Below are 56,585 nucleotides of genomic sequence, written 5' to 3'. Positions count from 1 at the left end.
CGGGCGGTGCCTCGTGCCGGGTGCGTGCCCGGGTTGAAGCAGCCGGGGCAGCCCAGCGAGCAGCCCTGGACCCACACGACGAGGCGCTCCCCCGGCCCGTTGGCCCGGCTGCGCCGCAGCACGCCGTGCAGGGTCAGGTCCACTGCCGGCGCACCTCGTCGGTCTCGACGGCCACGTAGGCGTCGGCGGTCAGCTCCTGGGACTCGACGTCGCCGCCGAGGAGGGTGACGAGCTGCTCGGTGTCGTCGACGCAGGCCATCCCGTCGACGCCCTGGACGTGCATCGAGACCTTCCCGTCCGGCCCGATGACGACATCGACGATCTCATCTGCCACGAAGCCCATCGTGCCACACGGCGTCGACACCCCCGCCCGCCTCGCGCCGCCACCCACTGGCGTCGATCTTGCAGTTGTGGTGCCTGACAAACCCGGACATTCACGGAGTGTCCCGGCACCACAGGTGCAAGATCGACGCGAATGGGGGGACGGACCGTTAGCGGCGGTGCGGGGTGGATGGGGTCGGTGCGGTCAGGTGGGCCGTGAACCAGTCGCCCGCGAGCCCGGCCACCACGTCCAGCGTGCCCGCCTCCTCGAAGAGGTGGCCGGCGCCGGCGACCGTGCGCAGCTCGACGGGGCAGTGCAGGGCCGCGCGGGCCCGCTCGTTGAGGTCGAGGACCTGCAGGTCGAGCGCGCCGACGAGCAGCAGGGTCGGCGCGGTGACGTCCGGCAGCGCGGCCGCGGCCAGGTCGGGGCGGCCGCCGCGGGAGACGACCGCCCGCACGGCGCCGGGGCGGGCCGCGGCGGTGAACAGGGCGGCCGCCGCGCCGGTGCTGGCGCCGAACAGGCCGAGCGGCAGCCCGGCCGTCTCCGGCCGCGAACCGGCCAGGTCGGCGATCGCGGTGAGCCGGTCGGCGAGGCGGGCGATGTCGAACGTCACGCCGCCCTGCCGCTCCTCCTCCGGGGTGAGCAGGTCGGCGAGGAGCGTGCCCAGGCCGCGGCGGCGCAGGGCCGCGGCGACCGAGCGGTTGCGCGGGCTGTGCCGGGAGCTGCCGCTGCCGTGCGCGAACAGCACCAGCCCGCCGGCCCCGGCGGGCACGCTGAGGTCCCCGGCGAGGTCGACTCCCGCGGCCGGCAGCTGCCAGGTCGTCGTGACGGGTGAGGTCGACTCCATACCGCCTGCGTACCCCAATTCCGCGGATTCCACGCCACGTCGCCAGGGTGACCTTGGTGGGATGCGCCGGTGGTGCCCGCGGGCACCACCGGCGCGGGGGGTCACATGACGAGCTTGCCGTTCACGGCGCGCGGCCAGGTCTGGTAGCCGTGCGAGAACAGCCGCTCGCCGACCCAGGCGGCGTCGTTGCGGACCTCGATGCGCGGGGTGAACGGGACGAAGTTGGCGGCGTCGTCGATGCTGCCGGAGCCGTCGTAGCGGGCCACCGTCGGGTACGGGAACACCGGGCGGGTGCGGGTCGCGCCGGCCGCGACGATCCGGCCGGGCGCGGTGGCCCGCTCCACCCACGACATCAGCGGCGTGAGGACGTCGAAGGTGTTCGGGCCCTCGCCGCCGCCGCAGTGCGCCATGCCGGGGAACAGGTAGAGCCGGGCGAACCGGTCGACGCTGCGTTCCCCCATGGTGCGCCGCACGCTGTCCCAGTAGACCAGCGTGTTCTGGGTCGAGATGTGCTGGTCGTTCCAGCCGTGCCAGAGGATGAGCTTGCCGCCGCCGCGCTGGAACGCGCCGAGGTCGGGGTCCAGCGCGGCCAGGTAGGTCGACGACGGCAGCACCGTCCGCCAGAACGACTCGACGGTGAACTGCAGTTCGCTGAGCCGGTAGGCCGGGTTCGGGTGGTTCGGGTCGGCCAGGTACCGAAGATACGACAGCGCGAAGTTCTCGCTCGCGACGGTCTGGCCCTGGGCGGCCGGCACGAACAGCGTCCATTCGAGCTCGGAGCCCCACGGGTGGGCGACGGCGGGCTCGAGCCGGTTGCCGCGGGCGTCGGTGGCGCCGTCGTGCAGCTTGCGCACCACGGTGGCCTCGGCCGGGGTCAGGCAGGTCGCCGGGTCCTGGGCCGCCGCGCAGTGCAGGCTCGCCGGGTCGAAGCGGCACAGCCGCGGGTCGTCGATCAGCCCGTCGGCGAGCCCGTCGATCCGGTCGCAGGCCCGGAGCACGGCGGCGTGCACGAGCGGCAGCTTGCCGGACAGCAGGATGAAGTCGCCGTTCGCGTCCTTGTTCGCCAGGACGTTCCAGGCGTGGTGGAAGGTGTTCTGCACCGCCATGTTGTTCGCGGGCGCCCCCGCGGCGATGCCGTCGAAGTCGTCCGGGTAGCGCTGGGCCTCCATGAGCGCCTCGCGGCCGCCGTCGGAGCAGCCGGTGAAGTACGAGTAGGCCGGCGCCCGGTGGTAGAAGGCCTTGATGAGCGCCTTGGCGGCCACGGCGGTCTCGTGGACGCCGCGGTAGGCGAAGTCGATCTGGGCCTGCGGGTTGCCCGCCGCCCACGAGCCGTCGTTCTGACCCTGGTGGCCCATGTCGGTGGTGGCGCTGGCGACGGTGCCGTCGGCGATCACCGGGCAGCCGGAGGACTGGCCGTAGTTGATGCTGGCGTTGCCGCACAGGCCGCCGCAGCCGGTCTGCACGTAGCGCTGGGTCCAGCCGGTGACGGGCAGCCGGACGACGATGGTGTTCGCGGGGGCGATGGTGCCGCGAACCTCGCAGTAGGGGGCCGCACCGGTGGTCACGACGGTTGCGGACGTGATCGTGACGCCCTTGAGCTTGACGCCGATGACCTCGGCGCACGGCATGACGGGCTGGACGGCGGCCAGGTCGGCGAGGCCGCCCGGGCCGCCGGGTGCGCGAGCCGGCTGGGCGGTGGCGGGGGTGGCGGCGGCGGTCGCGGTCAGGAGCAGTGCGGCGGCGACCAGGAGGGTGCGGACGGGTCTGTGCACGGTGCGTCTCCTCGGGGGTTGAGTGACGTGGTGCGGGGTCAGGCTGCGGCGGTCTGCCGGCGCAGCAGGGCGGCGTCGAGGCGGGGGTACACGCGGCGGGCGTTGGCCTCGTAGACCTTGTGGCGGTCGGCTTCGCTCAGGCCGAGCGCGTCGACGTAGCGGCGGGTGTCGTCGAAGTGGTGGCCGGTCTGCGGGTCGACGCCGCGCACGGCGCCGACCATCTCCGAGCCGAACAGGATGTTGTCGACGTCGATGACGCCGAAGAGCAGGTCGATGCCCGGCTGGTGGTAGACGCACGTGTCGAAGAAGACGTTCGGCATGACCGCCTCGGCGAGCGGGGGCCGGCCGAGCATGTCGGTGAGCCCGCGGAAGCGGCCCCAGTGGTACGGCACGGCGCCGCCGCCGTGCGGGATGACGAGCCGCAGGCCCGGGAAGTCCCGGAACAGGTCGGCCTGCAGCAGCTGCATGAACGCGGTGGTGTCGGCGTTGAGGTAGTGCGAGCCGGTGGCGTGGAAGCTGGGATTGGTGACGGCGGAGACGTGCACCATGGCCGGCACGTCGAGCTCCACCATGGCCTCGTACAGCGGATACCAGCTGCGGTCGGTGAGCGGCGGCGACGTCCAGTGCCCGCCGCTCGGGTCGGGGTTGAGGTTGCAGCCGACGAACCCGAGCTCCGCCACGCAGCGGCGCAGCTCCGCGACGGAGTGCGCGATCGGCGCGCCCGCCGACTGGGGCAGCTGGCACACGCCGGCGAAGTGCTCGGGGTACAGCTCGACCACCCGGGCGACGAGGTCGTTGCAGGCGCGGGTCCAGGCGGCGCTGACCGCCTCGTCGCCGAGGTGGTGGCCCATGGCCGAGGCGCGCGGCGAGAAGACGGTGAGGTCGACGCCGCGCTCCCGCATGAGCCGCAGCTGGCTGTCCTCGACCGAGGCACGCAGCTCGTCGTCGGAGATCGCCGGGTACTCCGGGGCGGCCCGCCCGGCCCGGTACGCGGCCTCCTGCGCCGTCCGCCAGGCGGTGTGCGCCGCGGGGGCGGTCGTGTAGTGACCGTGGCAGTCGATGATCACTCGGGATCTCCCGCCGCGTCGTCGAGGACCGGCGTGCCGTGGGTGTGGAAGGACTCGATGGTCTTGAGCCCCCACGCCTGGCCCTTGGCGCGCTCCTGCCTGGTCCAGCTGATCGTCTTCCAGTCGGGCGCGAGGATGAGCCGCGCGCCGGCGTTGCAGAGCTCGATGCGGTTGCCGCCCGGCTCCCACACGTAGAGGAAGAACGTCTGCTGGATCGCGTGCTTGTGCGGGCCGGTCTCGATGTGCACGCCGGCGTCGAGGCAGACGTCGGCGGCCCGCAGGATCTCCTCGCGGGTGTCGGTGGCGAACGCGACGTGGTGCAGCCGGCCGCGGGTGCCGGTCCAGTCCTCGGTGTAGACGAGGTCATAGGACTTGTTGCCGACGGAGTACCAGATCGCCTGCGGGCTGCCGTCGTCCTTGACGATCTGCTCGGTGCAGCGGGCGCCGAGCACGTCGCGCAGGAACGCCGAGGTGGCGGGGACGTCGGCGGTGAGGTAGTTGACGTGGTCGAGGCGGCGCAGGTTGGCGCCCCGGCCCGGGTAGGCGGCGGCCTGGTTCTTCAGCGCCGGGCGGTCGGTGTCGTCGGCCCGGTACCACTCGACGTCCCAGTACAGGCCGAGCTCGTGGCCGTCGGGGTCGGCGAACAGGTGCACCTCGCCGAGGTTGTGCACGTCGGTGGCCACGCCGCGGCTCGCACCGGCCGCGCCGACCGCAGCGGTGAGCCGGGCGAGCGCCGCCGGGCTCGCGGCCCGCAGGTACGTGCGCCCGATGCCGGCCCGGTCGCGCCGGATCAGCCGGACGGTCCACGACTGGTAGTCGTCCCAGGTGTGCAGGTACACGGAGTCGTCGTCGCGGTGGACCTCGCGCAGGCCCATGACGCGGACGAAGAAGTCCGCCGACGCCTCCAGGACGGGGGTGAACAGCTCGATCGGCCCGACGTGGGCGATGTCGCGGCGCCCGTCGGGGTCGTGGGTGAGCTGCGGAGCCGGGTTCAGCGGTGGGTTCATCCGGTTGCCTTTCCAACGCTTCCAGACCGGGGCCAGACCAGGCCGTCGGACAGCTTGCGGGCGGTGCGCACGACCGTGCTGCGGCGCACCCGTGTCGCCGCGCCGTCGGGGTCGAGGGCGACGGCCACGTCGAACGTGCCGGTCGGGTGCTCCACGCGGACCAACTCGTCGCCGGTGCCGTCGGCGGGGTTCGCGACGGTGCCGGGCGTGCGCAGGGCCACCGCGACCGAGACGGCGCCGAGCACGCCGATCGCGGCGTGGACCCGGTGCGGGATGAAGGTCCGCGTGGTCACGGTGCCGCCGTGGCGCGGCGCGGAGACGACGGTCATCTTCGGTACCGTCGAATCCCGGACGTCACCGAGGCCCATGGCGGCGCCGGCGGCGAGGCGCACCGACTCCACCAGCGCGCGCAGCTCCGCGTCGTCCTCCAGCACCGCCGGGGCCTCGTCGCCGGCCACCCCGAGGTCGGCGGCGCGCAGCAGCACCACCGGCATGCCCGCGTCGACGCAGGTGACGTCGAGCCCGGCGATGGAGTCCACGATCCGGCCGGTGGGGAACACCGGGGCGGCGCCGCCGGGGAACGCCAGGTGGATGGGGGCGGCCGGGAACGGGGTGCCGGCCATGGCCATGTCGCCGTCGTAGCGAACCCGGCCACCCGGCGTCTGCACCGTCGCCTCGACGAGGCTGGCGGTGGGGTTGACGATCCGGATGCGCACGGTGGTGGTGTCGCCGGCGACGGGGACCAGGCCGCGCTCGATGGCGAACGGCCCCACCCCCGCGAGCAGGTTGCCGCAGGTCTGCGCGTCGGTGACGACCGGCCGGTCGGGCACGACCTGGAGGAAGAGGTAGTCGACGTCGGCGGCGGGGTCCTCCGACCGGGAGACGACGGCGACCTTGCTGGTGAGCGGGTGGCCGCCGCCGAGGCCGTCGACCTGCCGCTCGTCGGGCGAGCCCATGACGCGCAGCAGCAGGTCGTCCCGCTCGGCGGGGTCGGACGGCAGGTCGTCGCGCAGGAAGTAGGCGCCCTTGGAGCTGCCGCCGCGCAGCTGCATGCACGGAATGCCGTCGATCATGCCGGGTCCTCGGGAAGCCGGTCGACGTACCGCACGCCCAGCTCGTCGAGCAGGGGCCGGAGGTTGTAGAGGTCGACGCCGAGGGTGCCGGCGGCGAGCCGCTCGCGCTTGCCGGCCTCGTTCGCCAGCCGCTCGGCGGCGGCGCCGGCCACGGCCCGGCCGCGGGCGGCGGGCAGGGCGAGCACGCCGTCCTCGTCGGCGACGACGATGTCGCCGGGCCGGACGAGCTGCCCGGCCGCGACGACCGGCACGTTCACCGAGCCGGGGCTGGCCTTGACGGTGCCCTGGGCGTGCACGGCCCGGGACCACACCGGGAAGCCCATCTCGCGCAGCGTGGCGATGTCGCGCACGCCGGCGTCGATGACCAGGCCGAGCACGCCGCGGGCCCGCAGCGAGGTGGCGAGCAGGTCGCCGAACATGCCGTCGGTGGACGGCGAGGTCGTGGTCACGACCAGCACGTCGCCGGGCCGGCAGACCTCGACGGCGGCGTGGATCATGAGGTTGTCGCCGGGGTGGCAGGAGACCGTGATGGCCGAGCCGGCGATCGCGTGGCCGGTCTGGCGGGCCTGGATCGCCGGGCCGAGCAGGCCGACGCGGCCGGCCGCCTCGTGGGCGGTGGCGACGCCCGCCTCGCGCAGCGCGGCGATGACGTCCGGTTCGGCCCGGTCGACGGACCGGACCACGTAGTGCGTTGCCATGTTCAGACCCTCGAACAGCGCGCCCAGATTGTCAACAACTTCGCAATCACGAGGTTCACACTGGCTTGAACAGCAGGCAAGATTGACTTCACAATTGTTGACGATATGTGTAACGTCCGCCTCGTCGACTCCGCGCGCGCCCCGCCGGGCGCTCGCCGTCCACCAGGAGGACCCATGCCCCGACCCCACGCCCCCACCGGAGCGGTCCAGTTGCGTCGTCGTTCCGTCCTTGCCCTCGGCGCCTTCGCCACCCTCGTCACCGCCGCCGGGTGCGGCGACGGCGGCACGGGCACCGCCCCGACCTCGTCGGGCGGCGTCACCAAGGTCAAGATCGGCGTCATCCCGATCGTCGACGTCGCGCCGATCTACCTCGGCGTCAAGCAGGGCTTCTTCACCGCGGAGGGGCTCGACGTGACGCTGGAGACCGCCCAGGGCGGCGCGGCGATCGTGCCGGCCGTCGTCAGCGGGCAGTACCAGTTCGGGTTCAGCAACACCACCTCGCTGCTGCTCGCGAACTCGCAGGGCCTGCCGCTCAAGGTCGCCGCCGCCGGGGTCGCCTCCACCGGCAAGGAGGGCGAGGACTTCGGCGCCGTCGTCGTCAAGGCCGACAGCCCGATCAAGACGGCCAAGGACCTAGCCGGCAAGCGCATCGCCGTGAACACCCTGAAGAACATCAACACCACGACGATCAACAACGTGGTGAAGAAGGCCGGCGGCGACCCGTCGACGATCAGCTTCGTCGAGCTGGCCTTCCCGGACATCGCCGCGGCCGTGGCGAAGGGCGACGTCGACGCCGGCCAGGTCGTCGAGCCGTTCCTGACCATCGCCACCGGCCAGGGCTTCCGGCAGGTGGTCTCCAACTACGCCGGCACCGACGCCGACCTGACCGTCGGCATGTACTTCACGTCGCAGCAGTTCGCCCAGCAGAACCCCAAGCTGGTCACCGCGTTCACCGCGGCGATGCAGAAGTCGATGGAGTACGCCGCCGCGCACCCCGACGAGGTCCGCGCGGTCCTGAGCACGTACACGAAGATCGACCCGGCCGTGCAGGCCAAGCTCGTGCTGCCCAAGTGGCCGAGCGCGGTCGACCGCGACTCGGTCCAACTGCTCGGCGACCTGGCCAAGGCGGACGGCCTGATCACCAAGCCGCTGACCCTCGACACGCTGCTGCCGTGACGCCTGCCGCACCGACCACCGAGGGGCCGGTTTCCGGCCGGCCCCTGCGGCAACCGCTGTTCGAGCGGTGGCGCCAGCCGGCGCTCGGCCTCGCCGGCCTGGCCTTCGTCGTCGCCCTGGTCGAGGTCCTGCCCCGCGTCGGCGCCGTCGACCGCCGGTTCCTGCCGCCGTTCAGCACCATCGCCCGCAGCCTCGGCGGCGCGCTGGCCGACGGCGGGTTCTGGACCGCGCTCGGCCAGACCCTGCGCGGCTGGGCGCTCGGCCTCGCGATCGCGATGCTCGCCGGCATCGTCCTCGGCGTGGTGATCGGCAGCGTGCCGCTGCTGCGCGCGCTCACCGCCTCCACGATCGAGTTCCTCCGGCCGATCCCCTCGGTCGCGCTGATCCCGCTCGTCGTGCTCATCTACGGCAGCCAGCTGCAGTCGGCGCTCGTCCTGGTGGTGTACGCGGCCTTCTGGCAGGTGCTCGTCCAGGTGCTCTACGGCGTGGCCGACGTCGACCCGGTCGTTCGCGACACCGCCCGCTCCTACCGGTTCTCCCGCTGGGCGGTCGTGCGCACCGTCGTGTGGCCCACCGCCCTGCCGTACGTCGTCACCGGGTTCCGCCTCGCCGCGGCCGTGGCCCTGATCCTGGAGATCACGGCCGAGCTGATCATCGGCGTGCCCGGCCTGGGCCGCTCGATCGGCGTCGCGCAGAGCTCCGGCGCCGTGGCCGAGACCTACGCGCTCGTCATCGTCGTCGGCGTCGTCGGCGTGCTCGTCAACGCGTCCGCGCGGGCCGTCGAGCGGCGGGTGCTGCGCTGGCACACCTCGGTACGGGGGGATCTGTGAAGGCGCGAGAACTCCTGCGGCGCGCCGCGCTCGCCGCCGGCCTGCCCGTCGTGCTGGTGGCGGTCTGGTGGTTGGCCTCCGCCGGCAGCACCAGCTTCTTCTGGCCGCCGCTGGCCACCATCGTCCGGGCCTTCCCGGAGACGTGGACGCTCGACCCGATCCTGCACGACGTGCTGCCCAGCCTGGCCCGGCTGGCCGTCGGCTACCTCATCGCCGTCGTCGCCGGGGTGGCCGCCGGCACCGCGATCGGGTCGTCGCGCACGCTGCGCGCGCTGTGCGAGCCGACGCTGGAGTTCTTCCGGGCCATCCCGCCGCCGGTGCTCATCCCGGTCATCGCGCTGTTCGCCGGCTACACCGGCTGGACGGCGAAGCTGGTCACGATCGCGCTGGGCTGCCTGTGGCCGATCCTGCTCAACACCGTGGAGGGGGTCCGGTCCGTCGACGAGGTCCTGCGCGACACCGCCCGCTCCTACCGGCTGGGCCGGCGCACCACGCTGCAGCACGTGATCCTGCGTGCGGCCAGTCCGCGCATCGTCACCGGCGCCCGCCAGGCGCTGTCCATCGGCGTCATCCTCATGGTCATCAGCGAGCTGTTCGGCGCCAACCGCGGTCTCGGCGCGGCGATCGTGCAGTTCCAGCGCGGCTTCGCCATCCCGCAGATGTGGACCGGCATCATCCTGCTGGGCCTCATCGGCGTCGCCCTCTCCGCGCTGTTCCGCCTCGTCGAACACCGAACCCTGGCCTGGTACCGCGGGCTGCGCCAGGCCGAACGGGAAGGCTGACCATGGAAACCGGAGCTGCCGTCGCGCTCGACGTCGACGGCCTGGCCAAGACCTACACCGGCCACGGCCGCAGCGTGGAGGCCGTGCGCGACCTGACCTTCCGGATCGGCAAGGGCGAGCTGGTCTGCATCGTCGGCCCGTCCGGCGCCGGCAAGACCACGCTGCTGCGCTGCATCGCCGGCCTGCTCGACGGGTCCGGCGGCCGGATCACCCTCGACGGTACCGCCGTCACCGGCCCGCCGCCCGGCATGGCCGTGGTGTTCCAGGAGTACGGCCGCAGCCTCTTCCCCTGGCTGACCGTGCGCAGGAACGTCGAGCTGCCGCTCAGGGAGAAGGGCCTGGGCCGCGCCGAGCGGACGGCGAAGGTCGACGCCGCCCTCGCCGCCGTGGGCCTGCTGGAGAACGCCGACGCCCACCCGTGGCAGCTCTCCGGCGGCATGCAGCAGCGCGTCGCGATCGCCCGCGCGGTGGCCTACGAGCCGAGCGTGCTGCTCATGGACGAGCCGTTCGCCGCCGTGGACGCCCAGACCCGGGCCGACCTCGAGGACCTGGTCCGCAAGCTGTGGCAGCAGCTCGGCGTCACCGTCCTGTTCGTCACGCACGACATCGACGAGTCGGTGTACCTCGGCCAGCGGGTCCTGGTGCTGTCGAACCGGCCGACGGTCATCCTCGAGGACGTCCGGATCGACCTGCCCGACGAGCGCGACCAGCTGCAGACCCGCTCGTCGCAGCAGTTCGCCGACCTGCGGACCCGGGTCTACGAGCTGGTCCAGCTGGCCAAGAAGGGCCACCGCCCGTCATGAGCGACGTCCTCGGCCGGCTGCGCGCGGCGATCCTGCGGGGTGAGTACGCGCCGCGCCAGCGCGAGGCCTGCGTCAGATGATCACCCTACCCGCCGCGACGGCGCGCACGAGCACGCACGTGCGGTGCGGGCCGTGCCGCTGTCGATGCGCGACACGGCCCGCACGGTGACGGCGACCGGCCGGGCGCCTACCGCCGGCGCTTTGGTCGCCGAGGTCCCTGCGAGAAGCCCACCGCGAGCGGCGTGGCGAGGAACACCGACGAGTACGTGCCGACGAGGATCCCGACCAGCAGGGCCGTCGCGAAGTCGACCAGCGAGTCGCCGCCGCGCAGGGCGAGCGCCGTGAGGACGAACACCGCGCCGAGGCCGGTGTTCACCGTGCGCGGCACGGTCTGCAGGCACGCGGTGTTCGCCACCGCGGCGAGCGGAAGGCGTTTGCCGCGAGCGGCGCGGACCAGCTCCCGGATCCGGTCGAAGACCACCACCGAGTCGTTGACCGAGTACCCGATGACGGTGAGCAGCGCGGCGAGGAACACCCCGTCGACCGGCTTGCCCAGCCAGGCGAACACGCCGATGAGCACGAGCACGTCGTGCGCCATCGCCAGCACCGCCGCGGCGCCCCACTGCCAGCGGAACCGCAGGGCGAGGTACGCCAGCTGGGCGCCGAGCGCCACGGCGAGCGCGACGACCGCCTTGCGCCGCAGCTCGGTGCCGAGGCTCGGGCCGATCCGCTCGTCGCGCTGCCGCTCGACGGTGCCCGCGCCGGACTGCGCCAGCGCCGCCCGTACCCTGGCCTCGGCCGCGTCGTCGAAGCCTCCGGCGCGCACGCTCAGCGCGCCCCCGCTCGCCTCGTTGACCACCGCCCGCGGCAGCCCGGCGGCGGCGACCGCGGTCCGCGCCTGCTCCACGGAGATCTGGGAGCTCACGGTGTACTGCACGAGCCGCCCACCGGTGAACTCGACGCCGAAGTTCAGCCCCCGCACGGCGATGCCGCTCACCGCGAGCGCGACGGCGATCGCCGAGATCGCCAGCCAGCGCCGCCGCCGTCCCATCAGGTCCGGGTTGCGCCGCTCCAGCGTGCGCCGCACCCAGCCCACGTGGGCGATCCCGCTCCACCGGCCGGGGCGGCTGCCCCGGAAGGTGAGGTCGGTGAGCACCCGGGTCAGCACCAGCGCCGTGAACAGCGACGCCAGCACGCCGACGCTCAGCGTCACGCCGAAGCCCCGCACCGGCCCGGACGCGAGGAAGAACAGCAGCCCGGCGGCGAGCAGCGTGGTGACGTTCGAGTCCACGATCGCCGACCAGGCGCCGGAGAACCCGCCGCGGACCGCGGCGCCCAGCGGCCGCCCGCGGGCGTACTCCTCGCGGGCCCGCTCGAACACCAGCACGTTGGCGTCGACGGCCATGCCGATCGCCAGCACGAACCCGGCCAGGCCGGGCAGCGTGAGCGTGGCCCCGAGCGCCAGCAGCGCGCCGTACGAGACCAGCCCGTAGGCGACGAGCGACACCGCGGCGAGCCCGCCCGCGAGCCGGTAGACCGCCACGATGAACAGCACGGTCGCGGCCACGCCGGCGACGGCCGCCTGCGCGCTCGCCTCGATCGCCTGCCGGCCCAGCGTCGGGCCGACCGTCCGCTGCTCGATCACCTCGACCGGCACCGGCAGCGCGCCGGCGCGGATGAGCACCGCCAGGTCCTTCGCCTCGGCGGCGCTGAACCGGCCGGTGATGGTGGTCCGGCCGTCGGTGTACCCGACGTCGCACCGCGCCGTCGATTCCACCTGCGGCGACAGGATCACCTGGTCGTCGAGGACGATCGCGACCCGGCGGCGCGGGTCGCCCGCCGGCGAGCAGGCGGCGGTGCCGGTGAGCCCGGCCCAGGCCCCCACGCCCGCGTCGCGGAAGGTGACGTTGACGTTCCATCCGCCGAGCTGCCCGGCGACCGCCCGGGCCGCCTCGATCTGGCTCCCGGCCACGGCGGCCGGTCCGAGCCGGAGCCGGGCCCGGCCGTCCTCGTCCGGCAGGACCAGGTCCTGCGTCGCCGTTCCGTCGTCGATGCCGAGCACGGGCCGGAACGTCAGCTCGGCCGTCCGGCCGATCACCTCGACGGCCCGCTGCGGGTCGTCGACGCCCGGCAGCTCGACGATGATCCGCCGGTCGCCGGACCGGGTCAGGGTCGGCTCGGTGAGCCCGAGCTCGTCGACGCGGCGCCGCAGGATCTCCAGCGCCTCGTCGGTGGTCTTCGCGGTGGCGTTGGCATGCTCACCGTCACGTGTTTCCAGGACTATCTGGGTGCCGCCGCGCAGGTCGAGGCCGAGCCGAGCCGGCCGGGTGGCGACGAGCCACCCGGCGAGCATCAGCACGACGAGCACGAGCGCGGCGCGCACCAGTAGGGCGCGCGACACAGTGGTTTCCTCGCTTTTGGGTTGTGAAGGGTCTAGGACACGGGTGGCCGGCCGGCGAGCGGCGGTGCCCGACCCCTGTTCGCGAGGGCGTACGTTGCGACGAGGTGCGCCGGTGGCGCGTCGGCCGGCGCGAACCAGCCGGGGCCCGGCGCGGCTGCGGCGCCGCTGGGCCCGGTGGTGGCCCACCCGGCGGAGGCGGCGCCCGGCCAGGACGGCGTGCTCTTGACGACCAGCCGCAGCTCGTGGGCCGGGGTGGCCACGACGAAGGGCGAGGCGGCGGCGACGCCGTGACCGGGGGCCTGACCGGATGCCTGACCGGATGCCTGACCGGATGCCTGGACGGCCTGCTGCGGTGGTGATGACGTCGGCAGTCCGGTCAGGAAGGCGAGCAGCACTGCGAGCAGTGCCCGCACGTGGCCTCCCGTCACCCTTGCAGCGTGCGGCCTGGCGCCGTCCGGGTCAAGCCGGCGCGGCCGGCGCCGGAAGGTCGGCAAGGAAGTCGGCGCTCGGGGCGAAGAACAGCGTGCCGGTCACCGCGGTGGAGAAGTCGAGGATGCGGTCGTGCCGGGCCGGCGGCACACCCAGGAACATCCGCTCCAGCATCCGCTCGGTGACGGCCGGGGTGCGGGCGTAGCCGATGAAGTAGGTGCCGAACTCGCCGCGACCGACCTCGCCGAACGGCATGTTGTCGCGCAGGATCCGGTGCTCGGTGCCGTCGGCGTCGACGACCGTCGTCATCGCCACGTGCGAGTCGGCCGGCTTGACCGCGTCGTCGAGCTCGACGTCGGAGAGCTTGGTGCGGCCGATCGCGTCCTGCTGGGCCTCGATCGGCAGGGCGTTCCAGGCCGCCAGGTCGTGCAGGTACTTCTGCACGACGACGTAGCTGCCGCCGGCGAACCCCGGGTCCTCGTCGCCGACGAGCACGGCCGCGTCCGCGACCGGCCCGACCGGGTTCTCGGTGCCGTCGACGAAGCCGAGCAGGTCACGCATGTCGAAGTTCTTGAACCCGTGCACCTCGTCGCGGACGGTCGTCACCTCACGCAGGCGATGCATGATCTCGGTGCCGAGCGCGAAGCACAGGTCGGGCCGCTGCGCCCGGATGTGGAACAGCAGGTCGCCCGGCGTGCCGACGGCCCGGTGCACCGGCCCGGCCAGCTCCCGGAACGGGTGCAGCCCGGCCGGCCGTGGCCCGGCGAACAGCCGGTCCCACGCGTCGGACCCGATGCCGGCGACGCAGCTCAGCCGGCCCTCCTGGGACCGGAAGCCGACCGCCCGCTGCAGCCCCGCCAGCTCGGCCAGCAGCGCCCGGGCCCGGGGCTCGCCGCCGGGGTCGATCGTCACCACCAGGAACAGCGCCGTCCGGGTCAACGGGCTCAGCACCGCCTGCGGCGTCATCGCACCCTCCGTCGCGTCTGCGTCGTGCCGCCGGCCGTGCTACCCGGGCGCGTCCCGGATATGCGGCCTGCGGCGACACCGCCTCCGCGCGCCCGCCCGGTCCTTCACCGGGGCGCTCCACGATCAAGGGAGGCTTCTGGCTGTCGGGGCAGCCAAATGCTTCCCTTGATCATGGAGCGCCGGGCGCCGAGGCGTCAGCCGGCGGGGCGGTGGGCGGCGACCAGGTACGGGCGGGCGACCTCCGGCCGGAAGGTGGGGCCGTGGCCCGGTGCCGCCGCTACGTGTTCCGCTTGCTCCGCGCCCGGCGGGTGCTCGCGGCGTTGGCCTTCTGGATCGCGGCGACGAGCTCGGCCTTCGTCATATGGCTGCGGCCGCTGACGTCGAGCCCCTTCGCCAGATCCATCAGGTGCTGCTTGCTGGCATTGGCGTCGACCCCGCCGGCGGTCTTCGCCTTCGTGCCGCGGCCACCGGCGGCTCTGGCGTCGCTCGGTCCCTTCCCGGCCTTCGGTTCCCAGTGATCTCCTGTCCTCTCGAACGAGTGCTTGAGCGCGGCGTAGGCCGTGCGGCTGGCGCGCTGCCCCTCGCCGTACTCCTTGACCGCGGCGTTGTGGGCCTTGACGTAGGTGTCCTGCGCCTCCTTCGGCGACCGCTGGATCGTGCTGGGCATGTCCTTGCGCGCAGGCATGACAACCTCCTCGAACGTTGATCCGGATCCGCTGCCCGGCCCCGGACCCGCTCAAACGGCGCCGGCGATCCCTGCGGTGCCGTTTCTGCGCCGCCCGGCCGGGGTGTCGTCCTGGCCTTAGTGCGGCAGCGACCCACCCGCCAGGACGATGACGACGCCCGCGGCGCCCGCGGACAGCAGGGTGAGCACCGGGCCGCGGCGCAGGGCCAGGGCGAGCACGGCCGCACCGGCGAGCACCGCATACTGCCACGGCTCGGTCAGCTCCCGGATCAGCGGCACGGCCGAGCCGAGGATGGCGCCGATCGCGGCCGGCGCCGCGCCGTCCAGGAAGGCGCGGACGGCCGGCGCCGCGCGCAGCCGGTCGAACCGGTGCGCACCGAACAGGATGAACGCGAACGACGGGCTGAACGCGATCGCGGCCGCGAGCAGCCCGCCGCCCAGCCCGGCCGCCGCATACCCGACCACGGCCACGGTGTGCACGACCGGGCCGGGCGTGATCTGCCCCAGGGCGACGGCGTTGAGGAACTGCTCCCCGGTCATCCAGTGATGGTTGTCGACGGCATCGGCCTGCATGATCGGGATGATGACGAACCCGCCGCCGTACGAGAGGGCGCCGACCTTCAACGCGACCCACGCCAGCGGCAGGAGCACCCCGCCGCCGAGCCCGCCCACGGCCAGCAGCGGCAGGGCGGGCACCCGCCGGCGGCCCGGCGCGGGCACGCGCTGCGCGACGATCTCCGCCACGCCGCACGCGACGAGCAGCAGGACCAGCCATGGCCCGACGGTCGCGGCGGCCACCGCGCCGAGGCCGAGATACAGCGCCCACCGCACCTTGGCGGGTGCCCGCTTCCAGGCGGCGGGCACCAGGCTGGTGCCCGCCTGGAGGGCCACCGCCGCCACGGCCGCGCCCGCGCCCGCCCCGGCGGCCTTGACCCACACCGGCGGGTCACCCAGGAACAGCGCGGCGAGCGCGAGGATGGCGACCAGCCCGGGCACGATGAACGCCGCACCGCCGACGAGGGCGCCGACCCGGCCGCGGACCCGCCACGCGCAGAAGATCGCCAGCTGGGTGGAGGCCGGCCCGGGCAGCAGGTTGCAGGCGGCGATCGCGTCCTCGAACTCCTGCGCGTCGATCCACTTGCGGTCGTCGACGCAGAGCTTGCGCAGCAGCGCGATGTGCGCGGGCGGCCCGCCGAAGCCGACGCACCCGATCCGTCCCCACTCCCGCAGGACGGTCCCCAGCGACGGCGCCGCGCCGGTCATGACGACCCCTCCGGGACGAAGGTGTGCAGCAGGAAGGCGATCCGTCCGGTCAGCTCGTCCGCCACGCGGGCGAACGCGGCCGGCTCGACCGGCTCGGGAATGCTCCAGTGGACCGGCCGGGGGTGGCCGGGGAACTCCGGGCAGACCTCCTTGACCCGGTCGCACAGCGTGATGACCCGGTCGAACCGCTGACCGGCGAACTCGTCGAGATGCTTGGCCCGCGCCCCGGCGAGGTCGATGCCCCGGGCCGCCATGGTGGCGACGGCGTGCGGATGGACGGCCTTGGGTCGGCTTCCCGCGCTGTGGGCCTCGACGGTGCCGCCGGTGCGATGCCGCAGCAGCGCCTCCGCCATCTGCGACCGCGCGCTGTTCCCGGTGCAGAGGAACAGCACCCGGGCGCGGCTCGGGTCCGGCGGCGGCTCGGGCGCCCGCAGCCGCAACCCGGGGTGCAGCGCTGCCCCGGCCCCGGCGAGCAGGTCCGCGCAGCGGGCGAGGTCGAGCGCGTAGTAGGTGTCGCGCCCGTCGGCGCTGCTGCGCCGCGCGGTGACGAGGCCGGCGTCGCGCAGCTTGCGCAGGTGATAGGAGACGAGGTTCTGCGGCTGCCCGACCCGCGCGGTCAGCTCGTGCACGGCGAGGTCGCTGCGGGCCAGCTCGCCGAGCAGCCGCCACCGCAACGGATGCCCGGCCGCGGTGAGGAACGCGGGTGCGGTCACGGTGGCAGATTACATCAAACCGATTTGATGCAATAGCCGGGTCACGCCAGCCGTGCGGCCGACCACGCCGTCCAGCCGCGGCCGAGCACGTACGCGGCGACCAGCAGGAGCGTGATCGCGCCGTCGGCGACCAGCGCGGTGCCGGCACCGGCGGTGCCGCTGCCGAACGACAGCGCGGCAAGGCTCAGGCCGAGCTTGTTCAGGATGGAGAGCTCCCAGATGCCGGCGTAGAGCCGGGGACGGTAGGCCAGCAGCAGGAAGATGCCGGCGAAGACGCCGAAGCCGAGCATGCGCCAGGTCTCGACCATGCGGGTGGCGGGCCCGGCGTCCGCGACGGCGCCGATGGCGCCGGCAACGGCGCCGACCGCGCCGAGCGCGGCGATGACGAGGAGGGTCCGGGCGGCTCGCTCACGAACCCGTCCGTCGCCGGCGACGGAGGGTGGACGGACAGGCATCGGCACAACCTTTCCCGAACGGTGTTAGGCTCGCACCCTAACACCGTTCGGAAGGTCGGGGAAAGATCGGGGAAGGACGATCGAGATGCATCGAGGGCCGACCGTGCCCCAGGCGCTGAGCGGACTCGGTCCGCGGGCCCTGCAGATCGTGCGCACGGCGCGCGAGCTGCTCGAACGGGAAGGCCCCGACGCGCTGTCGATGCGTCGCCTGGGCGCCGAGCTCGGGATGCGCGCATCCTCGATCTACGAGCACCTGCGCGACAAGCCGGCGCTGGAGGCGGCGATGATCTCCGTGGGCTTCGAGGAGCAGGCCGCGCTGTTCGCCGAGGCCGTCCACCGGTCCGACGATCCGGTGGCCGCCCTCGCCGGGGCGTACCGTGACTTCGCCCGCCGCCAGCCGAACCTGTACCGGCTGATGACCGAACGGCCCCTGCGCCGCGACCTGCTCGCTCCCGGCGTCGAGGAGGCCGCCGCGCGGCCGCTCCTCGACGCGACCGGCGGCAACGTCGAGCTGGCGCGGGCCGTCTGGGCCTTCGCGCACGGGATGATCATCCTCGAGCTGAACCAGCGGTTCCCGCCCCATGCCGACCTCGACGCCGCATGGCGGACGGGACTCGAGGCGTTCCGCGGCACGAGATGAGCGGCGTCACGGGGTCACCAGGCCGGACTCGTAGGCGATCACCACCAGCTGGGCGCGGTCGCGGGCGTGCAGCTTGGTCATCGCGCGGTTCAGGTGGGTCTTCGCCGTCACCGGGCTGATCACCATCCGCCCGGCGATCTCGTCGTTCGACAGGCCCTCGGCGGCCAGCGCGACGGCCTCGCGTTCGCGGGTCGTCAGGCGGGACAGCGCCTTCGGGGCCGACGGGAGCGGGCGGGCCACGTAGCGGTCGATCAGCTTGCGGGTGATCGACGGGGCCAGCAGGGCGTCGCCGCGGGCCGCCACGCGGATCGCGTGCAGGAAGTCCTCCGGGAGGATGTCCTTGACCAGGAAGCCGGCGGCGCCCGCGCGCAGGGCGTTGAAGACGTACTCGTCCAGGCCGTAGTTCGTCAGGATGACCACGTGGATGCCGGCCAGGTCCGGGTCGGCCGCGATGCGGCGGGTCGCCTCGATGCCGTCCACCACCGGCATCTGGATGTCGACCAGCGCGATGTCGGGGCGGTGCGCACGGGCCAGCGCCACGCCCTCGGCGCCGTCGCCCGCCTCGCCGACCACCTCGATGTCGTCCTCGGCGTCGAGCAGGGCGCGAAACCCGCTGCGGATCAGCGGCTGGTCGTCGACCAGCAGGACGCGGATCACGCGGTACCGTCGAGGGGAAGATCGGCGCGGACGCGGAAACCGCCCTCGTCGCGCGGGCCGGCGTGGAGCCGTCCGCCGAGCGCCGTCACGCGCTCGCGCATGCCCTGCAGGCCCACCCCGGGGACCGGCACGCCGCCGACGCCGTCGTCGTCGACCTGGACGGCCAGGGCGTCGGGGCGGTACTCGATCAGGACCGCCGCGCTCGCCGGGCCCGCGTGCCGGGCCACGTTCGTCAGCGACTCCTGCACGATGCGGTACACGCTGCGCTCGACCGCCACCGGCACGGACGGGCGCCGCCCGTCGACCGTCAGGGTCGCGCTGGCCCGGCGGACCAGGTCCTCGACCTGGTCGATCCCGCAGGGCGGGCCGCCGCCGTCGTCGCGCAGCGCCTCCAGCGTCGCGCGCAGCTCGCGGGCCGCCTCGCGGCCGGCCTCGCGGATCGCCAGCAGGGCGTCCGGCACCGCTTCGCCGCGTTTCTGCGCCAGGTGTACCGCCGCCTCGGCCTGCACCTTGATCACCGAGATCTGCTGGGTGAGCGAGTCGTGCAGCTCGCGGGCGATGTGCAGCCGCTCCTCGCCGGCCCGGCGCCGCGCGCTCTCCTCGCGCGTGCGCTCGGCCTCGTCGGCCCGCCGCTCGGCCTGCCGCAGCGCCTCGCCCGCGGCGCCGGCGGCGATCAGCCAGGCGATCTCCAGGACGCCCCGCGCCCGGGCGAACGCCTCGCCGGCCGGCAGCCCGGAGACCATGGCCGCGACGGGCAGCGCGGCCAGCATGACCACGCTCGCCACGATCGTGGTGACCCGGTGCCCCGCCCGGACCGCGCCGTAGACGGCGACGAGGTACGCGACGGCGAACACGTCGAACCCGGCCGCCTGGTAGCCGACCGCGCACGCCCCGGTGACGACCAGGACGGCGACGGGCGCCCGCCGGCGGGCGGCGAGCGCGAGCCCACCGGCCGCGAGCAGCACGTACCCGGCGGCGGAGCCCTCCGCGGAGTGCCCGGCGACGACGAGGATCGCCGCGACGCCGACAGCGATCAGCCAGTCCCCCATGGCGGCACGATAGCCGGACGACGGCCCCGGCGGCTCGTGCGCACGGAGGAGCCGGGCCTGCTGCGCCCGCAGCAGGCGCAGTGTCCGCATCGGCACGACGCCCTTTCCGGTCCGTGCGAACAGGATGGAGCCATGAACATCACCGACCTGCTCGCCGCGGACCCCGTCGCCGCGTACTCCCTCACGCTCGACCGGATCGTGGCGACGGCGGGCGCCCTGATCGCCCTGGCCGGCACGGTCGCCGGCGTCCTGGTCCGCCGCAACCGGCGGCGCAACGGCACCGTCGCCCTCGCCGCGGGGGCGGTGGGCGTGGTCGTCGGCGCGCTCATCATCGTCACCGCCGACGGCGGGCCCGGCACGGGCAACGGCATCGTCGGCGGCTACGTCGCCGTGGTGCTGGGGCTGGCCGCCGCCGCCCTCGGGCTGCGCGGGGTCACTCGAAGAACTTGAGTCCGAAGCCGGTGTCGGAGGTGGCGCCGGGCACGTTCGCGCGCCGGTAGGTGACGCTGCCCCACCAGACGGCCGAGCCGATGTACCAGTACCGGTTCGACCACGAGTACGGCGTGCCCTTGGCGACCGCGTGGTACATGGTCGGGAAGCGGTTGCCCGACGGCGGGCTGGTGGCGATGTCGCCTCGTTCGAGGACGAACGAGTTGTGGCCCGGACCGTCGACGTAGAGCGTGGGATCCCAGCCGGACATCATGTTCGGCGCGTACGAGCCGAACAGGCAGCCGTTGCTCTTGTACCAGTCCCACACGTACGTCGGGTCGCCGCCGGCCCGCAGGCGCAGCTCGGCCAGGCAGTACTTGCTGCTCCAGCTGCCGTTGGCGGAGTAGACGATGTGCAGCTGGCCCCGCGGGTCGAGCAGCGGCTCGGGCGCCTCGTTGATGTACGGGTCGCCGACCGCGCGCTCCCACGCCTCCCGCGGCTGGGAGATGACGTACCGCCCGCCGGTGGCCGCGGTGGGGCTGCTCATGCGGGCGATGTAGAGGTTCTGCTCGACGTTGGTGTCGCCGGCCCAGCCGGACCAGACGAACCAGCGCTGGCCCTGGTAGGAGAACGGCACGCCGTCGATGGCCCACTTGTCGCCGGGCAGGGTGACCTTGGTGGCGGCACTGTAGCCGGTGTCCGGGCTGGCCGAGCTGATGTGGTACATCCGGTGGGCGGCGCTGCGGCCCGCGGAGAAGTAGATGTGGTAGCGGCCGTCGTGGTACACGATCTCCGGCGCCCACACCTCGCCGAGGTTGCCGGCGTCCTGCCACACCTGGCGCTTGGGCGCGGCGGCGATGCCCTCGACGGTGGCCGCGGTCCGCACCGCGACGCCGCCGTCGACGGACTTGGCCGCGACGTAAAGCCCGCCGACCTTGATGACGCTGGGGTCGGCACCCCCGAGGGTGGTCGCGCCGGCGTTGGCGACGCCGGCGGTCGTCAGGGCCGGCACGAGCGCGAGCGCGCCGACGAGGGCAAGGCCGGCGAGACCGGCGCGCCGGGCGTGGGGCATGGTCGCACACTCCTGACGGTCGGCTGTACTCCGAGTCTCGCAAGGAATGGGCGACAGTCAATGGAATCTCACGAAATAGTAAGGTTCCCTTAAAATTCCGCGACCACACCGGCCGGGTGACCGGCGGGTGATACCGGCGGGTGATGCGTCGCCGCCGGGCGCCACGGCCCGGGCCAGACCGGCCGGACGGCCGCGGCCGTGCGGTAGCGTGACCGCTTGTCGTGCCGATCACCTTCGGTCAGGGTGCACCGATTACTCGTCTCGTTCCTTCCTCGCGCAGGTTCTGGTCGGCCCCGCTCACGATCGCTGCCGTGGCGGTGGCCGCCGTCGTCGGCCTTGCCAGTTCCGGGGTGCTCGGCCCGTGGTGGTCGCTGTTCGTCGACGACGCCGGGCAGCTCGCCGCCGCGCTCGCCGCCACCCTCGCCTGCTGGATCACCGCCGGCCGGCTGTCCGGCCCGCAGCGGTGGTGGCGGCTGTGGATGGGCGCCGCCACCGGCGGCTGGATGATCGGGCAGATCCTCTGGTCGTGGTACCACCTCTACCGCGGCATCGGGCTGCCGTCCCCGTCGCCGGCCGACGTCGGCTACCTCACCCTGCCGATCCTGGCGCTCGCGGCGGTCGTCGTCCTGGCCGCCGACCGGCCCCTGCCGGGCGGGCTGCGGCGGCGGCCGGGGCTGCCGGTGATCGTCCTCGACGGGCTCATCGTCGTCGGCGCGCTGTTCGTGCTCACCTGGAGCACCGCGCTCGGGTCGGTGGTGCGGGCCAGTGCGGCCACCCCGCTTGCGTACTCCGTCGCGATCGCGTACCCCGTCACCGACCTGCTGCTGGCCGTCATCGTCATCCTGCTCGTCGCCTCGGCGCCCGCGGCGAACCGGGCGCAGCTGGTCCCGCTCGGCGCCGGGCTGTTCTGCCTGTCGCTGTCCGACAGCGTCTTCGCGTATCTGGTGTCCTCCGGCGCGCAGGCCGTCTCGCCGCTGGCCGACGCCGGGTTCATCGCCGGGCACGCGCTCGTCGCCGTCGCCGCGCTCACACCGGTCAGCGACGCGTCGGCACCGGCGGTGCACCGGCCCGTCCGCTGGGGCCATCTGCTGCTGCCGTACGTGCCGGTCGCGGCCGTCGGCGTGCTGTTCATCGGTCAGCGCGTCCGGGGCGACCCGATGGACACCGTCGAGATCCTCGGCGTGGCCGTCGTCATCCTGCTGCTGGTCGTCCGCCAGGCGCTGACCCTGGCGGAGAGCGCCTCCCTCGTCGCGTCGCGCACGCGGCTCGTGCTCGCCGGCGACGAGGCGCGCCGGCGGCTCGAACGCGACCTGCACGACGGCGTCCAGCAGCGGCTCGTCTCGCTCGGGCTGGAGGTCCGCCGGGCCGAGGCGATCGTGCCGGGCGAGCTGCCCCAGCTGCGCCAGCAGCTGTCCACCGTCGCCGACGGGCTGCGCGGGACGGCCGACGACCTGCGCGAGCTCACCCGCGGCGTGCACCCCGCCATGCTGACCGAGGGCGGGCTGCGACCCGCGCTGCGCACCCTGGCCCGCCGCTCCGGCCTGCCGGCCGTGGTCGACGTGCACCTGGACGGGCGGCTGCCCGAGCCGGTCGAGATCGCCGCCTACTACGTCGTGGCCGAGGCGCTGACGAACGCCGCCAAGTACGCGCAGGCCACGTCCGTCGAGGTCGGCGCCGCGGTCCACGGCGGGTCGCTGCACCTGTCGGTCTGCGACGACGGCGTCGGCGGGGCGGACCTGCGGCACGGCACCGGCCTCATCGGGCTGTTCGACCGGGTGGAGGCGCTGGGCGGCCGGCTGACGGTCGAGAGCCCACCCGGCTCCGGCACCCGCCTGTCGGCCGATCTCCCCCTCGACGAGCCGGCGAGCGCCTGAACGGGGTCCTGGACCCGCGACCCAGGACCCCGCCCGCTCAGGACTGCCGGATGACGACGTTGTCGACGGCGGCCTCGACGAGGCTCGCCGTCGAGGCGTCGGCCGCCTCGATCAGGATCTGGATGCTCTGGCCCGCGTACGGGGTCAGGTTGGCGCTCGCGGTCGCCCAGGACGCGTCGCGGTCGGTCGCCGCCCCCGCGACCGTGGTCAGCACCGTGGTACCGCCGGATGTGACGACGCTGATGCGCAGGAAGTCCGCCGAGGACGCGTTGTTGCCGTGCGCGAGGTACCAGGAGTACGTCATCGTCAGCGTCCCGCCGGCCGGCAGCGCGATGCTCGGGGACCGGACGCTCGTCGTGCCGCCGTCGACGTCGTAGGCGCCGGCGCTGGCACCGGCCAGCCGGCCCGTCACCAGGTCGTTGGTGCCGACGGCGGCGGAGCCGAGCTGCTTCGGGCCGCTGGAGTCCGTCGCCTCCGGGTCGCCGCGCTCCCACGCGCCGCTCGTCGCGGTGTCGGTGCCGGCCGGGTTCACGACCCAGCCCAGGCTGGTCTCGAAGTCGTCGGACCAGACCGTCGTGCCTCCCGTGGCGCCGCAGTACACGGCCTCCTTGCCGATCACGCGGTACGGGCAGTCGGCGTACTCGGCGATCTGCAGGCTCGCCTCGCGGTTCAGCGCCGTCTGCGCGGCGATCACCTCGTCCGGCGGGTAGAAGCCCCCGCCGGAGGCCGAGCCGGGGTACATCTCGAACGTGTAGGACCAGATGCCCTGCGTGCCCCACAGCCAGTCGTCGATCGAGCCGTCGGTGATGTAGAGGTCGCTCGCCTGCTCGGGCGTGTACCCGTTGGTGCCGGCCATCTGGATGCCCAGCGTGCGGAACGTGGCCTCCTGGTCGGCGTCCAGGCCCGGCGCGGTGTTCGCGGTCGTGTAGCCGAACGGCCAGAGGACGAGCTTGCCGTACGTGTGGAAGTCGATGTGCGTCTTGATCTGCTGCACCCCGCCGACGCGCCGGCCCAGGACGAAGTCGCGCACCCGCTGGGTCTCGGGCGCGGAGAACGCCGACGGGCCGCGGTAGGTCTCGGAGCTGGTGGTGCCCGACGACCCGCCGCAGCAGCCCCAGTTGTAACCCCAGTTGCGGTTGAGGTCGGTGCCGACGTTGCTGCTGCCGGCGTTGGGCTGGCGGTTCTTGCGCCACGACCGGTAGGCGCCGGTCGCGATGTCGTACTCGCCGCCGTCCGGGTTCATGTCCGGCACGATCCAGATCTCGCGCGTGTTGACGACGTTGGTGATCCGCGCGTCGGTGCCGTAGCCGTCGGTGAGCTGGCGGATGAGGTACAGCGCCATCTCGACGGTGAGGTGCTCGCGGGCGTGCTGATGCGCCGTGTAGAGCACCTCGGGCTCGTTCTCGTCGGTCGCGACGTTGTCCGAGATCTTGATGACCGGGATGTCGCGGCCCTCGTACGAGGTGCCGAGGCTGGACTTGCGCAGGATCGCCGGGTGGTCGGCCACCGCCTGGTTGAGCTCCGCGGTCATCTCGGCGTAGTTGTGGTACAGCGAGTCGGCCGACGGGAAGTCGAGGATCGTCGCCGGCCCGGACGGGGTCGCGGCGCGCAGCGCGCGGGTGACGGTGAAGCCCTGCCGGCGCAGCTGCGCCACCTCGGACGGCGTCGCGCTGATGTCGGCGACGCCGTGCTCGACGCCGTCGAGCGACGCGCCCGTGGCGGCGATGCGGTTGCGGTCCGCGAGGGTGGTCACGCCGCTCACCAGGTACGGGGCGGCGGTCTCGGCGGTGTCGGCGCCGGCCGGGGTGGGGGCGACCAGAAGGGCGCCGGCCAGGACGAGCGTGGTGGGAATGGTGAGCCGTCGGGTGGTGTGGCTCATCAAGCCTCCTTGGATGTGGAGGTGCACGAGAGCTCCAGAGGACCACCCAAGGCATGGTCATATCAACATACGTCTTTTCAATAATATCGACGCAGGGCCGCCTCGGCCTGCGCGGCCAGGAGCTCGACCAGGCCGGCGGCGGAGGGCACGTCGCTGACCAGGCCGACCGCCTCGCCCGCCCACCGCCGGACACCCTGGAGACCGGGTTCCCGGGCGTGTACGCGGTCGGCGACGTGACCAGCGTCGGCACCCCGAAGGCCGGCGTGTTCGCGGAGGGCCAGGCGGCCGTCGCCGCGGCGCGGATCGTCGCCACGATCCGGGGCGAGTCCCCGGCCGCCACCTACGACGGGCGCGGCATCTGCTACCTCGAGTTCGGCGGCGACCGGGTGGCGAAGGTCGACGTCACGTTCCGCGCGGGCGAGCGGCCCTTCTGCGGCCTGCAGGGGCCCTCGGCCGACCTCGCCGCCGACAAGCACGCCTTCGGCACCGACCGGATCCGGCGCTGGTTCGGCCGGGAGTGGCGGTTCTAGGACGAGCCGGCGACGGTAAAGAAAGCGTAAGTGGTCGCCGGATCATCGGTCGTGGTCGGGCGAACGGCGCCCGAACGAACCTGTGAGGGCCACGATGGGTGATGTTCAGCGGGACGTGCAGCTGGCGGTCGACCAGCTGATCGAGCAGGATGCGGAGCGGGGGCTCCAGGTCGCCGTCTATCGCAACGGCGAGCAGATCGTGGACGCGGTCGGCGGGTTCGCGGCCGACGGGCGGCCCGTCACCGCGGACTCGCTGTTCCACGTGACCTCGACGGCCAAGGGGGTGGCCTCGACCGTGGTCCATGGGCTCGCGGCCGACGGCATCCTGGAGTACGACACCCCGGTGGTCGATCTGTGGCCGCAGTTCGGGGCCAACGGCAAGGAACGGACGACCGTCCGGGACGTGCTGACGCACAGCGCCGGGGTCCCGGCGGTGCCGGTCGGCACCACCCCGGAGGACCTCTGCGACTGGGACAAGATGTGCGACCTGATCGCCGGCGCCACCCCGTGGTGGGAGCCGGGGACCCGCACCGGCTACCACCCGCAGACCTACGGCTACCTGGTCGGGGAGATCGTGCGCCGCGCCACCGGCCGCACGATCTCCGAGGAGACACGCCGCCGGATCGCGGCACCGCTGGGCGTCGAGGAGGAGCTCTTCTTCGCCGTGCCGCGGGAGGCGCTCGGCAGGGTGGCGCGGCACGAGCAGCCGGACGCGATGCACCTGACCGCGGAGATGGCGGCGCAGATGGCCGGGACGGTGCCGTTCTTCCGGGTCCTCGACGGCTGGACCGCGGCGCCGCTGGGCGCTCTGCCCGATGCCGGCTACTGCAACCGGGTCGACGTGCTGACCGCGGAGATCCCCGCGGGGGGCGTGATGTCGGCCCGCGCGATCGCCCGCACGTACGCCGCGTTGCTGGGCCCGGTCGACGGTGTCCGGCTGCTGTCCGCGCAGCGGCTGCGCGATGCCGCCTCGGTCGTGGTGAGCGGCGAGGACGCGGTGCTCGGGTTTCCCGCGAAACGAGGGCTCGGTTACGACGTCGGATTCCCGGGGCCGCTGGACAGTCCGACGCTGTTCGGCATGGCCGGCAGCGGCGGCACGGCCGCCTACGCCGACCCGCAGACCGGCGTCGCGATCGCGGTCGCGAAGAACCGCGTCACGGCGGGCGACTACTCCACCTTCACGGCGATCAGCGCCGTCGTGGCGAAGAGCCTCTGAGGGGGTGGACGCCGTGACCGACATGGACGAGTACGTCGCCGCCCTCGACGCGGGGCAGGCGGCCGTAGTCCAGGCGCTCCGGGCGTTCATGGCGCTGCACGCGCCCGATGCCCGCGAGGTCATCAGCCGCGGCTCGCCGGCCTGGAAAGGGCGTGCGCTGATCGCCATCGTGAGCCGCAGCAAGACGCACGTCACCCTCGCCTTCGCCCGCGGCGCGGAGTTCTCCGACCCCGAGCGCCGGCTGGCGGGGATCGGCAAGACGACCCGGCACCTCAAGCTGCGGAACCCGGCGGACGTGGACGACGCGCTGTTGTCCGGCTACGTGCGGCAGGCCGTGCACCTCGACGGCACCCCGGCCGCCGCAACCGAGCCGGGAAGGGGCTGAGCGGACATGGGAACGGTGATCGTCTCGACGTTCATCACGCTCGACGGGGTGCAGGACGATCCGCAGGACTGGTCGTTCGCGTTCTGGAGCGACGAGTACGGGCGTCACGCGCGGGACCAGCTGTTCGCCGCCGACGCCGTCGTCATGGGCCGGGTCAGCTACGAGGCCTTCGCCGCGACGTGGCCGGCGGTCGACGACGCGGGCACCGCGACCGAGGGCTTCGCCGACCGGATGAACGGCATCCGCAAGTACGTCGTCACCCGCACCCTGGACCGGCTCGGATGGACGAACGCACACGTCGTGCCGGGCGACGTCACGGCGTTCGTGCGGGAGCTCAGGAGCACCGCGGACGGCGCCGTCCTGCTCTACGGATCCGGCCGGGTGGCCCGCTCGCTGGCCGCCGCGGGCCTGGTCGACGAGTTCCGGCTCTGGGTGCATCCGGTCGTGGTCGGCGGCGGCCCGAGCGTCTTCCGGGACTGGCCGCGGACCCGGATGATGCTGGTCTCGCAGACCCGGCTCCCCCACGGCGTCGTCGTGCTTTCCTACCGACCCGAGGAATCTGGAACCTAGGATCGTGGGCGTGCGTTTTGGGGTGCTCGGGCCGCTCGCGGTGTGGGACCGCGACGGCCGGCCCGTGCCGATCCCGGGCGCCAAGGTGCGGGCGTTGCTCGCCGCGCTCCTCGCGCGCGACGGCCGTCCGGTGTCCGCCGACCGCCTCGTCGAGGAGCTCTGGACCGGTCAGGCGCCGGGCAACCCCCCGGCGGCGCTCGCGGTCAAGGTGTCGCAGCTGCGCCGGGCGATCGAGAATGCCGAGCCGGGCAGTCGCACGCTGGTCGAGTCGGGTCCGGCGGGGTTCGCGCTGCGGGCCACCACCGTCGACGCCGCGGAGTTCGGTTCCCTGGTCGCCCGGGCCGCCGGCGAACGCTCGCCGGCGGCTCGGGCGGCGCTGCTCGGCGAGGCGCTGGGGCTGTGGCGCGGGGACGCGTACGCGGAGTACCGGGACGAGCCGTTCGTCGAGGCCGTGGTCGCCCGCCTCGAGGAACAGCGGCTGACCGCGGTCGAGGACCGCGCCGAGGCCCGCCTCGCGCTCGGCGAGGCCGCCGCGGTCGCGGATGCGCTGGCGGACGTGGTGAGCCGCCATCCGCTGCGGGAGCGGGCCCGGTCCCTGCGGATGCTGGCGCTCTACCGCGCCGGCCGGCAGTCCGACGCCCTCGACGCCTTCGCCGAGCTGCGCGCCCGCCTCGGGGACGAGCTGGGCATCGACCCCGGCCCGGACGTCGCGGCCCTGCACCGGGCGATCCTGGCGCAGGATCCGGCGCTGGACCCGCCCGCGACCGCGCCCGCCCCGCCCAGGCCGGTCAGCAACCTCCCCGCCGCGATGGGCGAGATGTTCGGACGGGACCCCGCGCTCACCGAGCTCGCCGCCCTGGTCGGCGCCCAGCGGCTGATCTCGCTGACCGGCGTGGGGGGTGTCGGCAAGACCCGGCTGGCGCTCGAGGTGGCCCGCACCGTGCAGGGCGAGTTCCGCGACGGCGCCTGGCTCGTCGAGCTCGCCGCCGTCGACGGGGGCGTGGAGGCGGTCGCCGACGCCGTCGCGGGGGCACTGGGCATCCGGGACGCCGCCGGCGGCAACGCGACGACCGTCGACCGGCTCGCCGCCGCGCTGCGCCCCCGCCGGCTGCTGCTGGTGCTGGACAACTGCGAGCACGTCGTCGACGCGGCCGCCACCCTGACCGGCCGCCTGCTCGCGGCCGGGCCCGAGCTGCGGATCCTCGCCACCAGCCGGGAACCGCTGCGCGTCGCCGCCGAGCTGGTCTGGCCCGTGCCGCCGCTGGACCTGCCGGCCGGCGGCGGCGACCCGGCCGCCGCCGGAGCGGTGCGGCTGTTCCTGGCGCGAGCCGCCGCGGCGCACCGGGGCTTCGAGCTGCAGCCCGCCAACGCCGCCCTGATCGCCGATCTGTGCCGCCGGCTGGACGGGATCCCGCTCGCGCTGGAGCTGGCCGCGACCCGGCTGCGCGGGCTGGGGATCGAGCGGCTCGTGGCCGGGCTCGACGACCGGTTCCGGCTGCTCTCGGTGGGTAACCGGGCCGCGCCGGCCCGCCAGCAGACGCTGAGCGCCACGATCGACTGGAGCTGGCGGCTGCTCACGGCGCCCGAGCGGATCGTGCTGCGCCGGCTGGCCGTCAACCCCGACGGCAGCAGCCCGGAGACCGCGCAGGCCATCTGCGCCGCCGGCGACGTGCGGGCGGCCGATGTGCCGGACCTCCTCGCCCACCTGGTGGACCGGTCGCTGGTGGTTCGGGTGGAGCGCGACGGTGAGCCGCCCCGCTACCGGTTGCTGGAGTCGATCGCCGCGTTCTGTCTCGAGCGGCTCGACGAGGCCGGCGACCTGGCCGCCACCCGCGCCCGCTGGCTGCGCTACTCCGTGGCGTTCGCGACCGGCGCCGAGGCCGAGCTGCGCGGACCGCGGCAGGCGCGATGGCTGCGCGTCCTCGACGGCGAGGCGGCGAACCTGCGCGCCGCCGCCGACCAGGCGGTGTCCGGCGGCCACCACCGCACCGCGCTCCGGCTCGTCGGCGCGCTGGCCTGGTACTGGTTCCTCCGCGGGCGCCTGGGCGAGGGCCGGCGCTGGATGCGGGCCGCGCTGGCCGCCTCCGCCGGTGCGCCGGCCGCCCCGGAACGGGCCCGCGTGGCCGCCTGGGAAGCCGGCTTCGCGTTCCTGCTCGGCGACGTCGAGGACTGGCCGATCCGGCACAAAGCCGTTCGGGAGGCCCTGGGCGATCTGACCGCCGACCCCGGACACGCCCGCGCCGCCTGGTTCCTGGCGCACGCGGAGGTCGATCTCGGGGACGTGGCCGTCACCGAGGCGTTCGTGTCCGAACTGCGCTCCGCGTTTCACGCCACCGACGACACCTGGGGCACGGCGGCAACCCTCACGCTCACCGCGAAGCTGGCCTACATCCGCGGCGACACGACCCGCCTGATGCGCGACGGCGACCGCGCCGCCGGTATCTTCCGGCAGCTCGGCGACCGGTGGGGCCTGCTGCAGGCGACCGAGTGGCTCGGCGCGCACGCCGGCCTGACCGGCGACCACGCGCTCGCCGCACGGCTGCATCGGGAGGGGCTCGAGCTGGCCCGGGAGCTGGGCCTGTGGGCCGACGTCGCCGGCCGGCTCGGATGGCTGGGCTGGCTCGCCATGGAGCAGGGCGACCAGGAGGCCGCCATCCGGCAGTGCACCGAGGCGCTCACCCTCGCCCAGGAGCAGAACGCGCCGCTGACCGTGACGTTCGCGCGCATGGGACTGGCCTGGGCCGCCCGACGCGCCGGCGACCTCGACACCGCCATGCTGCATCTGCGGACGCTGCTGCGGGACGCGGCATCCCAGTCCAACCGGGCGGGTCGTCCGCTCTACGTCCCCAGCGTGCTGGTCGAGCTCGGGCATGTGGCGCGGCACCGGGGCGACCTGGCCACCGCCGCCGGCCAGCACCGCGAGGCCCTGAAGGCCGCCCGGGAGCTCGGCGCCGAGCGCGACGTCGCCCTCGCCCTCGCCGCCCTGGCGGGCACGGCGGCAGCCGCCGGCGAGCACCACGCGGCCGCCTCGCTGCTGGGCGCCGCGCAGCGAAGCCGCGCCTCGACCGGCAGCACGCCGGCCGTCGCGGATCGGGCTGACATCGAGCGCACCACGGCGGCCGTGCGCGCGGCGCTGGGTGACGCGTTCGACCGGGCCTTCGCGGCGGGCCGGGACCTGGACCCGGCGGCGGTGACCCGGCTGGCCCGGGTGCTGCTCGTGGACGGCTGAACCACGCCGGAAAAAGTCGCACCCAACGCGGAGCGACCCCGAGCCTCTCTGGTCTGTGGAGGGAGGCAGCGTGCGGGAGGACCTGGAACGGGAGTACGTCGAGTACTTCGAGGCTCGCATGCCCCACATGCGCAGGCTGGCCGCGCTGCTCTGCGGCGACGTCCACCGGGGCGACGACGTCGCGCAGGCCGCGGCGACCACGCTCTACGTGAAGTGGCGGCAGGCGCGGGCGGCCGCGGATCTGGACGCGTACGTGCGGCGGATCGTGGTCAACACCTTCCTGCGGGAGCGCAAGCTGCGCTGGTCGGGGGTGGCGCTGACCGAGCGGCCGCCGGACCGGCCGGCCGCCGCCGGGCAGCCGCTCGACGAGCGGGTCGTGGTACGCGCGGCGCTGCGCGGGCTGCCGCGGCGGCAGCAGGCGGTGCTCGTCCTGCGGTTCGGCCTCGACCTGCCGGTCGCCGAGGTCGCCGCGATCCTCGGCTGCGCCGAGGGCACGGTGAAGAGCCAGACCTCGGACGGGCTGGCCGCGCTGCGCCGGCAGCTGGGCAGCCGGGACCTCGATACCGCCCCGACACGACGACAGGGGAAGCTGGCATGAGCGACGAGGTGGCGCTGCTGCGCCGGGCCTTCGACATCGACGAGTTGCCACCGTCCACGCTGGACGCCCGCGCGGCGGTCCGGGCCGGCCGGCGCCGTGCACGCGTCCGGGCGGCGGTGCTCGCGGGCGCGACGGTGGTGACGGTACTGGCGACGACCGTGCTGGTGGCCCAGGTCACCGGCGGCCCCCGGCGCGAGCCCGCCACCCCGCCGGCGCCGTGGGTCCGCCCGAGCGCGGTGACGAGCTACGCCCCCGGACCGGCGTCGCCGCCGCTCGGCACCTGCACCTACACCGACGCGCAACTGCCCGGCGTCAACGGCATCTTCGTGCTGGACCCGACCGGCCGGATCGTCGTCGGGAGCGCGTCCGAGCAGGGCGGCGGCGACCTCGTCCGGATCGAGAACGGCCGCAGCGAGCGGATCAGCCCGCCCGGCGGCGCGTCGGGGTCGGGACCCATCGCCGTCAACCGCGCCGGCGACGTCCTCTTCCGGACGGGTCAGGGCCGGCTCGGGCTGTACCGCGGCGGCACCTTCACGACCGTCCCGACGCCCGACGGCGAACGGCTGGTCAGCATGGCCGGCCTCAACAACCACGGCGAGGTGGCCATGACGCTGAACTCGATCGAGCGCGGCGGCGCCGACGTCCGGGCCGCGGTGTGGCGGCGCGACCACCCGGCGCGGCCGGCGCTGCTCGCGACGCCCGACGGCTGGTCGTCCAGCGCGATCGGCATCAACGACGACGGGACCGTGGCCGGGTACCTGCAGCGCCCGATGAACGGCTCGGACGCGACGGTGGCGACGGTCCCGGTGGTGTGGGACGGTGCCGGCACGATGCGCGCCCTGCCGGTCCCGGCCGAGGCCTCGGACATCACCACGACCGACATCACGGGCGACTGGGTCCTCGCCCGCGGCGTCCGCTGGAACCTGCGCACGGGCGGCGTCGACGTCATCGAGGGCATCCTCGCCGAGCGGGTCGACGAGCACGGCCGCGTCTTCGGCGAGGTCCCGAACATGGCCCCGCCGCACCCCGGCACGTGGGTGAACGGCACGGTCGCGCTCCTGCCGATCGACCCGGAGGTCCCGCTGGGCATGATGGGCGTCGTCAGCGACGACGGCTCCCGCATCATCGGCACCGCGACGAACGAGACGGGCGGCCTCCGCCGCCTGCTGTGGACCTGCGGCTGACCGCCCTACCGGTGTCCCGCTCCGGCGGGCCACCGGTCGGCCTCGTGGCGCTGGGCCCCGGCGGCCAGGCGGCGCAGGGTCGCCAGGCCGGTCACGATCCGGACGCGGGGGCCGGCCGCCAGGTCGCGCCAGGCGAGCGCGGCGGCGGCCAGCGACGCCAGGTAGAACGCCCCGAGGAGGGCCGGCAGCCAGCCGTAGACGAAGACCAGCGCGAACGACGCCACCGCGGTCACGGCGTTGAGGGCGACGTACCCCCGGGCGAGGGCCAGGCCCAGCCGATGCGCCCACAGCTGGTCCCGGCGCAGGCCGGCGCAGGCCACGCCGGTCGCGACGGCCAGCAGGACACCCACGACGGCCTCGGCCGCCACGATCTCCCAGGCGTGGTCGGTGGCGACCGCGAGCACGCCGTCGAGCGGGCCGAGCACCGGCCCGACGATGAAAAGGCTGAGGCACCACAGCGCACCGCGGAGCAGGACCGACGCGACCAGGCCGCCCACGAGCCACCCGTCTTTGAACATGTTCAAATTCTAGCAGGCGGTCCCTACGCCAGGTCGTAGCGGTACAGGTTGTACTTGGCCATGATGCCCGTGAGCTTGACCGTGTACTGCGGGTCCGTCGCGTAGCCGGCCCTGTGCATCTCGGCGACGAACTGGTTCGGGTTGGTGCGGTACTGGAACGCGACGCTGTACCGGCTGTTCGTGGCGAGCGACGCTCCGTGGTCGCGGAACGAGTTCGCCGCGGTGGCGTAGGTGCGGAACGACGCCGTGGTCGTGAAGCACGCACCGGCCGGCGTGCACTCGGCGGTGGAGTGGGACCTGCAGCCGTTGGCGTACACGCCCTGGCCGAAGCACTTCATGCCGAAGAAGTTGCGGTCGAACGTCGCCAGGGCGCTCTTGCCCCAGCCCGTCTCCAGGATCGCCTGCGCGATGGTCACCGACGCCGGCACGCCGTGCTCCCGCTGGCTCTGCTGGGCGCCCGGCACGGACGCGGCGATGAACTCGGCCTGGGTCATCGTGCCGTTCGGCTCGGGCAGTGCGGGCAGTGTCGGCGGCACCACCGGCGGCGCGACCACGGACACGACCGGCGGCGGGGTGGCTGGCTGCGGCCAGGTGCAGGTGGGCAGCTTCGGGTTGCCGACGACGTTCGCGTGCGGGATGTAGTCGCCGAGCATCAGCCGGTCCCACTGCGCGGTGCTGCGGACCGCGCCCCTGATGTACTGCCCGGTGAACTTGCACACGACGGTGACCGCGGTGTTGTTCTTCAGCGTGCGGGTCGGCGCCCACCAGGTCGCCGCGCCGCTGCGCACCGCGAGGGAGCCCTTGACCCGCACCCGCGAGACCGCGGCGTCGGCGGGCGCGGCCCCGACGACGAGCGTGCCGGTGGCGGCGATCACCGCCGCCAACGCGGTGACGAGTGTGTGCCTGAACATGGGGCCCCCTTTTGGACGGTGGTCGGTCCAACCACCGTCCGTGGGCCGCGGAGCCCCGCCGTTCCCGTCGCGGTGCGGGAACGTTGCCGCTGCCGGGGTGCACCGCTTTGCCGTGTCACAGCCGGCCGGGCCGCGTTGTCCTAGGGGTCATGACGAACTCGGAACGGACCTCGGTGCTGGTCACCGGGGCGAACAAGGGACTGGGCCTGGAGACGGCCCGCCGGCTCGGCGCGCTGGGCTGGACGGTCTTCCTCGGCTCGCGCGACGAGGAGCGGGGGCGCGTCGCCGCCGGCAAGCTTGCCGCCGAGGGGGTGGCGGTGGTGCCCGTCCCGCTGGACGTGACCTCCGACGCATCGGTGGATTCGGCGGTACTGCTGGTGCAGGCGCACACCGACCGCCTGGACGTGCTGGTCAACAACGCCGGCGCGCCGGGCAACGTGGTCGCACCCGCCGACGCGGGAGCCGACGAGCTGCACGCCGTGTACGACACGAACGTCTACGGCCCGGTCCGCGTCACGCGCGCCTTCCTGCCGCTGCTGCGGGCGGCCGACCACCCGCGGGTGGTGATGGTGACCAGCGCCGGCGGCTCGTTCGCGGTGGTGACCGACCCGTCGCAGCCCGTGTCGCAGATGCACGAACTGGCGTACTGCTCCTCGAAGGCGGCGCTGAACATGATCACCGTCCGCTACGCCCAGGCGCTCCCGGGCATCACGTTCAACGCGGTGACGCCGGGCGAGGTGGCCAACCACACGTTCGCCGCGACGGACATGAACGGCCACCGCGGCCAGCTGACGGTGACGGAGGGCACCGACCCGATCGTCCGCCTGGCGACCCTGCCCCCGGGCGCCCCGTCCGGCATCTTCGTCGACCGCCTGGGCCGCATCGGCTGGTGACCTCCTGAGCACGGGTGGCGGCGCCCGGTCACGACGGCCCGCCGCCACCCGCCCACACCGCCGCAGCGCCTACGGCGCGGCGCGGCGGGCCTGGGTGAAGGCGCGGGACAGGGTCCAGGCGTCGGCGACCGGGCCCAGGTGGCCGAGCTTGTCGGGATTGATCACCATGCGGATCGCCTGGATCCGGCCCTCCGCCACGTCCAGCACGAAGGCGTTGAGGATCCGGCCGTCGCGGTCGCGGAAGAGGGCGCCCGGCTGGGCATTGAGCTCGTGCGGCTCGACCGTGACGCCGATGCGGGCCAGCGGGGCGGCCACCGCGGCGAGCAGGCGGGCGACGTGGTCGGCGCCGAGGATCGGGCGCTGCAGCTGCGGGGCCTTGCCGCCACCGTCGCTGGTGAGCTGGACGTCGGCGGCGAGCAGCTCGCGCAGGCCGTCGAGGTCGCCCTCCCGGAAGGCGTCGAAGAAGCGGTCGGCGAGCTCGTCGCGCTCGCGCCGGTCGGCCTCGAAGCGGGGGCGGCCGGCCTCCATGTGCCGGCGGGCCCGCACCGCCAGCTGGCGGCACGCCGCCTCGGAGCGGCCGACCGCCGACGCGATCTCCGGGAAGCCGAACCCGAAGACGTCTCGCAGCACGAACACCGCCCGCTCCAGCGGGCTGAGCCGTTCGAGCAGCAGCAGCGCCGCCATCGACACCGAGTCGGCCAGCTCGGCGGCCCGCTCCGGGTCCTCGTACGGGTCGGTGAGCAGCGGCTCCGGGAACCACTGCCCGACGTACTCCTCCCGCCGGAAGCGCGCCGAGCGCAGCACGTTGATCGAGACGCGGGTCACCACCGCGGACAGGAACGCCTTGGCCGACTCGGGCTCGGTGCCGGAGGTCCGGTACCGCAGCCACGTCTCCTGCACCGCGTCCTCCGCCTCGCTCACGCTGCCGAGGATGCGGTACGCGATCGAGAACAGCAGCGGCCGCAGCTCCTCGAACTCCTCCACGATGATCACCTTCCCCGCCTTCCGAGTGTGCTCCCGGACCTGGGGACACCACAGCCCGGCCGGTTGTGACACGGTGCTCGACAAAACGGTGGCTTCCGCGAAGGTCGCCGGATCTGCTACCGATGGAGTAGGCGGAGGTGGTGATGCTGGACGGACCGGTGGTAGGGGTGCTGTCCCCGTTCGCGGGCGGCGTCTACTACGGCACGCTGCTGGCCGGGATCAGCGCCGCCGCCACGCGGGCCGGGAGCCGCACGATCATGGTGCAGACGCTCGACGCGGCCGCCTCCATCACGGTCAACGGCGGGGCGCCCGAGTTCGACGTGCCGGTCGCCTGGGACCACGTCGCCGGGTTCGTCGTGCTCGCCGACGCGGTGACCAGCCAGTACGTCGAGCGTATCCGCGCATCGGGGAAGCCCGTGGTGCTCCTCGGGCACGACGAGGGGCGGGCCGACCTGCCGGCCGTCCTCGCCGACAACGGCGCCGGGATCCGCGAGGCCGTCGCGCACCTCATCGCCCACGGGCACCGGCGGATCGCGTTCACCGGCAACATCGCCGCGACCGACGTCGCCGAGCGCTACCGGGCGTACCGCGAGACCCTCGAAGCCCACGGCATCGAGCCCGATCCGGCCCTGTTCCTGCCCGCGGTCAACAACCTGGAAAGCGGCGTGACCTGGGCCACCCCCGAGGCGCTGCGCGCCGGGCCGCCCGCGCCCGCCATCGTGGCGGCCACCGACCGCAACGCCATCGGCGTCGTGCGGGCGATGACCGCGGCCGGGCTGCGCTGCCCCGACGACTACGTGATCACCGGGTTCGACGACCTCGAGGTCGCCGCGTTCCAGGAGCCGGGGCTGGCCAGCGTCCGGCAGCTGCTCGGCGAGATGGCGGCCGAGGCGGTCGGCCTGCTGCTGCGCGCCGTCGCCGAGCCGGCGAGCCCGCCGGGCCGGCCCCGCATCCCGACGGCGTTCGTGCCGCGCGGCTCCTGCGGCTGCGCCATCACCACCGCCCACCCGGCGCCCGCCGCGGCCGGCCGGCTGGTCGAGCGATTCTCGGTGCTGCTGCCGCCCGAGGCGTTCCGCACCGCCGAGGACCTCGCGGCCCTGGGCGACGCCGTCGACCGGACGAAGGCCGTGATGGCGGCGGCCGCGGCCGGCGACCGGCCCGACCTGGTGCCGGCGTCGCGGGCGTTGATGCGGATCTACGAGCTGCGGCCGACGCCGGAGAGCCTGCGGGTGCTGTCCCGGGCGGTCCAGGAGTACACCCAGAGCCTCCACCTGCCCGCGGCGGCCGCGGCCCGCCGGGTCGACATCTGCGTGCAGGACCTGATCCTGGCCACCGCCCGCCTGCACCACCGCGCGCAGTTCGGCGAGCGGTGGCGGCTGCGCTCGACGATCAGCGCGCACTACGAGCTGAGCATGGCGCTGCTGTACGAGCGGGGCGCCGACCCGACCACCCTCACCTGGCTCGCGGCGACGCCGGCGAGCAGCGGCGCGGTCGGGCTGTGGACGCCCGACCGGCAGCTGCGGGTCCCGCCCGCCTGGCGCCGGCAGCCGGGCCCGCCGATCGGCCCAGCGGTGCTCCCGGTCTCCGAGTTCCCGCCGGCCGAGCTGGTCGCGTCGGCCGGTCCGGGCGAGACGGTGTTCGTGGTACCGGCGCGGGTCAACGCGAGCGACCGCGGGCTGCTCGCGATCGTCGACGTCGTCGACAGCCGGGTCGAGGACGGCCGGGAGCTGGTGAACCAGTGCGCGGCCCTGTTCACGGTGGCGCTGGACCTGCGCGAGCAGGAGGAGCGCCTGCGCCAGGCGGCGCTGTCCGACACGCTCACCGGCCTGCCGAACCGGGCCGCCTTCGTGGAAACCCTGCAGGACGCCGCGAGCACCACGAGCCGCCACTTCGCCGTGCTGTTCCTCGACCTCGACGGCTTCAAGCAGGTCAACGACACCCTGGGCCACGCCGCCGGCGACGAGCTGCTGGTCCGCGTGGCCGAGCGGATCCGCCACTCGCTGCGCTCGGGCGACGTCGCGGCCCGCTTCGGCGGCGACGAGTTCGTGGTGTTCCTGGACGACGTGACGGCCCAGTCGCAGCTCGACGAGATCGCCGAACGCCTCCGCGCCGCCATCGCCGCCCCGTTCCACCTGGCGGGCCGGATGGTGCGGATCGGCGTGAGCATCGGCGCGACGACCCGCGACAACCGCGACACCGCCGACGAGATCCTGTCGGCCGCCGACGCCGCGATGTACCGCGTGAAGGCCGGCACCCGCTGACGCCCCCGCGCGCGGCCCGGCCGCTGTCGCTGCCCGCGTGACCCGGGCGGCACCCTGTTCGCCGTTGGTCCCGACGCTGCGCTCCGCACGGTCCGGCGCCAGGCACTGTTCGACGTTGGTCGATCTACCCTCACGACTGTAGATCCATTCGAGGGTAGATCGACCAACGTCGAGTCGTGCGCGAGCTGGACGCGGGCTGGGGCGCGGGCTCGGACACGGGCTGAGATGCGGGCCGGGTGCGGGGTGCGGACGCGGGCCGGGCGCGACGCGGGCCGGGCGCGACGCGGGCCGAGCGGCGCCTCGCTCGACCTGGGCGGCGCGTCGGCGACGCGATCCGCTGGCCCACCGCGCAACCGCCGACAACCGCCAGGCCACCATGCAAGCGCGACAACCGCCGGGCCAGCGCGCAACCGCCGGGCCAACGCGAGAACGGTCGCCGTCGATGCGCCGCGACCGCCGGAGGAAGGGTGCCCCTGCCAACGACATTCCTGTGGGGAATACGTCTTCCTGACCGGAATACCGTCCGGACGACACCCCCTCCCCCGGGTCACATGTTCGCGGCGCCCGACCGGATGGCGGCGCGGATGCGTGGGTACGTGCCGCAGCGGCACACGTTGCGCAATGTGTCCAGGTCGGCGTCGGTCAGCGGCCGCCCCTCGGCGGCCACCCGGCGGACCAGCGCGACCGCAGCCATGATCTGCCCGGGCTGGCAGTATCCGCACTGGGCCACGTCATGGTCCAGCCAGGCCTGCTGCATCGGGTGCAGCTCCTGACCGGCCGTGGCGGCGAGGCCCTCGATCGTGGTCACCTCGTCGGCCGGCTGCAGATCCTTGACCGGGATCGAGCACGGCGTGATGCCCTTGCCGTTGAGGTGGCTGGTGCAAGCCTTGCACACGGCGATCCCGCAACCGTACTTCGGCCCCGTGATCCCGAGCAGGTCGCGCAGCACCCACAGCAGGCGCACGTCGTCGGGGGCGTCGACGGTGACCTGCTCGCCGTTGACGCGGAAGGTGTGCTCGGGCAACTCAGGGCTCCCAGGGGTGCGCGAGGCCGTCGGTGGGCGACGGCGGGATCGGTGGGATCGTCGGCTTCGGCGTGAACGACAGGGTGCCGTGGTTGATCGGGAACGTGGTCGGCATCGTGCCGGTGGCGCGGCCGTAGGCGCAGGCGACCGCGGCCATCGACGCGGCGACGGCCAGCTCGCCCGCGCCGCCGGGCTGCTCGGACGTGCTCGGCAGGACGATGATCCGCAGGTCGGGCGGGGTGTTCCACTGCCGGGTGTAGAAGTAGTTGTCCCAGCTTGCCTCGAGGAAGTACCCGTCGCGCAGGTGCAGGCTGGAGGTCAGCGCGAGGGCGATGCCGTCCATGATGCCGCCCATCATCTGCGCCTCCAGGCCGCGCGGGTTGACGGCGAGCCCCACGTCGACCGCGAACACCACCCTGGTCACCCGCGGCCCGGCCACGCCGTCGCGGACCGGCCGGTTGGCCGTGGCGGGGCGGCAGTCGATCTCCACCAGGGCGGCGCTGACCGCCTTGTACTCGGCGTGGAACGCGATGCCCTGGGCGGTGCCGGCCGGCATCGCCCGGCCCCAGCCGCCGGCCGTGGCCACCGACTCCAGCGCGGCCCGGGAGCGGTCGTCGCGCAGGAAGTCGCGGCGGAACCGGTACGGGTCCTTGCCCATGGCGGCCGCGAGCTGGTCGACGATCAGCTCGCGGGCGCACGTCACGTCGGGCGAGTAGACGTTGCGCATGCTGCCGGTGTTGAAGCTCTTGTCGGTCTCGCTGAGCAGCCGGCTGTTGACCCCGAAGTTGTACGACATCTGCTGGCTGAGCTGGAAGAACGTCTCGGAGAAGCCGATGTCGCCGACCGGGAGCCGGGCGGCCATGGCGGTGATGATCTCGCCGAGCCCGTGGCTGAGGTCGGTGGCCACGCTGGTGTGCCGCTGCGTGTAGCTCAGCACGGTGCCGCCGAGGTAGGCGATGCGGACCCGCGACGTGGCCATCGGATGGGCGCGCCCCTGGCGGGAGTCGTCGGCCCGGTGCCACATAAGCTTGACCGGCTTGCCGATCTTCTGGGAGACCTCGGCGGCCTCCAGCGCGGCGTCGAAAAACAGCTTGCGCCCGAACGAGCCGCCGCCCTCCGTGACGTGCACGGTGACGCTGCCCGCCGGCAGCCCGAGCTTGGCCGCGATGGCCTGCTTGGCCACGATCGGCGACTTCAGTGCCGACCAGATCTCGGCCCGGCCGGGGCGGACGTCGGCGATCGCGCAGTTGGGCTCCAGCGCGCCGTTGCTGCGGAAGTGGAAGGTGAACTTCCCCTCCACGACCGGCGTCGGCGGCCGCAGGCCGAGCGGGATCTCGGCGGCGGCCAGCGACCGCAGTACCGTGGCGTCGGACTTCCCCTCGGCGGTGCCGGGCCGCCAGGTCACCCGCAGCGCGCGCACCGCGTCGACGCACTGGCCGAAGGTGTCCGCGCGCACGGCCACGCCGGTGGAGACGACCACGACGTCGGTGACGCCCGGCATCGCCCGGACCTCGGCGGCGTTGGCCACCGAGCCGACCTTGCCGTTGATGGTGGGCGGGCGGCAGACCATCGCCGGCTTCGCGCCGGCGACGTCGAGGTCCATGGCGAACTTCTTGCGGCCGGTCACCGCGTCGAGGGCGTCGATGCGGTTGGTCGGCCGGCCGATGACGGTGAACGACGCGCGGGGGGCGAGCTCGACCGCGACCGGCACGGTCCACGTGCTCGCGGCCTTCTCGGCGAGGTCGCCGATGGGGATGCCGCGGCCGGAGCGGTCGGTGACCACTCCGGCGCGCAGGCTCAGGTCGGCGGGCGCGCCGCCGAGCTCGGTCGCCGCCGCCTGCAGCAGCCGCTGGCGGGCGACGGCGGCGGCGACCCGGATCGGGGTGTAGGTCGCGATCGTCGTGTTCGAGCCGCCGGTGAGCTGGTTGAACAGCAGCTCGGGCCGGGCGTCGGCGAGGGTGACCCGCACCCGCTGCAGCGGCACGGACAGCTCCTCGGCGATGAGCATGGCGGTCGAGGTGGTGACGCCCTGCCCCACCTCGGCCCGGGGCAGGGCGAACGACACCGTGCCGTCCGGGTCGACCCCGACGGAGATGAGGCCCGAGGTCGGCAGGGCGGCCGCGGTCATCAGGTCGTTGAGGTCGAGGATGTCGGTGATGTCGGCGGTGGCGGCGCCGGCCGGCAGCGGCGCGACGTCGAGCTGGGCTGCGGTCACCAGGACCGGCGCGGCCACGACGTAGCCGAGGAACCGCCGGCGCGGGATGGGTTCGGGCATCGGGGGGCTCACTCGGGGCGGTTCACGGTGGGGATGACGATCTTCGTCTCCTTGCCCTTGGTGAGGTAGAAGAGGATGTACTGGCGGGCGGCCTCGTCGATGACCCAGGCGGTCTCGGGCACCAGCGGCAGCGGGATGAGGCCCTCGCGGAACTTCACCAGCAGCGGCCAGACGGTGCTGATGAGCGGCCCCCACACCGGCTCGCGGCGGATGCCGTCCCAATCGGCGACCTGGTCGCCGACGAGGTAGCGGGCGAGCGCGTTGCACAGCGGCCGGCTGATGCTGCCGGGGCTGGTCTGCTCGGCGAGCTGGCCGAGCAGGATGTCGGTGAGGATGACGCCCTCCGGCGTCGGTCCCATGTTGCGGGGCAGGATCTGGTCGGACTGGGCGTTGGCGGCGGCCCAGGTGGCGGGGATGTACTCGTCGCGGATGCCGAGCATGTGCGCCGTCACCTGCCACACGTGCAGGTAGGCGTCGGTGTCGGCGGTGGTCATCGGCACCTGCCAGTCACGCATCCGGCGCATGGCGAACGTCGGCAGCGTGTGCCAGGTGACGAGCATGTCCTCCTGGCTGATCGGGATCGTGCCGTCCCAGTGCGGCGACTGCTGCAGCAGGTGCCGCACCGCCGCGTGCACCAGGCGGGTCTTCACCGCCTGGACGACGCAGTCGCCGTCGGGCCGGTACGCGTTGAGGTCGCCGACGGCGAACCCGAGGATGCTCGTCTTGGCGACGCGGTCCTCCATGTCGGCGCCGCCCTTGGAGTAGTAGACCGCGCGGGCCTCCTTGGGGATGGCGGTGCTGAGCATGCCGCCGCCGACGCCGTTGAGCAGGTTGAGGTACAACCCCCGGGACTTGTTGAACTGGGCCGCGCGCTCCAGCTTCACCCGGTCCGCCCACGCCGGCAGCTGCCGGGCGTGCTCCATGAAGTCCCGCAGGTCCGCCGGCAGCCCGGCGGGCAGCGGCTGGTCGTTGCGGTTCCAGTCCCACAGCAGCTGGTTGACCAGCGGCACGTCGCCGCGGTCGATGAGCGCGGCGACCAGCGGGTCGGCCTCCGCGTCCCAGACCCACCGCGGGTCGGCGCCGGTGCCGGCGCCCGCGATCGAGCCGCTCGGCGCCCAGGACCAGGCCGGGGTCGCCACCCCGAGGGCGCCGAGCGCGCCCAGTGCCCCGCCCGAGATCAGGATCTTTCTCCTGCTGAGCTCGGCCATGCCTCTAACCCTCCTCATGCGCATCGGATGATACGCAGATACGATATGCGTTTCTTTGTACCTGAACAAGACGTCCGTGGATGCCGAACTGGTCAGGACGGACGGTTGGCGACCGGGATCTCGATCCTGATGGGCTTGGCCTCGGACAGGAAGAGCAGCGCCGCCTTGCGGAGGAACTCGTCGAAGGTCCAGTACGCGGCCGGCGCCAGCGGGAACGGCAGCAGCCCCTCCCGGACGGCGATGAACGGCCCCCAGGCGGTCTTCAGCAGCGTGTCCCAGATCGGCTCCCGGTCGATCTTCAGCCACCCGGCGATCTGGTCGCCGAGCATGAACCGGGTGAACGCGCCGAGGATCGGCTTGGTGAGCAGGCCGCCGTCGATCACCGAGCCGAGGTTGAGCAGGATGTCGGCGAGCTTGATGCCCTCGGCGGTCGGGGCCAGCACCGGCGTGAGCACCTGCGCGGCCTGGGAGTTCGCCTCCACCCAGGAGGCCGGGATGTACTCGTCCCTGATGCCGAGCATGTGGGCGCCGACCTGCCAGGAGTGCAGGAACGCCTCGGACTCGGCGGCCGGGATCGGCACCTTCCAGGCGGTCAGCTTCTGCATGACGGTCGTCGGCAGGCTGTGCCAGGTCACCATCATGTCCCGCTGGCTGATCGGGATCTCCTCGTCGGCGACCGCCGACCAGTACGGCGACTGCGGCAGCAGGTGCCGGACCGCCGCGTGCACCAGCCGCGTCTTGACGCAGGTCACGATCATCTCACCGTCGGGCTGGTAGGCGTTGCGGGCGCCGATGTCGTACCCCAGCTTGGCCGTCTTGGAGATGCGGTCCTTCATGTCCGCGCCGCCCTGGGAGTAGTAGACGGCCCGCGCCTCCTTCGGGATGACCGTGCTCATCATGCCGCTGGCCAGCCCGTAGAGGACCCCGAGGTACAGCCCCCGCTTGTTGTTGAACTCGACCGCGAGGGCGAGCTTGCGCTGGTCGGTCCAGGCCGGCAGCTGCCGGGCGCGCTCCATGAAGTCCCGCAGGTCCGCCGGCAGCCCGCTCGGCAGCGCCTGGCCGTTCTTGGTCCAGGTCCGCAGCAGCTCGTTGACCCGCGGCACGTCGCCGCGGTCGATCAGCGAGGCGACCAGCGGGTCGGCCTCCTCGTCCCACACCCAGCGCGGGTCGGCACCCGCGCCCGCGCCCGCGACGGAGCCGCTCGGCGCCCAGGTCCATCCCGGGGTCGCCACCCCCAGCGCGCCGAGTGCGCCCAGCGCACCGCCCACCGCCAACACGTTTCGCCTGCTGAGCCGGTCCATGCCGTCGCTCCTCCTTGAGGTCGAGACCAGATCTGATACGATGAAACGCAGATTGCCTCGGTGTTTCACGTATGAGACCACACTGTGTCGGCCATCACAAGACGCTTCAGGAGGTGATCGTGACGTCCCTCGTCGAACGCGCATACATTGACGCTGTTGAAGGCATCGATGATGCGGACGAAATCCGGACCCGACTGCTCGACGCGGCCTACGAGCAGTTCTGCCGGGTGGGGATCCAGCGCTGCACCATGGAGGACGTGGCCCGCCGCGCCCGGGTCTCCCGCATCACCGTCTACCGGCGGTTCGCGACCAAGAACGCGCTGGTCGAGCAGGTGGTGCGGCGGGAGTTCCGGCGGTATTTCGACCAGTTCCTCGTCGACATCGCCCGCGCCGGGACCGTGGCCGACCGGGTGGTGGCCGGGTTCGTGAGCTCGCTGCGCGCGCTGCGGCACAATCCGCTGATCGGCGGCCTGATGGCCGCGGAGCCCGACCTGGTCGCGCCGTCGATGATCAGCGACGGCGGGCAGACCCTGGCGACCGTGCGACGGTTCCTCGCCGGGCAGCTGCGCCGCGAGCAGCGCGCGGGCAACGTGTCGCACGACCTGGACGCCGACCTCGCCGCGGAGCTGATGGTCCGGGTCTCGGCGTCGTTCCTCGCGATCCCCAGCCAGGTCGTCGACCTCGACGACGAGGCCCAGCTCGCCGCGGTGGCCCGGCAGTTCCTCGTGCCCATGCTCCAGCCGAGGGCCTCGTCGTGAACGTCGGGGGACCCCGGTGACCGGGCAGTTGCACGGCAAGGTCGCCTGGGTCACCGGGGCCGGCCGGGGCCTCGGCGCGGCGCTGGCCGAGGGGCTGGCCGCGCACGGCGCGACGGTCATCCTCCAGGCCCGCGCCGCCGACACCCTGCGGGCCGTGCGGGACCGGATCGTCGCCGCCGGCGGCACCGCGGAGACGGTCGTCGGCGACGTCACCGACGAGGCCACCGCCGACGCGGTCGTCGAGCTGGCCACGCAGCGCTGGGGCCGCCTCGACGTGCTGGTCAACAACGCCGGGATCAGCCCGTCGCTGGAGCGCAGCGAGCGGCTCGGCACGGCCGACTGGCAGCGCGTGCTCGACACCAACCTGTCCGGGGTCTTCCGCTGCGCCCGCGCGGCCGGCGCGGTCATGCTGCGGCAGGGCGCGGGCAGCATCGTCAACATCTCCTCGGTCCACGGCCAGGTCGGCCTGCCGCGGCTGGCCGCCTACAGCGCCAGCAAGGGCGGCGTCGAGCAGCTGACCCGGACCCTGGCCCTGGAGTGGGCACCGGCCGGCGTGCGGGTCAACGCGGTGGCGCCCGGCTACCTGGAGACCCGGATGACCGAGGGGCTGCGCAACCACGAGACGTGGTCGCAGCGGCTGCGCGAGCGCATCCCGATGGGCCGGTTCGGCCGGCCGGAGGAGGTCGTCGGCGCGGTCGCGTTCCTGGCGTCCGACGCGGCCGGATACGTCACCGGCAGCATCCTGCACGTCGACGGGGGCTGGACCGCTCAATGACCTGAGGGGGCACGTCGTGGACACTGACGAGGTGGCCGTCGTCGGCCGCGGCCTCACCGAGATCGGCCTGCGGGCCGGTGGCCGGGTCCTGATCATGATGTCCGGCCGCCCGGAGCACTGGCTGATCCACAGCGCGGCGGTCCACGTGGGCGCGACGCCGGTGCCCCTGCGCCCCGCGCTGAGCACCGACCAGCTGCGCCTGGTGGCCCGGCACAGCGCCGCGCAGCTGCTCGTGCTGGAGGGCTCGGCCGAGCTGGCCCGGTGGCGGCCGGTCCTGCCCGGGCTGCCGAGCCTGCGGCGGATCGTGCTGGTCGGCGAGCCGGCGCCGGAGGACCTGAGCCTGGCGACGGTGTCGCTGGCCTACGTCCGCTCCGCCGGGGCACTCGCCCGGCGCGACGACCTGGGCCGGCGCCGGAGCCCGGTATGATGACTCGATTCCGGCGTCGGGGAAAGGCGGGCCGTGGAACCGTTGTTGTCGGCCCTGGTCGCGACCGCCGACTCGGACTCGCTGCTGGAGCGGGCGTTCGCCGAGGCGGTGGAGCGCGCCGGGGACAACGACGAGATCACCACGCGCCTGCTCGACGCGGCCTACGACCAGTTCTGCCGCATGGGCATCCGGCGCTCCACCATGGAGGACGTCGCCCGGCGGGCCGGGGTCTCCCGCATCACCGCGTATCGTCGCTTCGCCACCAAGGACGCCCTGGTCGAGCAGGTGGTGCGGCGCGAGTTCCGGCGCTATTTCGACCAGTTCCTCGTGGACATCGAGCGGGCGGAGACCGTCGCCGACCGGGTCGTGCTGGGCTTCGTCAGCGCGCTGCAGGCCATCCGGCGCAACCCGCTGATCGGCGGCCTGATGAGCGCCGAGCCCGAGCTCGTCATCCCGTCGATGATCAGCGACGGCGGCCGGACGCAGGGCACCGTGCAGCGGTTCGTCGCCGGCCAGCTGCGCAGCGAGCAGCACGCCGGCACCATCTCGGCCGACGTGGACGTCGAGGTCGTGGCCGAGCTGTGGACCCGGATCTCCTCGTCGTTCCTCATCACGCCGAGCCAGATCATCGATCTCGACGACGACGAGCAGCTGCGTGCGATCGCCCGGCAGTTCCTGGTGCCCATGCTGTCACAGGCCGAGTGACCGGCCGACCACCTCCTTCATGATCTCGGTCGTGCCGCCGTAGATCGTCTGCACGCGGGCGTCGAGGTACGCCCGCGCCACCGGATACTCGCGCATGTAGCCGTAGCCGCCGTGCAGCTGCAGGCAGCGGTCCACGGTGCGCTGCTGCAGCTCCGTGCACCACCACTTCGCCATCGCCGCGGTCTGCGCCGTGAGCTCGGCGTCGACCAGGCACCGGTCGACGAACACGCGGCCGATGCGCAGCTCGGTGGCCAGCTCGGCCAGCACGAACCGGTTGTGCTGGAAGCTGCCGATCGGCGCGCCGAACGCGTGCCGTTCCTTGCAGTAGGCGACGGTCTGCTCGAACACCCGCTCGGCCCCGGCGAGGGCGGCGACGGCGATGGACAGCCGCTCGTAGGGCAGGTTGCGCATGAGGTAGGCGAAGCCCCGGCCCTCCTCGCCGAGCAGGTTGGCCGCCGGCACCCGCACGTCGGAGAAGAACAGCTCGGCCGTGTCCTGGGCCTTCTGCCCGATCTTGTCGAGGTTGCGGCCCCGCTCGAAGCCGGCCATGCCCCGCTCGACCACCAGCAGGCTGATGCCGCGGTGGCCGGCCGCCGGGTCGGTGCGGGCCACGACGATGACCAGGTCCGACAGGATGCCGTTGCTGATGAACGTCTTCTGCCCGTTCAGGACGTAGTGGTCCCCGTCCCGCACGGCGGTGGTGGCGATGCCCTGCAGGTCGCTGCCGGCGCCCGGCTCGGACATGGCGATCGCGGTGATGAGCTCGCCGGAGCAGAAGCCCGGCAGCCACCGCTGCCGCTGCTCGTCGTTGGTCAGGTCGGTCAGGTACGGCCCGATGATGTCGTTGTGCAGGCCGAACGCGGGACCGCTCGCGCCGGCCCGGGCCAGCTCCTCGGTCAGGACGGCGTTGAAGCGGCGGTCGGTCACGCCGGCGCCGCCGTAGCGCGGGTCGACGAAGAAGCCGAGCAGGCCGGCCCGGCCGGCCGCCCGCCACACCTCGCGGTCGACGATCCCGTCCTGCTCCCAGCGCTCGTGGTGCGGGGCGATCTCCTTGTCGACGAACGCCCGGACCAGCTCGATGAACGCCCGGTGCTCGTCGGTGTGGATGGTGCGGTTCACGTCGGCCGGCTCCTCACCGCGCGGATTTGATATTTGACATTTGATACTGCCTGCCGGTGGCACTCCCTGGCAAGTCTTCGTTTTGTTAGGCCCGGTTCTCATTCGATCGGCCGGCGAACAAGACAGAGCAGCGTCCTCTTCCCAAGAAGTTAACGCTGCTTTACAGTGCCGTGCAGAACGACGAGGGTCCGCCGAGGCGCGGGCCGATCAGCCTGTCACGTCGGTACCGCCGAACCGGCCGCACACCGGTCCGGCGGTACGCGCCATCCCGTGTCTGCACTGGACGAGCTGCCCGTCGACCGCCCCGACCCCTGCCGGGCGGCGACGACGTCTTCGAAATGAGGCAACCCATGCGCCGGTATCCCGCGGTCCTGCTCGTCGCCACCCTGGCGGCGGCCGGCTGCGCCTCCGAAACGCCCGCTCCCCCGGGCGCGTCGCCCACCTTCTCCAAGCCGCCGATCACCGTCGGCTTCCTCAATCCGTCCGGCGGGCCGGTCCCCCAGCCGGGCACCGACACCGGCGTCAAGGCGGCGGTGTCGTACATCAACGGCGAGCTCGGCGGCATCAACGGCCACCCGCTCGAGGTCGTGTCGTGCGACACCGACACCACGCCGGAACGGGCGCAGTCGTGCGCCAACACGTTCGTCGAGAAGAAGGTGGTGGCCGTCATGGACGGCTACAACCTCTCGTCGAGCGCGGCCCTGCCGGCCCTCACCGCCGCCCAGATCCCGCTCGTCGGCATGATCCCGTTCGACTCGGTGACCGGCGCCAAGGCGGAGAACCGGGTCTTCTTCGCCGCACCGCAGGCGTCGTTCCTCGTCGGGGCGCTGCAGGCGTTCAAGTCCGACGGCAAGAAGTCGGTCACCCTCGCCCTCGTCGACACCCCGTCGTCGCACCAGACCATCGACAACCTGCTGCCCGTGCTGGCCAAGACCCTCGGGATCGACGCCAAGGGCATCTACTTCTCCGCCACCAACCCGAACTTCACGGCGGTCGCCTCGACCATCGCGCAGGCCAACCCCGACGTCGGCGGCCTGGTGGCCTCGCCGAGCGAGGCGGTCTGCTCGGCCCTGGTGAAGGCGCTGCGGCAGCTGCAGTACAAGGGCGAGATCTTCACCGCCGCCTGCACCGACTACATCAAGAGCTCCCCCGCGCAGGCGGCCGGCGGCGCGCTGTACTCGTCGAACTGGCTGCCCGCCGCGGCGAAGTACGCGCCGGCCGACGTGCAGGCCGAGCTGACGCTGGCCGAGAAGTACATCTCCGGCGTCAGCGGCGGCACCCCCGGCTACTACGCCTACGGCGAGTTCGCGCTGCTCGTCAACTTCGCCAAGGCCATGGCAGCGGCGCCCGAGAGCGACCTCACCGGGCCCGGCGCGCTGAAGACCCTGAAGGCGCTGAAGGACTTCCCGACCTTCCTCGGCCCGAAGGTCACCTGCGGCAGCGCCACCTCGCCGAACTGCACGACCCAGATGCTGCTGTTCGTGGTCCAGGCCGACGGCACGGCCAAGCCGGTCACCGACGGGTGGATCACGCCGGTACCGCAGGTGCTCGCCGCCATCCCGGGAGCGGTGTAACCCGAACCATGGACCAGGTCCTGCTCTTCATCACGCTCGGCTTCGCCGCCGGCTCGGTCTACGCCGTGATCGCCGCGTCGATCGTGTCGCTGCACGCCGCCACCGGAGTGCTCAACTTCGCGCAGGGCTCGCTCGCCCTGTGGGGCGTGTGGGTCGTCGCCGAGCTGCGGCGCAGCGGCACCCTCGTGCTGCCCGTCGGCGCGGTGCCGCTCGGCGCGCCGGTGTCCGCCTGGGCGGCCGTTGCGCTCGGCGTGCTCTGCACCGCCGGGCTCGCGGTGGCCGCCCACTGGCTGGTGTTCCGGCCGTTGCGCGCGGCGCCGCCGCTGTCACAGGTGGTGGCGTCGGTCGGGCTGATGCTGGCGATCGCCGCGCTGGTGCCGCTGCGGTTCCCGACGAACGGCGCCCTCGCCGAGCCGCTGCTCACCGACCGGACGCTGCCGGTGGCCGGCACGTTCGTCAACGCGAGCGACCTGGTCCTGCTGGGCGTGGCGGTGACGGTCGCGGCGGCCCTCTCGGCGTACTTCCGGTTCACCCGGTGGGGCGTGGCCACCCGGGCGAGCGCGGAGGACGAGCGGGCCGCCCGGCTGACCGGGCTGTCGCCCGACCGGCTCGCCGGCGTCATGTGGCTCATCACCGGCGCGGCGACGTCGCTCGTGGCGGTGTTCGCCGCGCCGACCCTCGGCCTCGACCCGATCGGCTACATGTTCTACGTCCTGCCCGGCCTCGCCGCCGCCCTGCTGGCCCGGCTGACCTCGGTCGTCGCCGCCTGCGCGGCCGGCGTGGCGATCGGCTGCCTGCAGTCGATCCTGCTGCTGCTGAGCACCCGCGACGGCTGGCCGGCCTGGGCCCAGGCCGGCTTCGGCGAGGCGCTGCCGTTCGTCCTCGTCGTCGTCGCGCTGGTCGTGCTGGGCCGGCACATCCCGGCGCGGGGCGCCCTGGGCACGGTCCGCATGCCGGCCGTGGCCCTGCCCCGCCGCCCGTGGACGGCGGGCGCCGGGCTCGCCGCCGCGGCCGCCGTCGCCGTCGGGCTCACCTCGGGCAGCTGGCGGTTCGGCGTCGTCACCTCGATCATCATGGCGCTCATCGCCCTGTCGCTCGTCGTGCTCACCGGCTACCTCGGGCAGATCTCGCTCGCCTCGATGGCGTTCGCCGGCACCGGCGGGTTCGTGCTGTCCCGGGCCACGGTCGCCTGGGGCGTGCCGTTCCCGCTGTCGATCCTGCTCTCGGCCGGCGTCGCCACGCTCGTCGGCGTGGTGGTCGGCCTGCCGGCGTTGCGCATCCGGGGCGCGCAGCTCGCCGTGGTGACGCTGGCCGGGGCCGTCGCGCTGCAGCAGCTCATCTTCGCCAACCCGGCGCTCACCCCGTTCGAGGGCAACCTCATCACCGGCCCGGCGCTGTTCGGCTGGGACCTCACGGTGCGCCGCGGCACCGACCTGACCACCGTCGCGTTCTCCGCCACGGTGGTCGTCATCGTCGCCGCGCTCGTCGCCGTCGTCGCCCGGCTGCTCGCCGGCTCGACCGGCCAGTCGTTCCTGGCGATCCGGTCCAACGAGCGCGCCGCGGCGGCCGCCGGCATCGACGTGGCCCGCACCAAGCTGGCCGGGTTCGCCCTGTCGGCGTTCCTCGCCGGGGTCGGCGGGTGCCTCATCGGGTACAGCCGCTCGCAGCTGTCGGTCGAGTCGTTCAACGTCGTCGTCGGGCTCAGCGTGCTGTGCATGGCCTACGTCGGCGGCATCACCCGCATCGGCGGCGCGCTCGTCGCCGGCCTGATCGCCCCGCTCGGCGTGCTCTACACGCTGCTCGGCACCACGCTCGGCCTCGGCCGGTACTACACCCTGATCGCGGCCTGCGCGCTCGTCGTGACCGCGGTGCTCAACCCGTCGGGGATCGCCCACCTGGTGCGCCGGGGGGCGACCGCATGAACGCCTTGCTGCAGACCACCGGGCTCACCGTGCGCTACGGCGGGGTGCTGGCCAACGACGACGTCGGCCTCACCGTGGGCGCGGGCGAGGTCGTCGGGCTGATCGGCCCGAACGGCGCCGGCAAGACCAGCCTCGTCGACGCCGTCACCGGGTTCGCCCCGGCCCGCGGCACCGTCAGCCTGGCCGGTCGGCGCATCGACCGGCTGCCGCCGCACGCGCGCCGCCGCGCCGGCCTGGCCCGCACCTGGCAGGCCGGCGAGCTGTTCGCGGACCTCACCGTGCGGCAGAACGTCGCCGTCGCCACCGGCCGCGGGCCGCTGCGCAACCTGTGGGGCGACCTCGCCGGCCGCCGCCCGCCCGGCCGCGACGTCGACGAGGTCCTGGAGCTGTTCGGCCTGCACTTCGTCGCCGACCGCCGGCCCGGGGAGCTGAGCCTGGGCCGGCAGAAGATCGCCGGCGTGGCCCGCGCCCTCGTCGGAGGCACCCGGGTGGTCCTGCTCGACGAGCCGGCCGCCGGGCTGGACACCGACGAGAGCGCCGAGTTCGGCCGCCACGTGCGCGCGGTCGCCGAGTCGGGCCTCGCGGTCCTGCTGATCGACCACGACATGACCCTCGTCGCCGACGTCTGCGACCGCGTGTACGTCCTCGACTACGGCGTCGTCATCGCCGACGGCACCCCGCAGGCGGTGCTCGCCGACCCGGCCGTCCGCCGCGCCTACCTCGGATCGGAGCTGGCCCCGTGACGACCCCACTCCTGCGCCTGCGCGGCGTCACCGCCGGCTACGCCGGGATCCCCGCCGTCCGGGACCTCGACCTCGACCTGGCCGAGGGCGAGGTCCTCGCCCTGCTGGGCCCGAACGGCGCCGGCAAGACAACCACCCTGCTGGCCGCGGCCGGGGTCATCCGCCCGATGCGGGGCACCGTCGAGGCGTTCGGCCGGCCGCTGCACCGGCGGCTGGAGCGCAACGCGCGCGCCGGGCTGATCCTGGTGCCCGACACGCGAGGCGTCTTCCACGGCCTGACGGTGCGCGAGAACCTCGCCCTCGCCCGGCGCGGCGGCCGCGACCGGACCCACGAGGAGCTCTTCCCCGCGCTGGCCGGGCTGATGTCGCGCCGCTGCGGGCTGCTGTCGGGCGGCGAGCAGCAGATGCTCGCCCTCGCCAAGGCCCTGGCCGGCCGGCCTCGCGTCCTGCTGGTCGACGAGATGAGCATGGGCCTGGCCCCGGTCGCGGTCCAGGCCCTGCTGCCCGCCGTCCGGTCGCTCGCGGACCGGTTCGGCGTCGGCGTCGTGCTCGTCGAGCAGCACATCGACCTGGCGCTGTCGATCGCCGACCGGGCGATCGTGCTGCACCACGGCCGCGCCACGCTCGCCGGACCGGCCGCCGACCTGCGCGCCGACCGGCACGCCGTCGCCGAGGCGTACTTCGGCACCGCCCCGAACACCCTGGAGGCACCACCCGATGGAACTGACCGCCAAGCAGCGCGCCGCCCTGGTGAGCATCTGCGACACCTTCGCGCCGGGTGACGGCGACGGCGTCCCGCCGGCCAGCCGGCTCGGCGCCGCCGACGTCATGGCCGCGCTCGCCCTGCACAACCCGCGCGCCGCCGAGGTGCGGCAGTTCCGGCAGTTGCTGTCGGCCTGGGACTCCCCGATCGTGCGGCTGGTCCCCGGCGGCGGCGCGCGACGGTTCTCCCGCCAGCCGCAGGAGCGCCGGGAGCGGATGCTGCTCGCCCTCGCCGAGTCCGGCGTCACCCAGAAGCGCGCGCTGTTCCAGGCGCTCAAGGGCGCGGCCACCCTCGCCTACTACCTGACACCCGGGCCCACCGGGCACTCGCCGGTCTGGGACGCCATCGGCTACCCGGGCCCGCTCGGCACCCGCGCCGACGCCCCCGAGCCGCCGCTGACCCCGATCCGCCCGTCCGGCGCGACCGTCCTCGACTGCGACGTGGTCGTCGTCGGGTCGGGTGCCGGTGGCGGTACCGCCGCCGCCGTCCTCGCCGCCGCGGGCCTGGACGTGATCGTGGTGGAGAAGGGTGAGTACTACGACGACCGCGACTTCGACGGCGGCGAGCTGTCCGGCCTGTCCCGCCTCTACGCGCCCGGCCCGGCCGTCACCGCCGAGGGCCAGCTCAGCCTGCTGCAGGGCCAGTGCGTCGGCGGCGGCACGGTGGTGAACTACGCCACGTCGTTCCGCACCCCGCCGGGCGTGCGCGAGGAGTGGGGCGACCCGTTCACCACCGACGAGTACGACCGCAGCCTCGACGCGGTGTGGACCCGCCTCGGCGTGAACCTCCGCCACAACCGGATCTCGTCCCGCGACGCGCTCATGGAGCGCGGCCTGGAGAAGCTCGGCTGGCACGTCGACGCGATGCCCCGCAACGTCGAGGGCTGCGACACCGGCATCGACTGCGGCCGGTGCGGCCTCGGCTGCCGGCTCGGCGCCAAGCAGTCCACCGCGAAGACGTGGCTCGTCGACGCCCAGGAGGCCGGTGCGCGCCTGCTCGTCGGCGTCGACGTGCGCACGGTGACGATCGCGGCGGGCCGGGCCACCGGCGTCACCGGCACCGCGGCCGGCGGCCACCCGGTCACGGTCCGCGCCCGCGCCGTGGTCGCCGCGGCGGGCAGCGTGCAGACCCCGGCGCTGCTGCGCCGGTCCGGGCTCACCAACCCGAACATCGGCCGGCACCTGCGCCTGCACCCGGCCACCGGCGTGTGGGGCGTCTTCCCAGAGGAGGTCCGCCCGTGGGAGGGCGGCATGCAGACCCGCTACTCCACCGAGCACGCCGACCTCGACGGCCGCGGCTACGGCGTCATCTACGAGACGGCGGCCACCAACCCGGCCATCGCCGTGTCGTTCATGAGCTGGACCGGCGCCCGGGCCCACCTGAGCCGGATGCGGTCCCTGCCGCACCTGAGCGGGGTCGGCATCATCACCCGCGACCGCGACAGCGGCCAGGTCCGGGTCGGCCGCGACGGCGAGCCCGTCGTGCACTACCGCCTCTCCCCCTACGACGCGGCGCACATGCGCGCCGGGATCGAGGGCGGCGCCCGCATCGTCGAGGCGGCCGGCGCGGCGAGCGTGTTCTCCGGCCACCAGCGCGGGCTGACCTGGGAGCGCGGCAAGGGCTCCATCGACGACTTCATCCAGCACGCGACGGCCCTGGGCACCGCGCCCGGGGAGATCGCCATGGCCGCGCTGCACATCATGGGCGCGGCCCGGATGGGCGCCAGCCGGGCGACCTCGGCCGCAAACCCGGACGGCGCGACGTGGGAGGTGCCGAACCTGGTCGTGGCCGACGCCTCCACGTTCCCGACGTCGTCGGGCGTGAACCCGATGATCTCCATCCAGGCCATCGCCCACATGAACGCAGCACGCCTCGTCACCCGCCTGTGAAGGAGGTTCCGTGGACCACATCACCATCCCGTCCCTGCTGCACCGCAACGCGACCGAGTACCCCGGCCACGCGGCGCTGACCACCTACGGCCTCGACGCCGTCGTCACGTGGCGGGAGCTGCGCGACCGGGTCGCCGTGCTGGCCCGCGGGCTGAGCGGCCTGGGCCTCGGGCCGGGCGACCGCATGATCATGATGATGCCGAGCCGGGTCGAGCACTGGGCGCTCGACCTGGCCGCGGTCCACCTCGGCGCCGTCCCCTGCACGATCTACGCCACGCTGAGCACGGAGCAGCTGCGGTACGTCGCCCAGCACAGCGCGGCGACGGTGCTGGTGCTCGACGGCGCCGAGGAGCTGCGCCGCTGGGTCGGCGTGCTCGGCGACCTGCCCGACCTGCGGCACGTGATCGTGGTCGACGCCGGCGCGGCCGGGCCGGGCACGACGCCGCTCGCGGCCGTCGAGGCCGCCGGGTCGGTCGCGCACGGCGCCGATCCCGAGGTGTTCGAGGCGCTCTGGCGGGAGGTCCGGGCCGACCGGCCGGTGACGCTGCTGTACACCTCGGGCACCACCGGCGACCCCAAGGGCGTGCTGCTGACCCACCACAACGTCGTGCACCAGGCGGCGGTCCTGGAGGCCACCGCGGCGCTGCCCGACCATCCGCGCACCGTCGCGTACCTGCCCCTGGCCCACATCGCGGAGCGGATGCTCGGCATCTACAACCTCGTCTACCGGGCCGGGCACGTCACGATCGTCCCCGACCCGCGGCAGCTCGCCGCCGCGCTGCGCACGGTCCGGCCGCACTCGTTCTTCGGCGTGCCCCGGGTGTGGGAGAAGCTGGCGGCGGGCGTGCAGTCGCAGCTCGACGCGGCCGATCCGGCGGTGCGGGAGGCGTTCGCCGCGGCGAGCGCCCTGGCCCGCGAGGACTACCTGGCCCGGGCCGCGGGCGAGCCCCGCACCGGCGAGCAGGCCGCCCGGCTGGCCGAGGTGGATGCGTCGGTACTGCGACCGATGCGCGCCATGCTCGGCCTCGACGAGCTGCGGTGGGCCGGCAGCGGCGCCGCGCCGATCCCCGTCGACGTCCTGCTGTTCCTGGCGGGCCTGGGCGTCGACGTCCTCGAGGTGTGGGGCATGACCGAGACGACCGGCACCACCACCGTCAACACGCCGGCGTCGTTCCGGCCCGGCACCGTCGGGCGGGTCAACGCCGGCATGGAGCTGCGGCTGCTCGACGACGGCGAGGTCCAGGTCCGCGGCCCGCTGGTGTGCCAGGGGTACCTGCGGCCCGGCGGCGCGGTCGAGCCGGTCGTGGACGGCGACGGATGGCTGTCGACCGGCGACGTGGGCACGCTGGACGAGGACGGCTTCCTGACGATCACCGACCGCAAGAAGGACCTCATCATCAACTCCAGCGGGAAGAACATCTCGCCGGCGCAGATCGAGAACCTGCTGCGGGCCAACCCGCTGATCGGCCAGGCGGCCGCGATCGGCGACCGGCGTCCCTACCTCACCGCGCTGATCGTGCTCGACGAGGAGGTGGCGCCGATCTGGGCCGGCTCGTACGGCCTGCCCGACCGGCGGCTGGCCGCCCTCGCCGAGGACGCCACGGTCCACGCCGCGGTCGCGTCGGCGGTGGCGGCCGTCAACGAGAAGCTGTCGCGCCCCGAGCAGATCAAGGCGTTCCGCATCATGCCGTATGCCTGGACGCCGGAGACGGGCGAGCTGACGCCGTCGCTCAAGCTGCGCCGCCGGGTCATCGCCGAGCGCCACGCGTCGCTCATCGACGAGATGTACCGGGCTTGAGCTGCTGCCGCGCCGGGCCCGGGCCTCCGACGGCTCCGGACCCGGCGCGGAGCTCGGCTAGCGGAACTGTTCGCCGCGGGTGGCTTTGTCCAGCAGGAGCTGTGGCGGTTCGAAGCGGGAGCCGTAGCGGGCGGCG

Annotated in this window: 53 protein-coding genes (1 of these 53 running past the window's edge); 26 read left to right on the top strand and 27 right to left on the bottom strand. The window is 73.8% G+C overall.

Going from position 1 to position 56,585, the window contains the following annotated elements:
• The 8 genes from IEZ31_RS28260 to IEZ31_RS28225 form a co-directional block, all read right to left on the bottom strand.
• On the bottom strand, positions 1–143 hold the 5' portion of the coding sequence (locus tag IEZ31_RS28260; protein WP_190253031.1) for a 4Fe-4S cluster-binding domain-containing protein. 397 nt of this gene lie to the left of the window's left edge; only the first 143 of its 540 coding nucleotides appear in the window; the start codon lies at positions 141–143; the stop codon falls past the left edge of the window.
• Complete coding sequence (locus IEZ31_RS28255; RefSeq protein WP_229835919.1) at positions 134–334, bottom strand: DUF2997 domain-containing protein; 201 nt, start codon at positions 332–334, stop codon at positions 134–136. The genes IEZ31_RS28260 and IEZ31_RS28255 overlap by 10 nt, the downstream gene beginning before the upstream one ends.
• A gap of 157 nt (positions 335–491) precedes the next feature.
• Entirely contained in the window at positions 492–1,169 is a 678-nt protein-coding gene (locus IEZ31_RS28250; protein ID WP_190253029.1) for a dienelactone hydrolase family protein, read from the bottom strand.
• 101 nt (positions 1,170–1,270) lie between these two features.
• On the bottom strand, positions 1,271–2,941 hold the full coding sequence (locus tag IEZ31_RS28245) for a tannase/feruloyl esterase family alpha/beta hydrolase (RefSeq protein WP_229835918.1): 1,671 nt from the start codon (positions 2,939–2,941) through the stop codon (positions 1,271–1,273).
• A gap of 38 nt (positions 2,942–2,979) precedes the next feature.
• Entirely contained in the window at positions 2,980–4,008 is a 1,029-nt protein-coding gene (locus IEZ31_RS28240; RefSeq protein ID WP_190253028.1) for an amidohydrolase family protein, read from the bottom strand.
• Positions 4,005–5,015 carry a VOC family protein gene (locus IEZ31_RS28235; protein WP_190253027.1) on the bottom strand — a complete coding sequence of 337 codons (1,011 nt, stop codon included), beginning with the start codon at positions 5,013–5,015 and terminating at the stop codon, positions 4,005–4,007. The genes IEZ31_RS28240 and IEZ31_RS28235 overlap by 4 nt, the downstream gene beginning before the upstream one ends.
• The gene (locus IEZ31_RS28230) at positions 5,012–6,088 is read right to left on the bottom strand and encodes a 4-oxalomesaconate tautomerase (RefSeq protein ID WP_190253026.1); all 1,077 of its coding nucleotides are present in this window, start codon (positions 6,086–6,088) and stop codon (positions 5,012–5,014) included. Before IEZ31_RS28230 ends, IEZ31_RS28235 begins: the two co-directional genes overlap by 4 nt.
• Positions 6,085–6,786, bottom strand: a complete 702-nt coding sequence (locus IEZ31_RS28225) for a 4-carboxy-4-hydroxy-2-oxoadipate aldolase/oxaloacetate decarboxylase (RefSeq protein WP_190253025.1) — start codon at positions 6,784–6,786, stop codon at positions 6,085–6,087. Before IEZ31_RS28225 ends, IEZ31_RS28230 begins: the two co-directional genes overlap by 4 nt.
• A gap of 174 nt (positions 6,787–6,960) precedes the next feature.
• Here IEZ31_RS28225 and IEZ31_RS28220 point away from each other — a divergent pair, with 174 nt between their 5' ends.
• From IEZ31_RS28220 to IEZ31_RS28205, 4 genes are read left to right on the top strand one after another with little or no spacing between them, the layout of a single operon-like run.
• Positions 6,961–7,962: an ABC transporter substrate-binding protein gene (locus tag IEZ31_RS28220; RefSeq protein ID WP_190253024.1), complete on the top strand. Its 1,002-nt coding sequence runs from the start codon at positions 6,961–6,963 to the stop codon at positions 7,960–7,962.
• Positions 7,959–8,792: an ABC transporter permease gene (locus tag IEZ31_RS28215; protein WP_229835917.1), complete on the top strand. Its 834-nt coding sequence runs from the start codon at positions 7,959–7,961 to the stop codon at positions 8,790–8,792. Before IEZ31_RS28220 ends, IEZ31_RS28215 begins: the two co-directional genes overlap by 4 nt.
• Positions 8,789–9,574, top strand: a complete 786-nt coding sequence (locus IEZ31_RS28210; protein ID WP_229835916.1) for an ABC transporter permease — start codon at positions 8,789–8,791, stop codon at positions 9,572–9,574. Before IEZ31_RS28215 ends, IEZ31_RS28210 begins: the two co-directional genes overlap by 4 nt.
• Positions 9,575–9,576: 2 nt before the next feature.
• Positions 9,577–10,377, top strand: coding sequence for an ABC transporter ATP-binding protein (locus IEZ31_RS28205; RefSeq protein ID WP_190253022.1), 801 nt, complete (start codon positions 9,577–9,579; stop codon positions 10,375–10,377).
• A 187-nt stretch (positions 10,378–10,564) separates the two neighbouring features.
• Here IEZ31_RS28205 and secD read toward each other — a convergent pair whose 3' ends face one another.
• From secD to IEZ31_RS28170, 7 genes are all read right to left on the bottom strand, one after another.
• On the bottom strand, positions 10,565–12,778 hold the full coding sequence (gene secD, locus IEZ31_RS28200) for a protein translocase subunit SecD (RefSeq protein WP_190253021.1): 2,214 nt from the start codon (positions 12,776–12,778) through the stop codon (positions 10,565–10,567).
• 32 nt (positions 12,779–12,810) lie between these two features.
• Positions 12,811–13,206, bottom strand: a complete 396-nt coding sequence (locus IEZ31_RS28195) for a hypothetical protein (RefSeq protein ID WP_190253020.1) — start codon at positions 13,204–13,206, stop codon at positions 12,811–12,813.
• A 31-nt stretch (positions 13,207–13,237) separates the two neighbouring features.
• The gene (locus IEZ31_RS28190; RefSeq protein WP_190253019.1) at positions 13,238–14,173 is read right to left on the bottom strand and encodes a Dyp-type peroxidase; all 936 of its coding nucleotides are present in this window, start codon (positions 14,171–14,173) and stop codon (positions 13,238–13,240) included.
• A gap of 277 nt (positions 14,174–14,450) precedes the next feature.
• Positions 14,451–14,858 (bottom strand): ChaB family protein, encoded by a 408-nt coding sequence (locus IEZ31_RS28185; protein WP_190253018.1) that lies wholly within the window; start codon positions 14,856–14,858, stop codon positions 14,451–14,453.
• Between the two features lie 117 nt (positions 14,859–14,975).
• Entirely contained in the window at positions 14,976–16,121 is a 1,146-nt protein-coding gene (gene chrA, locus IEZ31_RS28180) for a chromate efflux transporter (RefSeq protein ID WP_190253017.1), read from the bottom strand.
• Positions 16,118–16,834: a metalloregulator ArsR/SmtB family transcription factor gene (locus tag IEZ31_RS28175; protein ID WP_190253016.1), complete on the bottom strand. Its 717-nt coding sequence runs from the start codon at positions 16,832–16,834 to the stop codon at positions 16,118–16,120. Before IEZ31_RS28175 ends, chrA begins: the two co-directional genes overlap by 4 nt.
• A 41-nt stretch (positions 16,835–16,875) precedes the next feature.
• Positions 16,876–17,289: a hypothetical protein gene (locus IEZ31_RS28170; RefSeq protein WP_190253015.1), complete on the bottom strand. Its 414-nt coding sequence runs from the start codon at positions 17,287–17,289 to the stop codon at positions 16,876–16,878.
• A gap of 85 nt (positions 17,290–17,374) precedes the next feature.
• On the opposite strand from IEZ31_RS28170, the gene IEZ31_RS28165 reads away from it, so the two are divergent.
• Positions 17,375–17,929: a TetR/AcrR family transcriptional regulator gene (locus IEZ31_RS28165; protein ID WP_190253014.1), complete on the top strand. Its 555-nt coding sequence runs from the start codon at positions 17,375–17,377 to the stop codon at positions 17,927–17,929.
• Positions 17,930–17,935: 6 nt separating this feature from the next.
• Here IEZ31_RS28165 and IEZ31_RS28160 read toward each other — a convergent pair whose 3' ends face one another.
• Both IEZ31_RS28160 and IEZ31_RS28155 read right to left on the bottom strand, forming a co-directional pair.
• Complete coding sequence (locus IEZ31_RS28160; protein ID WP_190253013.1) at positions 17,936–18,586, bottom strand: response regulator; 651 nt, start codon at positions 18,584–18,586, stop codon at positions 17,936–17,938.
• Complete coding sequence (locus IEZ31_RS28155; protein WP_229835915.1) at positions 18,583–19,725, bottom strand: sensor histidine kinase; 1,143 nt, start codon at positions 19,723–19,725, stop codon at positions 18,583–18,585. The genes IEZ31_RS28160 and IEZ31_RS28155 overlap by 4 nt, the downstream gene beginning before the upstream one ends.
• Positions 19,726–19,767: 42 nt before the next feature.
• Here IEZ31_RS28155 and IEZ31_RS28150 point away from each other — a divergent pair, with 42 nt between their 5' ends.
• A complete protein-coding gene (locus tag IEZ31_RS28150) occupies positions 19,768–20,085 on the top strand; it encodes a DUF6223 family protein (protein WP_190253012.1) in 318 nt (105 codons plus the stop codon).
• On the opposite strand, the gene IEZ31_RS28145 is transcribed toward IEZ31_RS28150, so the two are convergent.
• Positions 20,069–21,136, bottom strand: a complete 1,068-nt coding sequence (locus IEZ31_RS28145; RefSeq protein WP_190253011.1) for a glycoside hydrolase family 43 protein — start codon at positions 21,134–21,136, stop codon at positions 20,069–20,071. The genes IEZ31_RS28150 and IEZ31_RS28145 overlap by 17 nt on opposite strands.
• Before the next feature lie 311 nt (positions 21,137–21,447).
• On the opposite strand from IEZ31_RS28145, the gene IEZ31_RS56910 reads away from it, so the two are divergent.
• Complete coding sequence (locus IEZ31_RS56910; RefSeq protein WP_229835914.1) at positions 21,448–23,010, top strand: sensor histidine kinase; 1,563 nt, start codon at positions 21,448–21,450, stop codon at positions 23,008–23,010.
• Positions 23,011–23,047: 37 nt separating this feature from the next.
• Here the strand turns inward: IEZ31_RS56910 and IEZ31_RS28135 are convergent, their stop codons facing one another.
• Entirely contained in the window at positions 23,048–24,889 is a 1,842-nt protein-coding gene (locus tag IEZ31_RS28135; RefSeq protein ID WP_190253010.1) for a M14 family metallopeptidase, read from the bottom strand.
• 53 nt (positions 24,890–24,942) lie between these two features.
• Between IEZ31_RS28135 and IEZ31_RS28130 the strand changes: the two genes are divergently transcribed.
• The 7 genes from IEZ31_RS28130 to IEZ31_RS28100 all read left to right on the top strand — a co-directional run bounded on the left by IEZ31_RS28130 (position 24,943) and on the right by IEZ31_RS28100 (position 32,601).
• Positions 24,943–25,419: a hypothetical protein gene (locus IEZ31_RS28130; RefSeq protein WP_190253009.1), complete on the top strand. Its 477-nt coding sequence runs from the start codon at positions 24,943–24,945 to the stop codon at positions 25,417–25,419.
• A gap of 94 nt (positions 25,420–25,513) precedes the next feature.
• A complete protein-coding gene (locus IEZ31_RS28125; RefSeq protein ID WP_190253008.1) occupies positions 25,514–26,635 on the top strand; it encodes a serine hydrolase domain-containing protein in 1,122 nt (373 codons plus the stop codon).
• A 22-nt stretch (positions 26,636–26,657) separates the two neighbouring features.
• Positions 26,658–27,020 (top strand): DUF1801 domain-containing protein, encoded by a 363-nt coding sequence (locus tag IEZ31_RS28120; protein ID WP_229835931.1) that lies wholly within the window; start codon positions 26,658–26,660, stop codon positions 27,018–27,020.
• A gap of 6 nt (positions 27,021–27,026) precedes the next feature.
• On the top strand, positions 27,027–27,590 hold the full coding sequence (locus IEZ31_RS28115) for a dihydrofolate reductase family protein (protein ID WP_190253006.1): 564 nt from the start codon (positions 27,027–27,029) through the stop codon (positions 27,588–27,590).
• A 10-nt stretch (positions 27,591–27,600) separates the two neighbouring features.
• On the top strand, positions 27,601–30,819 hold the full coding sequence (locus tag IEZ31_RS28110) for an ATP-binding protein (protein ID WP_190253005.1): 3,219 nt from the start codon (positions 27,601–27,603) through the stop codon (positions 30,817–30,819).
• 70 nt (positions 30,820–30,889) lie between these two features.
• Positions 30,890–31,417 (top strand): SigE family RNA polymerase sigma factor, encoded by a 528-nt coding sequence (locus IEZ31_RS28105; RefSeq protein ID WP_190253004.1) that lies wholly within the window; start codon positions 30,890–30,892, stop codon positions 31,415–31,417.
• Positions 31,414–32,601, top strand: coding sequence for a hypothetical protein (locus IEZ31_RS28100; protein WP_190253003.1), 1,188 nt, complete (start codon positions 31,414–31,416; stop codon positions 32,599–32,601). The genes IEZ31_RS28105 and IEZ31_RS28100 overlap by 4 nt, the downstream gene beginning before the upstream one ends.
• A gap of 5 nt (positions 32,602–32,606) precedes the next feature.
• Here the strand turns inward: IEZ31_RS28100 and IEZ31_RS28095 are convergent, their stop codons facing one another.
• Together IEZ31_RS28095 and gsmA are read right to left on the bottom strand one after the other, a co-directional pair.
• Positions 32,607–33,119, bottom strand: coding sequence for a hypothetical protein (locus IEZ31_RS28095; protein ID WP_190253002.1), 513 nt, complete (start codon positions 33,117–33,119; stop codon positions 32,607–32,609).
• A 23-nt stretch (positions 33,120–33,142) separates the two neighbouring features.
• Positions 33,143–34,030, bottom strand: coding sequence for a sporangiospore maturation cell wall hydrolase GsmA (gene gsmA, locus IEZ31_RS28090; protein WP_190253001.1), 888 nt, complete (start codon positions 34,028–34,030; stop codon positions 33,143–33,145).
• A gap of 149 nt (positions 34,031–34,179) precedes the next feature.
• Here gsmA and IEZ31_RS28085 point away from each other — a divergent pair, with 149 nt between their 5' ends.
• Positions 34,180–34,923 carry an SDR family NAD(P)-dependent oxidoreductase gene (locus tag IEZ31_RS28085; RefSeq protein WP_190253000.1) on the top strand — a complete coding sequence of 248 codons (744 nt, stop codon included), beginning with the start codon at positions 34,180–34,182 and terminating at the stop codon, positions 34,921–34,923.
• 69 nt (positions 34,924–34,992) lie between these two features.
• On the opposite strand, the gene IEZ31_RS28080 is transcribed toward IEZ31_RS28085, so the two are convergent.
• A complete protein-coding gene (locus tag IEZ31_RS28080; RefSeq protein WP_229835913.1) occupies positions 34,993–35,907 on the bottom strand; it encodes an RNA polymerase sigma-70 factor in 915 nt (304 codons plus the stop codon).
• A gap of 143 nt (positions 35,908–36,050) precedes the next feature.
• On the opposite strand from IEZ31_RS28080, the gene IEZ31_RS58270 reads away from it, so the two are divergent.
• The gene (locus tag IEZ31_RS58270) at positions 36,051–38,168 is read left to right on the top strand and encodes a substrate-binding and GGDEF domain-containing protein (RefSeq protein ID WP_190252998.1); all 2,118 of its coding nucleotides are present in this window, start codon (positions 36,051–36,053) and stop codon (positions 38,166–38,168) included.
• A 547-nt stretch (positions 38,169–38,715) separates the two neighbouring features.
• On the opposite strand, the gene IEZ31_RS28070 is transcribed toward IEZ31_RS58270, so the two are convergent.
• The 4 genes from IEZ31_RS28070 to IEZ31_RS28055 form a co-directional block, all read right to left on the bottom strand.
• On the bottom strand, positions 38,716–39,192 hold the full coding sequence (locus IEZ31_RS28070; RefSeq protein WP_190252997.1) for a (2Fe-2S)-binding protein: 477 nt from the start codon (positions 39,190–39,192) through the stop codon (positions 38,716–38,718).
• 1 nt (position 39,193) lies between these two features.
• Complete coding sequence (locus IEZ31_RS28065; protein WP_190252996.1) at positions 39,194–41,467, bottom strand: molybdopterin cofactor-binding domain-containing protein; 2,274 nt, start codon at positions 41,465–41,467, stop codon at positions 39,194–39,196.
• A gap of 8 nt (positions 41,468–41,475) precedes the next feature.
• A complete protein-coding gene (locus IEZ31_RS28060) occupies positions 41,476–42,693 on the bottom strand; it encodes an oxygenase MpaB family protein (protein WP_229835912.1) in 1,218 nt (405 codons plus the stop codon).
• A gap of 74 nt (positions 42,694–42,767) precedes the next feature.
• On the bottom strand, positions 42,768–43,976 hold the full coding sequence (locus IEZ31_RS28055) for an oxygenase MpaB family protein (protein WP_190252995.1): 1,209 nt from the start codon (positions 43,974–43,976) through the stop codon (positions 42,768–42,770).
• 119 nt (positions 43,977–44,095) lie between these two features.
• On the opposite strand from IEZ31_RS28055, the gene IEZ31_RS28050 reads away from it, so the two are divergent.
• From IEZ31_RS28050 to IEZ31_RS28035, 4 genes are read left to right on the top strand one after another with little or no spacing between them, the layout of a single operon-like run.
• Positions 44,096–44,734 (top strand): TetR/AcrR family transcriptional regulator, encoded by a 639-nt coding sequence (locus IEZ31_RS28050; protein WP_229835911.1) that lies wholly within the window; start codon positions 44,096–44,098, stop codon positions 44,732–44,734.
• 16 nt (positions 44,735–44,750) lie between these two features.
• A complete protein-coding gene (locus IEZ31_RS28045) occupies positions 44,751–45,509 on the top strand; it encodes an SDR family NAD(P)-dependent oxidoreductase (RefSeq protein ID WP_190252993.1) in 759 nt (252 codons plus the stop codon).
• Positions 45,510–45,525: 16 nt separating this feature from the next.
• Positions 45,526–45,936, top strand: coding sequence for an AMP-binding protein (locus tag IEZ31_RS28040; protein ID WP_190252992.1), 411 nt, complete (start codon positions 45,526–45,528; stop codon positions 45,934–45,936).
• Positions 45,937–45,969: 33 nt separating this feature from the next.
• Positions 45,970–46,641, top strand: coding sequence for a TetR/AcrR family transcriptional regulator (locus tag IEZ31_RS28035; RefSeq protein WP_229835910.1), 672 nt, complete (start codon positions 45,970–45,972; stop codon positions 46,639–46,641).
• Here the strand turns inward: IEZ31_RS28035 and IEZ31_RS28030 are convergent.
• Entirely contained in the window at positions 46,627–47,760 is a 1,134-nt protein-coding gene (locus IEZ31_RS28030; RefSeq protein ID WP_229835909.1) for an acyl-CoA dehydrogenase family protein, read from the bottom strand. The genes IEZ31_RS28035 and IEZ31_RS28030 overlap by 15 nt on opposite strands.
• A gap of 350 nt (positions 47,761–48,110) precedes the next feature.
• Between IEZ31_RS28030 and IEZ31_RS28025 the strand changes: the two genes are divergently transcribed.
• From IEZ31_RS28025 to IEZ31_RS28000, 6 genes are read left to right on the top strand one after another with little or no spacing between them, the layout of a single operon-like run.
• Complete coding sequence (locus tag IEZ31_RS28025) at positions 48,111–49,334, top strand: ABC transporter substrate-binding protein (protein WP_229835908.1); 1,224 nt, start codon at positions 48,111–48,113, stop codon at positions 49,332–49,334.
• An 8-nt stretch (positions 49,335–49,342) separates the two neighbouring features.
• Positions 49,343–51,256: an ABC transporter permease gene (locus IEZ31_RS28020; RefSeq protein WP_190252989.1), complete on the top strand. Its 1,914-nt coding sequence runs from the start codon at positions 49,343–49,345 to the stop codon at positions 51,254–51,256.
• Complete coding sequence (locus IEZ31_RS28015; RefSeq protein ID WP_190252988.1) at positions 51,253–51,999, top strand: ABC transporter ATP-binding protein; 747 nt, start codon at positions 51,253–51,255, stop codon at positions 51,997–51,999. The genes IEZ31_RS28020 and IEZ31_RS28015 overlap by 4 nt, the downstream gene beginning before the upstream one ends.
• The gene (locus IEZ31_RS28010; protein WP_229835907.1) at positions 51,996–52,781 is read left to right on the top strand and encodes an ABC transporter ATP-binding protein; all 786 of its coding nucleotides are present in this window, start codon (positions 51,996–51,998) and stop codon (positions 52,779–52,781) included. The genes IEZ31_RS28015 and IEZ31_RS28010 overlap by 4 nt, the downstream gene beginning before the upstream one ends.
• Positions 52,717–54,651 (top strand): GMC family oxidoreductase N-terminal domain-containing protein, encoded by a 1,935-nt coding sequence (locus IEZ31_RS28005; protein WP_190252987.1) that lies wholly within the window; start codon positions 52,717–52,719, stop codon positions 54,649–54,651. Before IEZ31_RS28010 ends, IEZ31_RS28005 begins: the two co-directional genes overlap by 65 nt.
• A gap of 10 nt (positions 54,652–54,661) precedes the next feature.
• Complete coding sequence (locus tag IEZ31_RS28000) at positions 54,662–56,449, top strand: AMP-dependent synthetase/ligase (RefSeq protein WP_190252986.1); 1,788 nt, start codon at positions 54,662–54,664, stop codon at positions 56,447–56,449.
• The last annotated feature ends 136 nt before the right edge of the window (positions 56,450–56,585 follow it).

The sequence above is a fragment of the Dactylosporangium sucinum genome (assembly GCF_014647515.1).
GTDB classification, from domain to species: Bacteria; Actinomycetota; Actinomycetes; order Mycobacteriales; family Micromonosporaceae; genus Dactylosporangium; species Dactylosporangium sucinum.
The sequence above is the reverse complement of the archived record's forward strand: the minus strand, read 5'-3'. Positions and strand labels throughout refer to the sequence as shown.

Bases quoted from the DNA above. Each gene is read 5' to 3' on its own strand.
- IEZ31_RS28065 (WP_190252996.1), bottom strand. From the start codon at position 41,467: ATGCCCGAACCCATCCCGCGCCGGCGGTTCCTCGGCTACGTCGTGGCC.
- IEZ31_RS28225 (WP_190253025.1), bottom strand. From the start codon at position 6,786: ATGGCAACGCACTACGTGGTCCGGTCCGTCGACCGGGCCGAACCGGAC.
- IEZ31_RS28165 (WP_190253014.1), top strand. From the start codon at position 17,375: ATGCATCGAGGGCCGACCGTGCCCCAGGCGCTGAGCGGACTCGGTCCG.
- IEZ31_RS28145 (WP_190253011.1), bottom strand. From the start codon at position 21,136: ATGCCCCACGCCCGGCGCGCCGGTCTCGCCGGCCTTGCCCTCGTCGGC.
- IEZ31_RS28125 (WP_190253008.1), top strand. From the start codon at position 25,514: ATGGGTGATGTTCAGCGGGACGTGCAGCTGGCGGTCGACCAGCTGATC.
- chrA (WP_190253017.1), bottom strand. From the start codon at position 16,121: ATGACCGGCGCGGCGCCGTCGCTGGGGACCGTCCTGCGGGAGTGGGGA.
- IEZ31_RS28005 (WP_190252987.1), top strand. From the start codon at position 52,717: ATGGAACTGACCGCCAAGCAGCGCGCCGCCCTGGTGAGCATCTGCGAC.
- IEZ31_RS28130 (WP_190253009.1), top strand. From the start codon at position 24,943: ATGGTCATATCAACATACGTCTTTTCAATAATATCGACGCAGGGCCGC.
- IEZ31_RS28085 (WP_190253000.1), top strand. From the start codon at position 34,180: ATGACGAACTCGGAACGGACCTCGGTGCTGGTCACCGGGGCGAACAAG.
- IEZ31_RS28115 (WP_190253006.1), top strand. From the start codon at position 27,027: ATGGGAACGGTGATCGTCTCGACGTTCATCACGCTCGACGGGGTGCAG.
- IEZ31_RS28155 (WP_229835915.1), bottom strand. From the start codon at position 19,725: ATGCGGACACTGCGCCTGCTGCGGGCGCAGCAGGCCCGGCTCCTCCGT.
- IEZ31_RS28055 (WP_190252995.1), bottom strand. From the start codon at position 43,976: ATGGACCGGCTCAGCAGGCGAAACGTGTTGGCGGTGGGCGGTGCGCTG.
- IEZ31_RS28135 (WP_190253010.1), bottom strand. From the start codon at position 24,889: ATGAGCCACACCACCCGACGGCTCACCATTCCCACCACGCTCGTCCTG.
- IEZ31_RS28220 (WP_190253024.1), top strand. From the start codon at position 6,961: ATGCCCCGACCCCACGCCCCCACCGGAGCGGTCCAGTTGCGTCGTCGT.
- IEZ31_RS28205 (WP_190253022.1), top strand. From the start codon at position 9,577: ATGGAAACCGGAGCTGCCGTCGCGCTCGACGTCGACGGCCTGGCCAAG.
- IEZ31_RS28020 (WP_190252989.1), top strand. From the start codon at position 49,343: ATGGACCAGGTCCTGCTCTTCATCACGCTCGGCTTCGCCGCCGGCTCG.
- IEZ31_RS28150 (WP_190253012.1), top strand. From the start codon at position 19,768: ATGAACATCACCGACCTGCTCGCCGCGGACCCCGTCGCCGCGTACTCC.
- IEZ31_RS28170 (WP_190253015.1), bottom strand. From the start codon at position 17,289: ATGCCTGTCCGTCCACCCTCCGTCGCCGGCGACGGACGGGTTCGTGAG.
- IEZ31_RS28025 (WP_229835908.1), top strand. From the start codon at position 48,111: ATGCGCCGGTATCCCGCGGTCCTGCTCGTCGCCACCCTGGCGGCGGCC.
- IEZ31_RS28230 (WP_190253026.1), bottom strand. From the start codon at position 6,088: ATGATCGACGGCATTCCGTGCATGCAGCTGCGCGGCGGCAGCTCCAAG.
- IEZ31_RS28060 (WP_229835912.1), bottom strand. From the start codon at position 42,693: ATGAGGAGGGTTAGAGGCATGGCCGAGCTCAGCAGGAGAAAGATCCTG.
- IEZ31_RS28235 (WP_190253027.1), bottom strand. From the start codon at position 5,015: ATGAACCCACCGCTGAACCCGGCTCCGCAGCTCACCCACGACCCCGAC.
- IEZ31_RS28190 (WP_190253019.1), bottom strand. From the start codon at position 14,173: ATGACGCCGCAGGCGGTGCTGAGCCCGTTGACCCGGACGGCGCTGTTC.
- IEZ31_RS28100 (WP_190253003.1), top strand. From the start codon at position 31,414: ATGAGCGACGAGGTGGCGCTGCTGCGCCGGGCCTTCGACATCGACGAG.
- IEZ31_RS28185 (WP_190253018.1), bottom strand. From the start codon at position 14,858: ATGCCTGCGCGCAAGGACATGCCCAGCACGATCCAGCGGTCGCCGAAG.
- gsmA (WP_190253001.1), bottom strand. From the start codon at position 34,030: ATGTTCAGGCACACACTCGTCACCGCGTTGGCGGCGGTGATCGCCGCC.
- IEZ31_RS58270 (WP_190252998.1), top strand. From the start codon at position 36,051: ATGCTGGACGGACCGGTGGTAGGGGTGCTGTCCCCGTTCGCGGGCGGC.
- IEZ31_RS28095 (WP_190253002.1), bottom strand. From the start codon at position 33,119: ATGTTCAAAGACGGGTGGCTCGTGGGCGGCCTGGTCGCGTCGGTCCTG.
- IEZ31_RS28120 (WP_229835931.1), top strand. From the start codon at position 26,658: ATGGACGAGTACGTCGCCGCCCTCGACGCGGGGCAGGCGGCCGTAGTC.
- IEZ31_RS28250 (WP_190253029.1), bottom strand. From the start codon at position 1,169: ATGGAGTCGACCTCACCCGTCACGACGACCTGGCAGCTGCCGGCCGCG.
- IEZ31_RS28015 (WP_190252988.1), top strand. From the start codon at position 51,253: ATGAACGCCTTGCTGCAGACCACCGGGCTCACCGTGCGCTACGGCGGG.